At 42.4% G+C, this 56,439-nt stretch carries 48 protein-coding genes and 1 tRNA gene; 28 read left to right on the top strand and 21 right to left on the bottom strand.

Translation table 11 applies throughout. The features are described from left to right. Positions 1–493: 493 nt before the first annotated feature. From QL886_RS04450 to QL886_RS04430, 5 genes are all read left to right on the top strand, one after another. Positions 494–2,152 (top strand): TolC family protein, encoded by a 1,659-nt coding sequence (locus QL886_RS04450; protein WP_290177763.1) that lies wholly within the window; start codon positions 494–496, stop codon positions 2,150–2,152. A gap of 102 nt (positions 2,153–2,254) precedes the next feature. After that, on the top strand, positions 2,255–3,121 hold the full coding sequence (locus QL886_RS04445; protein WP_290177762.1) for a YihY/virulence factor BrkB family protein: 867 nt from the start codon (positions 2,255–2,257) through the stop codon (positions 3,119–3,121). A 48-nt stretch (positions 3,122–3,169) separates the two neighbouring features. After that, positions 3,170–4,369: an efflux RND transporter periplasmic adaptor subunit gene (locus QL886_RS04440; RefSeq protein WP_290177761.1), complete on the top strand. Its 1,200-nt coding sequence runs from the start codon at positions 3,170–3,172 to the stop codon at positions 4,367–4,369. A 3-nt stretch (positions 4,370–4,372) separates the two neighbouring features. Further along, on the top strand, positions 4,373–5,683 hold the full coding sequence (locus QL886_RS04435; protein WP_290177760.1) for an ABC transporter permease: 1,311 nt from the start codon (positions 4,373–4,375) through the stop codon (positions 5,681–5,683). Continuing rightward, positions 5,683–6,873 (top strand): ABC transporter permease, encoded by a 1,191-nt coding sequence (locus QL886_RS04430; protein WP_290177759.1) that lies wholly within the window; start codon positions 5,683–5,685, stop codon positions 6,871–6,873. Before QL886_RS04435 ends, QL886_RS04430 begins: the two co-directional genes overlap by 1 nt. A 101-nt stretch (positions 6,874–6,974) precedes the next feature. Here the strand turns inward: QL886_RS04430 and sthA are convergent, their stop codons facing one another. The 3 genes from sthA to QL886_RS04415 all read right to left on the bottom strand — a co-directional run bounded on the left by sthA (position 6,975) and on the right by QL886_RS04415 (position 10,089). Continuing rightward, entirely contained in the window at positions 6,975–8,624 is a 1,650-nt protein-coding gene (gene sthA, locus QL886_RS04425) for a Si-specific NAD(P)(+) transhydrogenase (protein WP_057759390.1), read from the bottom strand. Between the two features lie 100 nt (positions 8,625–8,724). Beyond that, positions 8,725–9,126: a DUF4377 domain-containing protein gene (locus tag QL886_RS04420; RefSeq protein ID WP_101205439.1), complete on the bottom strand. Its 402-nt coding sequence runs from the start codon at positions 9,124–9,126 to the stop codon at positions 8,725–8,727. 129 nt (positions 9,127–9,255) lie between these two features. Next, positions 9,256–10,089 carry a pyruvate, water dikinase regulatory protein gene (locus QL886_RS04415; RefSeq protein ID WP_180952637.1) on the bottom strand — a complete coding sequence of 278 codons (834 nt, stop codon included), beginning with the start codon at positions 10,087–10,089 and terminating at the stop codon, positions 9,256–9,258. Between the two features lie 740 nt (positions 10,090–10,829). Between QL886_RS04415 and ppsA the strand changes: the two genes are divergently transcribed. The 8 genes from ppsA to QL886_RS04375 all read left to right on the top strand — a co-directional run bounded on the left by ppsA (position 10,830) and on the right by QL886_RS04375 (position 19,432). Then, on the top strand, positions 10,830–13,214 hold the full coding sequence (gene ppsA, locus QL886_RS04410) for a phosphoenolpyruvate synthase (protein ID WP_290177758.1): 2,385 nt from the start codon (positions 10,830–10,832) through the stop codon (positions 13,212–13,214). Between the two features lie 114 nt (positions 13,215–13,328). After that, positions 13,329–14,294, top strand: coding sequence for an RDD family protein (locus QL886_RS04405; RefSeq protein ID WP_290177757.1), 966 nt, complete (start codon positions 13,329–13,331; stop codon positions 14,292–14,294). A 291-nt stretch (positions 14,295–14,585) separates the two neighbouring features. Further along, positions 14,586–14,990, top strand: coding sequence for a 30S ribosomal protein S6 (rpsF, locus tag QL886_RS04400; protein WP_101205443.1), 405 nt, complete (start codon positions 14,586–14,588; stop codon positions 14,988–14,990). Between the two features lie 16 nt (positions 14,991–15,006). Beyond that, on the top strand, positions 15,007–15,237 hold the full coding sequence (rpsR, locus tag QL886_RS04395) for a 30S ribosomal protein S18 (RefSeq protein ID WP_010198808.1): 231 nt from the start codon (positions 15,007–15,009) through the stop codon (positions 15,235–15,237). Between the two features lie 20 nt (positions 15,238–15,257). Continuing rightward, entirely contained in the window at positions 15,258–15,764 is a 507-nt protein-coding gene (rplI, locus tag QL886_RS04390; RefSeq protein WP_102094899.1) for a 50S ribosomal protein L9, read from the top strand. Between the two features lie 354 nt (positions 15,765–16,118). Further along, the gene (locus tag QL886_RS04385) at positions 16,119–16,358 is read left to right on the top strand and encodes a hypothetical protein (RefSeq protein ID WP_101205444.1); all 240 of its coding nucleotides are present in this window, start codon (positions 16,119–16,121) and stop codon (positions 16,356–16,358) included. Positions 16,359–16,827: 469 nt separating this feature from the next. Further along, complete coding sequence (locus QL886_RS04380; protein WP_290177756.1) at positions 16,828–18,183, top strand: GntP family permease; 1,356 nt, start codon at positions 16,828–16,830, stop codon at positions 18,181–18,183. 112 nt (positions 18,184–18,295) lie between these two features. After that, positions 18,296–19,432: a glycerate kinase gene (locus tag QL886_RS04375; protein WP_290177755.1), complete on the top strand. Its 1,137-nt coding sequence runs from the start codon at positions 18,296–18,298 to the stop codon at positions 19,430–19,432. A gap of 110 nt (positions 19,433–19,542) precedes the next feature. Here QL886_RS04375 and QL886_RS04370 read toward each other — a convergent pair whose 3' ends face one another. After that, entirely contained in the window at positions 19,543–20,412 is an 870-nt protein-coding gene (locus QL886_RS04370; RefSeq protein WP_290177754.1) for a LysR family transcriptional regulator, read from the bottom strand. 107 nt (positions 20,413–20,519) lie between these two features. Here QL886_RS04370 and QL886_RS04365 point away from each other — a divergent pair, with 107 nt between their 5' ends. Together QL886_RS04365 and QL886_RS04360 are read left to right on the top strand one after the other, a co-directional pair. Continuing rightward, the gene (locus QL886_RS04365; RefSeq protein WP_290177753.1) at positions 20,520–21,020 is read left to right on the top strand and encodes a lactoylglutathione lyase family protein; all 501 of its coding nucleotides are present in this window, start codon (positions 20,520–20,522) and stop codon (positions 21,018–21,020) included. Positions 21,021–21,233: 213 nt separating this feature from the next. Continuing rightward, positions 21,234–22,046, top strand: coding sequence for an enoyl-CoA hydratase (locus QL886_RS04360; protein ID WP_290177752.1), 813 nt, complete (start codon positions 21,234–21,236; stop codon positions 22,044–22,046). 189 nt (positions 22,047–22,235) lie between these two features. Here the strand turns inward: QL886_RS04360 and QL886_RS04355 are convergent, their stop codons facing one another. The 3 genes from QL886_RS04355 to QL886_RS04345 form a co-directional block, all read right to left on the bottom strand. Then, entirely contained in the window at positions 22,236–22,574 is a 339-nt protein-coding gene (locus QL886_RS04355; protein WP_055124581.1) for a RidA family protein, read from the bottom strand. A 163-nt stretch (positions 22,575–22,737) separates the two neighbouring features. Further along, the gene (locus tag QL886_RS04350; RefSeq protein ID WP_290177751.1) at positions 22,738–23,985 is read right to left on the bottom strand and encodes an FAD-dependent oxidoreductase; all 1,248 of its coding nucleotides are present in this window, start codon (positions 23,983–23,985) and stop codon (positions 22,738–22,740) included. Between the two features lie 343 nt (positions 23,986–24,328). Continuing rightward, the gene (locus QL886_RS04345; protein WP_290177750.1) at positions 24,329–26,533 is read right to left on the bottom strand and encodes an ATP-dependent helicase; all 2,205 of its coding nucleotides are present in this window, start codon (positions 26,531–26,533) and stop codon (positions 24,329–24,331) included. Positions 26,534–26,942: 409 nt separating this feature from the next. On the opposite strand from QL886_RS04345, the gene ychF reads away from it, so the two are divergent. From ychF to QL886_RS04325, 4 genes are all read left to right on the top strand, one after another. Then, a complete protein-coding gene (gene ychF / locus QL886_RS04340) occupies positions 26,943–28,034 on the top strand; it encodes a redox-regulated ATPase YchF (protein ID WP_201547425.1) in 1,092 nt (363 codons plus the stop codon). Positions 28,035–28,161: 127 nt separating this feature from the next. Further along, a complete protein-coding gene (locus tag QL886_RS04335) occupies positions 28,162–28,776 on the top strand; it encodes a hypothetical protein (protein WP_290177749.1) in 615 nt (204 codons plus the stop codon). A 272-nt stretch (positions 28,777–29,048) separates the two neighbouring features. Beyond that, on the top strand, positions 29,049–30,464 hold the full coding sequence (locus tag QL886_RS04330) for a deoxyguanosinetriphosphate triphosphohydrolase (RefSeq protein WP_290177748.1): 1,416 nt from the start codon (positions 29,049–29,051) through the stop codon (positions 30,462–30,464). Positions 30,465–30,568: 104 nt separating this feature from the next. Further along, positions 30,569–31,249: a TetR family transcriptional regulator gene (locus tag QL886_RS04325; protein WP_057759356.1), complete on the top strand. Its 681-nt coding sequence runs from the start codon at positions 30,569–30,571 to the stop codon at positions 31,247–31,249. A 21-nt stretch (positions 31,250–31,270) separates the two neighbouring features. Here QL886_RS04325 and gspK read toward each other — a convergent pair whose 3' ends face one another. The 8 genes from gspK to tsaA form a co-directional block, all read right to left on the bottom strand. Continuing rightward, entirely contained in the window at positions 31,271–32,338 is a 1,068-nt protein-coding gene (gene gspK / locus QL886_RS04320) for a type II secretion system minor pseudopilin GspK (protein WP_290177747.1), read from the bottom strand. 48 nt (positions 32,339–32,386) lie between these two features. Beyond that, the gene (locus QL886_RS04315; RefSeq protein WP_290177746.1) at positions 32,387–33,247 is read right to left on the bottom strand and encodes a type II secretion system protein GspJ; all 861 of its coding nucleotides are present in this window, start codon (positions 33,245–33,247) and stop codon (positions 32,387–32,389) included. Beyond that, a complete protein-coding gene (gene gspI, locus QL886_RS04310) occupies positions 33,244–33,714 on the bottom strand; it encodes a type II secretion system minor pseudopilin GspI (protein WP_290177745.1) in 471 nt (156 codons plus the stop codon). The genes QL886_RS04315 and gspI overlap by 4 nt, the downstream gene beginning before the upstream one ends. A 38-nt stretch (positions 33,715–33,752) precedes the next feature. Beyond that, positions 33,753–34,412 (bottom strand): prepilin-type N-terminal cleavage/methylation domain-containing protein, encoded by a 660-nt coding sequence (locus tag QL886_RS04305; protein WP_290177765.1) that lies wholly within the window; start codon positions 34,410–34,412, stop codon positions 33,753–33,755. Positions 34,413–34,774: 362 nt separating this feature from the next. Further along, positions 34,775–35,458, bottom strand: coding sequence for a TetR/AcrR family transcriptional regulator (locus tag QL886_RS04300; RefSeq protein WP_057759351.1), 684 nt, complete (start codon positions 35,456–35,458; stop codon positions 34,775–34,777). Between the two features lie 233 nt (positions 35,459–35,691). Further along, positions 35,692–36,480, bottom strand: a complete 789-nt coding sequence (locus tag QL886_RS04295; RefSeq protein ID WP_290177744.1) for a TatD family hydrolase — start codon at positions 36,478–36,480, stop codon at positions 35,692–35,694. 158 nt (positions 36,481–36,638) lie between these two features. Then, positions 36,639–38,426 carry a GspE/PulE family protein gene (locus QL886_RS04290; protein ID WP_290177743.1) on the bottom strand — a complete coding sequence of 596 codons (1,788 nt, stop codon included), beginning with the start codon at positions 38,424–38,426 and terminating at the stop codon, positions 36,639–36,641. Positions 38,427–38,485: 59 nt separating this feature from the next. Beyond that, entirely contained in the window at positions 38,486–39,343 is an 858-nt protein-coding gene (gene tsaA / locus QL886_RS04285; RefSeq protein WP_290177742.1) for a tRNA (N6-threonylcarbamoyladenosine(37)-N6)-methyltransferase TrmO, read from the bottom strand. Between the two features lie 426 nt (positions 39,344–39,769). Between tsaA and QL886_RS04280 the strand changes: the two genes are divergently transcribed. Both QL886_RS04280 and QL886_RS04275 read left to right on the top strand, forming a co-directional pair. Beyond that, entirely contained in the window at positions 39,770–40,543 is a 774-nt protein-coding gene (locus QL886_RS04280) for a ferredoxin--NADP reductase (protein ID WP_101205461.1), read from the top strand. Between the two features lie 152 nt (positions 40,544–40,695). Then, positions 40,696–40,782, top strand: a tRNA-Leu gene (locus QL886_RS04275). Between the two features lie 79 nt (positions 40,783–40,861). On the opposite strand, the gene QL886_RS04270 is transcribed toward QL886_RS04275, so the two are convergent. Beyond that, on the bottom strand, positions 40,862–41,107 hold the full coding sequence (locus QL886_RS04270; RefSeq protein WP_057759343.1) for a hypothetical protein: 246 nt from the start codon (positions 41,105–41,107) through the stop codon (positions 40,862–40,864). 506 nt (positions 41,108–41,613) lie between these two features. On the opposite strand from QL886_RS04270, the gene dinB reads away from it, so the two are divergent. The 7 genes from dinB to infA all read left to right on the top strand — a co-directional run bounded on the left by dinB (position 41,614) and on the right by infA (position 50,143). Then, positions 41,614–42,699 (top strand): DNA polymerase IV, encoded by a 1,086-nt coding sequence (gene dinB / locus QL886_RS04265; RefSeq protein WP_290177741.1) that lies wholly within the window; start codon positions 41,614–41,616, stop codon positions 42,697–42,699. 171 nt (positions 42,700–42,870) lie between these two features. After that, positions 42,871–44,073 (top strand): tRNA preQ1(34) S-adenosylmethionine ribosyltransferase-isomerase QueA, encoded by a 1,203-nt coding sequence (gene queA, locus QL886_RS04260; protein WP_290177740.1) that lies wholly within the window; start codon positions 42,871–42,873, stop codon positions 44,071–44,073. Between the two features lie 110 nt (positions 44,074–44,183). Beyond that, the gene (locus tag QL886_RS04255; protein ID WP_290177739.1) at positions 44,184–45,935 is read left to right on the top strand and encodes a peptigoglycan-binding protein LysM; all 1,752 of its coding nucleotides are present in this window, start codon (positions 44,184–44,186) and stop codon (positions 45,933–45,935) included. Positions 45,936–45,986: 51 nt separating this feature from the next. Beyond that, complete coding sequence (locus QL886_RS04250) at positions 45,987–47,660, top strand: FimV/HubP family polar landmark protein (RefSeq protein ID WP_290177738.1); 1,674 nt, start codon at positions 45,987–45,989, stop codon at positions 47,658–47,660. A gap of 163 nt (positions 47,661–47,823) precedes the next feature. Further along, a complete protein-coding gene (locus QL886_RS04245) occupies positions 47,824–48,924 on the top strand; it encodes an asparaginase (protein WP_290177737.1) in 1,101 nt (366 codons plus the stop codon). Between the two features lie 43 nt (positions 48,925–48,967). Beyond that, positions 48,968–49,801 (top strand): tRNA pseudouridine(38-40) synthase TruA, encoded by an 834-nt coding sequence (gene truA / locus QL886_RS04240; protein ID WP_290177736.1) that lies wholly within the window; start codon positions 48,968–48,970, stop codon positions 49,799–49,801. A 120-nt stretch (positions 49,802–49,921) separates the two neighbouring features. Next, positions 49,922–50,143, top strand: a complete 222-nt coding sequence (infA, locus tag QL886_RS04235) for a translation initiation factor IF-1 (protein ID WP_021814850.1) — start codon at positions 49,922–49,924, stop codon at positions 50,141–50,143. 260 nt (positions 50,144–50,403) lie between these two features. Here infA and QL886_RS04230 read toward each other — a convergent pair whose 3' ends face one another. The 5 genes from QL886_RS04230 to leuC form a co-directional block, all read right to left on the bottom strand. Beyond that, positions 50,404–51,525, bottom strand: a complete 1,122-nt coding sequence (locus tag QL886_RS04230; RefSeq protein ID WP_290177735.1) for a L,D-transpeptidase family protein — start codon at positions 51,523–51,525, stop codon at positions 50,404–50,406. 350 nt (positions 51,526–51,875) lie between these two features. Then, complete coding sequence (gene leuB, locus QL886_RS04225) at positions 51,876–52,979, bottom strand: 3-isopropylmalate dehydrogenase (protein ID WP_290177734.1); 1,104 nt, start codon at positions 52,977–52,979, stop codon at positions 51,876–51,878. Between the two features lie 39 nt (positions 52,980–53,018). Beyond that, positions 53,019–53,738: a hypothetical protein gene (locus QL886_RS04220; RefSeq protein WP_290177733.1), complete on the bottom strand. Its 720-nt coding sequence runs from the start codon at positions 53,736–53,738 to the stop codon at positions 53,019–53,021. 139 nt (positions 53,739–53,877) lie between these two features. Next, positions 53,878–54,528, bottom strand: a complete 651-nt coding sequence (gene leuD / locus QL886_RS04215; protein WP_290177732.1) for a 3-isopropylmalate dehydratase small subunit — start codon at positions 54,526–54,528, stop codon at positions 53,878–53,880. Between the two features lie 141 nt (positions 54,529–54,669). Beyond that, the gene (leuC, locus tag QL886_RS04210; RefSeq protein WP_186474764.1) at positions 54,670–56,088 is read right to left on the bottom strand and encodes a 3-isopropylmalate dehydratase large subunit; all 1,419 of its coding nucleotides are present in this window, start codon (positions 56,086–56,088) and stop codon (positions 54,670–54,672) included. Positions 56,089–56,439: the final 351 nt, after the last annotated feature.

Genomic DNA, 56,439 nt, shown 5'->3' with positions numbered 1-56,439 from the left:
TGATTGACTGATTGACTGATTGACTGATTGACTGATTGACTGATTGACTGATTGAGCATTTTCTATTTGTTAATTACTGCCTAAATTTTTCATAATGAGATTAAAAACAAAATCTAACTAAAAATAAATTGCTTGAATTGAAAACGTCTTGTTGGCTATGTTGTTACTTATAAACAGATATTTAAAAATTAAATCAATCCTCTATCATACCGCTACTGGTCGCACAATAGGAAACAGCAAAATACTGAGCATTGACCCGTCACCATTGTGGCTCTACAGTGTACCTCTTATGACGAATGACCGCTTTTTAGCGCTTTCAATATAGACGTATTTTCATATTAGAATATGAATGATTTATTTAAGCATCATTCTTTCGCTAGCTAGCAAATAGTCTATAATAGTTCAGCAACTTTATATCCTGAGCAATGAGATCTATCGGTGCTGTTCCTTATTTTATAATACCTTACATTCTAATTAATGGCTTATGTGACTTATGAAATTCATTTTATCAGCGCTACCGACTGCTATGATGACAGTTGCAGTCATGAGTGTGCCTGTCATGACTTACGCGAGCACTGACGCTGACAGTATAGAAGCGTCAGATGATGTTACACCAGTGGCTGTGACACAAATCATAGATACTGATAGTCCGACTGATAATGATAAACCAGCTGTAGCGCCTTTTCATACAGTACCAAACCCTCAAAACGCTGAGTCGCAAGCACTGTCTACGCTTGTTGACCCTATCACACATAAAACAGTCGATAACAGCTACGCATTAGACGTTTCAAGCTTTTTGAGTTTAGAGCAAGCGCAGAAGCTTCTGGTACAAGTATCACCTAAAATCGCTGCCAATCAAGCAGCGATTGCTGCCAGCGAATACCAAACTGACGCGCTCAGAACTATCGACAATCCGCTCGTATTTGCTCGAGTATCTGCCAGTGCCTATCATTTAGATGAGGATATAGATTTATCTTCTCTCAGAAGCGGTATCGTCAACGAAGTAAACAATGGCGTAGATAACATAGTCCCTCCTACGGCAGACCTACCAGACTTTGGTGAGCTGGTCGGTGAGCGTATTCCCGACTCTTATAACCTCAAGCGCTCAGGCTCTACGTCGGGTGCAGGTCTTGGAGTCGTTTGGCCTATTTATACTGCTGGACGTACAGACGCATTGACTGGTGCCTCGGATGCACGTACGCAAGAAGCGATGGCTGATAGTGTACTGGATAAAAATGAGCTTTATAATACGTTAATTGAGCGTTATTTTAAGGCACAGTTAGCGATTATCGCTGCTTACTTACGAGAAGATGCTTACGATACATTGCAACAGACCGACCATATGGCCGAGCGTCTGTTTGAAGAAGGTTTTATCTCACGTGTCGATAGACTAGAAGCACAGTCTGCGCTTGCGGATGCCAAGAGTGAATCCGTCAATGCCAATAATGACGCGCGCCTAGCTATGATTGCGCTACAGCGTCTACTACGTACCGACTACCGTATTAAACCAACCACGCCATTGTTTGTCTCTAGTCGCCCCCTACCAGATGTGAGCTACTTTCAGGACTTGGCACTAAATAACCATCCCGGACTACAAAAAGTTGCCGCCAAGCGAGCACAGGCTCAGCAGTTACATGCGCTATCAGATACAGGCTACAAGCCTACGGTATTGCTATACGGTTATGGTCAGGTAGAGAAAGATCCAAGCTGGGTCGCTGGTATATCTGCCAGTTGGAAGCTATGGGGCGGACTCGATAAAACCGCATCATTAGCATCCAGTAATGCGAAAATTCGTCAGGCCGATCTCTCTGAGATTGAAGTCAGTGACAATTTATTGCTACTGGTAGAAAAAAACTGGCACGATGTCAATAATGCTCAATCACGCTATCAAGCATTACAAAGTAATGTTGATTTGGCAGCAGAAGTATTACGACTACGTCGCTTAGGATTACAAGAAGGTGTAAATACCACCGTTGATGTAGTGCAAGCACAAACGCAATCACTTAAGGCACGTACCGAGCAAGCACAGGCTGCTAATGACTATGTACAGTCACTGGCTGCCCTTATGCAAAGCTGTGGTACGCCACTTGCTTTTAATGCTTATCTCAATGCCGCTGACATTCAATTGCCTACTTTATATACTGAGCAATGATATAACGTGAGAAACCATAGATCGTGCTGATAAACGCTTTGTATTACCATAAAGCCGTCATCGAAAATACTATTACCAACCCTATTACGAACAGCTGCTTTTATGAAAGAATTGACCTCTAAATCGATAAAAAACTGGCTACAGACGTTACTAGAAACGTGGCGTATTGCCAATAACTCTAATGTTTGGGCGCATTGCGCAAGCGTAGGTTTCTTTGGATTCTTATCAATTTTTCCAGTGATGGCTGTGTTTGTCTTGCTTTACGGTCTTGCGTTTTCTCCTGCCGAGATGCAAGAGCAAATCTCGCTTCTGAGTCAATTTATACCTGATACAGTATATGAAGTGCTCAACTCCCGTCTGAGCGAATTGGTTTCTACGACTACGTCTGCCCTGACTTTCAGCTTGCTTATATCGTCTTTGCTCGCACTTTATGCGGGCTCTAAAGGTATTAAGTCTTTAATTATTCTTATTAACCTTGCGTTCCATATTACTCAAGAGCGTAGTTTTGTACAAAGCACGATCCGCGCAGTTGGTTTGACCTTTGCAGCAGTAGTCGTATTGATTATCGCAGTCTCTTCTATCGCGGTTATTCCCTTGGGAGCAGCCTACTTCCCTTTCCCTCAGATAGCAAAGACGATTGCGCTTTGGAGCAGGTGGCCCATATTGACAGGTATCATATTCTTAAGCTTTTTAGGCCTTTATCGCCTAGCCCCAAATCGTGATGCTGTTGCCCTCAAAAAATTAATACCAGGCACTGCGCTGGCAACGGTTTTATGGATTATATTGTCCATCTTATTTTCAATTTATGTGCAAAATTTTAATAACTATAGTGCTGAGTTTGGCGCGCTTTCAGCTGCTGTGGTCATTATGCTATGGCTCTACTATTCAGCATTTATCGTCGCTCTTGGTGCTATTTCTAATTCTGAAACCATAGACAACGCCAAGCCTTATGCGTTTCGAGTGTACTAGTAATAAACCCTTTATTCTCAACTTTGTTGCTTTAGGAATCTCATTGTCATGACAGAATTACCACGCGAATCAGACGACTCAAATAAATCAGCTGATACAACCGAGTCATTGACCTCTCAAGATACACAAAATTCAGTCGATCCTGTAGAAGACGTGTCTGATATTGAACCAGAGCAACCGACACCTACTTATAATCGTGACGCCTCTAAAACTGACAAATCTGCACGTATGAAAAAAGCACTACTTGCCCTATTCATACTGATTGTCCTTGGTACGATTGCGTACGGCTTATACAAAAGTAATGCGCATAGCGAGCCAGAAGTTATTACGCTACAAGGGCAAATGCAGATGCAGCAAACGTCTATCGCTGCAAAAGTACCAGGGCGCATTGCTCAAATTATGGTAACAGAGGGTGATACGGTAACAGCAGGTCAGCAACTGGTGGAGATGGATTCACCTGAGATTAATGCCAAGATTAATCAAGCACGTGCTGGTAAGCAAATCGCGCAAAGCCAATTAGACAAAGCAGAAAATGGTGCGCGCCCGCAAGAAATCGCCCAAGCAAAAGCCGCTTGGCAAGCCAATAAAGCCGCGTCTGACTTGGCAGAAAATACCTATCAGCGTGTCAATCGCCTTTACGAAGAAGGGTTGATGGCGCGACAAAAGCGCGATGAGGCGTATGCGCAATATCTCGCTACTCAAGACCAAACCGAAGCAGCCCGCTTGCAGTATGATCTGGCGCTAGAAGGCGCACGTACTGAAGATAAGTCAGCGGCCACTGCACAAGTCGCACAGGTCGATGCAAAACTCGATGAAGCGCTAGTAGCAAAAGAGGAAGCGAACCTAAGAAGTCCTATCGCTGGTATCGTCGATAATGTCATCGTGAGTGCTGGAGAAGTCATCGGTCAAGGGGTTCCGCTTTTGACGTTGGTGGATACCAACGACCAATGGGTGGTACTTAACGTCACTGAGTCTTATTTAAATCAATTTGCTATTGGTCAGACATTTACCGGTACTATCCCAGCGCTGTCATCAGCGGATAAGCCTTATACAAAACAGTTTACCGTCTATGCGACATCGACCTTATCAGACTTTGCCACTTGGCGTCCGACCAATAACGATGATGGTTTTGATGTGCGTACTTTTGAGGTGAAAGCACGACCATCTAAGCCCGATGCCCGTATCCGCTCAGGTATGAGTGTGGTCGTACGTATCAATCCTACTCCTGTCAATCAGAACCAAGAGTAAGCCATGCACTTGACTAAGTTAAGTGAGGCTTTTTTACGCAGTGCAGCCTACGAGCGCCGTTTTTTGGCAAAAAATCATTGGGACTTTAGCATGGTGGTATGGATACCACTGGCAACGGTGCTGCTAATATGGTGGATATTTTCACAGACTCAAATTACCGATTTGCCTATCGGAGTCATCGATCAAGACAACAGCGCTGTTGCCAATACTGCCGTTCGTTACTTAGAGGCCAGTCCTACTTTGACGGTCAGACAGCTTTATTACTCCCAAGCGGATGCTGAAGCTGCGATTTTACAGCGCGATATTTACGCTGTCGTCATTATTCCAGAGGACTTTTCTCGTAATATATTATCGATCCAGCCTGCTCCGTTGACTCTACAAGTCAATGCACAGTACGGTACGCACTCTGGTATTATTCAGGCAGGTGTCCAAGCGGTCGCTAGTACATTATCCGCAGGTGTAGAGATTAAGCGATTGGTCAAACAAGGCGTAGCACCATCACAAGCAATGACAGCTTACGCGCCTATCAGTGTGCAGCGTATTAGCTTATTCAATGCTGCGACCAATTATCAGCAGTTTTTGGCATCGACCGTCATACCTGCCTTATTACATATATTGGCAATGGTCATTGGCGCAACCACGATAGGCCGCGAGTTACGTGATAAGAATATCGGTCGCTGGTACCGTTTTATTGATACAGGCAAGCCTAATCTAACCTTATCTACACCTTCAAAAACGACATCTTCGCTATCAACCAAACAAGATAGCAGCAATAACAAAGCATCATCGTCAAGCGCAAAAGTGCCCAATTCGGTCAGCCTATCAGTTTTAGTATTTGGTCTATTGGGTAAATATTTTTGGCCAATACTAGCTTATAGCTTGTGGTCAGCGTTGATATTATGGCTAGCAACGTCCAATCAGAATATCAACATCATGTCTCTTCTGGCAGTCTACGCTGGGTTTTTGTGCCTAATGGTATTGTCGTTTTGGCTGGGTGCTATATTTACTTTAAATTCTTTTTCATTACGTATGGGTCTATCGACTACTGGATTTATTTCAGCGCCTTCTTATGCCTTTGCTGGTGTTACTTTTCCTTATATTGCGATTAGTGATAGCGCGCAATATTGGTCAAATGCCCTGCCGCTAACGCATTATCTCAAACTCCATATTGCACAGTTACAAATGCAAGCACCGATCGCTATATCGCTACCTATCGTCTATGGCCTCATACTTGCGGTCATAATAGCGCTGCTACTTGCAGCACTATTAACCAAACGCGCATTGGCGCATCCTGAACGTTGGGGAGCACGCTAATGTCTGCACAATCAAATAATACACACTCAAAAGCTACATCAACGATCACGCCGGCATCACAAAGTTTTTGGACTAGCTTTATTCAAACTTTCAAAGACGTCTTTGGCGACAAAGGCGTACTTTTGATGTTAATTATTGCCCCTATTATCTATGGGTTTTTCTATCCTTGGCCTTACTCATCTGAAGTAGTCAATCATGTGCCAGTAGGTATCATTGATCATGACAACAGCAACTTATCGCGTACTCTCGTTCGCTATGCGAGTGCTAGCCCATACCTAGATACTGAACGATTTATCAATGAGCAGGCTGCCAAAGAAGCCATATGGTCAGATCAAATTGCAGGCTATATGGTGATTCCAACTGGTCTTGAAGAACAAGTTAAGTCCGGAGAGCAAGCACACGTCAGTGTACTGGGTAATGGCGGTTATTTTATTTTAAATAAGAACGTCCAATTGGGATTCTCTCAAGCAGTAGGTACGGTATCGGCAGGCATTAAGGTAAAGAAAAGCATTGCGAAAGGCGCTTATGCATCTACCGCAGCGCAGAACACGCAAGCTGTACCGCTACGGATTATGCCACTATATAACCAAACCGAGGGCTATGGTGCTTATGTCGTACCTGCTGTCTCTGTTATTATTTTACAGCAGACACTTTTAATGGCGACTGCGATGCTGATTGGCACATGGTATGAGCAGCGCCGTCACAGTACCAGTATACGTGGCTGGCTAGGACGTATTGGGGCTTTGAGCTCACTTAGTTTTATCGTTGGCTGCTTTTATTATGGGTGGGCGTTTGAGCTACATCATTATCCACGTGGACAAAACATGCTTGGTACGCTGCTGTTTTTGGCACTATTTTGTCCGACAGTCGCAACGCTCGGCTGCGTGTTCGGATTATGGTTCCGGCAGCGTGAGCGCAGTATGCAGATCTTAATTTTTATCTCCTTACCGATATTTTTCTTAAGCGGCTACCCTTGGCCAGCTGACCAATTGCCTCAAGTATTACAAGCAATACGTTGGCTGGTACCGACCACGCCTGCAATCAATACCTCTGTACAGCTTAATCAAATGGGTGCCAGTGTCTCTCAAGTCTCTATAGGATTTTATGCGTTGGCTGGCTTGTGGTTGCTCTATTTTGTTTTATTGCTATTCTTACGCAAGCGTATTCCGCAAAGAAAAGCCTATTTATAAATCCTCAAATTAATGAAATCTATGAGCATAAAAAAGCGCCTGCACTATTAATAATATAGTAGCAGGCGCTTTTTTATTTATACGATATTAATAGCGGTGGTTTAAAACACTCGGTTCAAGCCATTCAATGCCGCCACGCGATAGGCTTCTGCCATCGTTGGATAGTTGAAAGTCGTATTTACAAAGTATTCAAGCGTGTTGTTGCTCTTACACTTCATCACTGCTTGACCGATGTGAATAATCTCTGAAGCGTGGTTACCGTAGCAATGGATACCTAGAATTTCTAACGTATCACGATGGAACAATATTTTTAATACGCCCGAACGTTCACCGATAATTTGGGCACGTGCCAGATGTTTAAAGAACGCCTGACCCACTTCATATGGAACTTTTTCATCCGTGAGCTCTTGCTCTGTCTTACCGATACAAGAGATTTCAGGAATTGTATAGATACCAGTCGGTACACTAGATACTGGCTCGGCATCACTATCACCAACCATAAAGGCAGCGGCACAGCGACCTTGGTCATAGGCAGCAGAAGCTAGTGATGGCCAACCAATTACGTCACCAGCAGCATAGATATTGTCGACGTCCGTACAGTAAGTGTCATCTACTTTTAGCTGACCACGGCCATTTGCTTTTAGCCCAATGGCTTCTAAGTTCAAGCCTTCAGTATTACCTGAGCGACCATTTGACCAAAGAATGGCATCAGATTTGATGCGCTTGCCGCTCTTTAGGTGCAAGACCACATAATCATCATGAGTCTCAAGATGATCAATCTCTTCATTACTACGGATAAGCACACCGAACTGTCTAAAGTCATGCGCGATGGCATCACTGATTTCGCTGTCTAAGTAATTAAGCAATTGATCTTGGTTATTGATTAGATCAACTTTGTAGCCAAGACCAGTAAAGATAGACGCATACTCACAGCCAATAACTCCTGCACCATAAATGATGATTTTTTTGACCACATAATCCATTTGCAAGATTTTGTCAGAGTCAAAAACGCGTGGATGGTTAAAGTCTAAAATCTCAGGACGGTAAGGACGACTACCGACAGTAATGATGGCTTTATTGAAAGTGATGGTTTCATAAACATTTTCATCGACTTCAATACGTAGCGTATGTGCGTCAATAAAACTTGCCCAGCCTTGGATGACTTCGATACGGTTGCGCTCATAAAAACGTGTATGGGTACTGACTTGACGACGAATAACTTGACGCGCTTTGGCGAGTACTTCATTTAGCGGTACTTGCTTATATTCCATCGCCTTGGTAAACATTGGATCACGGCGGAAATTAATCAAGTTAAATACAGATTGGCGCAGTGCTTTACTTGGAATCGTACCAACGTGAGTAGAGTTACCCCCTACTTGATCACGCGGATCAACGACAACAACTCTTTTACCAGATTTAGTCAGCTTCATGGCCGCGGCTTCACCAGCAGGGCCTGCCCCTAAAACAACGGCATCATACTCATACTCATGATCGTCGCTTTTTAGACGACGAGAGTCTTTGGTAAAGCCAGATTTAATATCGATTCGTGTGTCATCGAGCGGATTCACTAGGTCTGGATGATGCATGACATCATCGGTCACTTGCTCGTGGGTCTGCTCTATTTTTTCTTTTTTGTTCTTACCTTCGGTATGTTCAGGGCTTGGCACGTGTCCGCTAGATTTATTTGATACTTCGGTATGAATATCTTTACCAGTATCGTTGGTCTCGTCGCTTGCACTTTTACTTACCATGATGTCCTCTTTATATTTATTTATCGAGTAAATGTTTGAGATATAAATGAATCAATATGTAGCTGAGTTAGTATCATGTAGATAAATGAATACCGCCCTACTAAGGCATGCCCACCATACGTTGTGACAATATGTTTTGCAATGTCCAATGACCAGTGGCGCTCTGTTGCCCTTCATCAATCTGCGGGCGGGCGCTAATAATGTACTCTGTACCAAGGGTTGGTTTGAAGTCATCGATCCAGTCGTAAGGAATCTGAAACACGCTACCGTCTTTAGATTTAGCAAGCAGGCACTGCATTGGCAATTCTGAAGCACAAGCTACACGGTTTGGCATGACGGTCAGTGTTTGCGCCTCTCCCAATACAATACTTGGAATATAGCGCGGCTCAGGTACTGGATCCTTTGCAAATGGTGATGTTTGACAAGCACTCAATAAAGTCGCTGCACTGATTAAACCTGCCAGCAACAACGATGGCTTTATAGATTGATAGGCTGAAATCATAGTATTCTCTATATGATAATTATCTAGGATGAAATGATGTATGTTTATTAGTGTTTTTTGCGCTTTTATTAAAGCTGCCTGAGCACTTATTAATACCGATTGAACAGATACTGTTTAAGCTGATATTCATTATCCAATACGGCGTTTGAGACCTGTCATCTGCAAAATACGCGTGGCAATCTCTTCAACAGACATCTCTGATACATCTAAGCTTGGGATACCGTGCGTGATATAAATACCCTGAATCGCGCGCTGCTCTTGCTGGCATTGCTGATAGCTAGAATAACGACTGCCTGCACGGCGCTCTTGACGGATTTTTACTAAGCGATCAGTATCGATGAGCAAACCAAACAGCTTGTCTTTGTGCTCACGTAATGCTTTTGGCAACTGATTGTCGTACAAGTCATCTTCAGTCAAAGGATAGTTAGCCGCTCGAATACCGAATTGTAATGCTAAGTATAAAGAAGTCGGCGTCTTACCAGAGCGCGACACACCCACCAGAATAATATCGGCTGCATTGTAGTGACGAGTACGCGCGCCATCGTCATTGTCTAAAGCAAAATGCACTGCATCGATACGCTCTTTATAGGTCTCAGAGTCGACATCATCATGCGCATGCCCTGAATGACCATCTGGCTCTACACCAGTCTCTTCTGCAACACGGCCAATCAGACCTTCATACATATCTAAATTACAACTATGCGCTGAGTTAATCTTTTCGCGAATCTCAGGATTGACGATCGTATCGAAAACCAATGGCAACGAACCATCGCGCTGATACGCCATATTGATTTGTTCAACCGCATCTTCCGCACGCTCTAAGCTATCGACGTATGGCAATACTCTTGTTTCAAAGGGAACTGAGGCAAATTGACTCAAAATAGCACGTCCAAGTGTCTCAGCTGTAATCGCTGTGCCATCTGAGATAAAAAACGCCGTTCTAATGGCTTGTGAGCTGTCCAAGTTTAGCGCATGGCGATTTTGGATAGTGGACTTAACTTGTTCAGATGGATTGCTTGAGTACATATCGTTGACACCTCGGTTGAAAACTCAATAGTGACCTTCATTTAGTTTTTGGTATAGATCTGAGTAATAATTCAGACTTGGTAAACGTTTAGCAGTTATTGACTATTAATAGCGTGAATTTTACTTGGCTTCTTATAGTCGTCTTTATAACTCGTATAACTAGGCTTTATAACCGCCTTCTTAAAACGAGCCTTTTCGGTACCTATACCGCACATTTAACATGCAATGTGCATCAACTATCTATGCGCTACATTATACGCATATTAGCCTATTAATAGAAATCAATGTTACAGGCGTACACTTAGCACCAACATTGTTTTTCATCTTGTCGTAATAGTTAATTCACCTCTCATTAAGGCATTTTTCTATGCTTCTTTTATATAGACACATAAGATTGAAACATAAATTATGGAAATACTCTAAATGTGGCTTATTGGAATACATCTATTTTATGCAGTAATTGGCTTTTATAAGCGCATAATATCGTCACTAACGATGATGTTTTCCATCTGAGTAAATACGAAACCTGATGGGACTGGCCCTAATTTATGTAGCAAACCCCACAATTTGTATATTTTTAACAAGTTTTTTGGTGAAAACCCTCGAAATTGTCCTAATATGGCGGTATAATTCACCGTTATAATCTTTACTAAATAACCTTATTTTCTGGAGTTATCATGGCAGCGCAATCTACAGCACTTGTAATCAATCTTGATCAGCTAGGAAAAGACGACATCGAAATGGTTGGTGGTAAGAACGCTTCGCTTGGCGAAATGATCAGCCATCTTTCTGATTTAGGCGTTAGTGTTCCAGGCGGCTTTGCCACCACTTCAAATGCATTCAACCGCTTTTTGACTGAGACCGGCTTGCTTGACAAAATTAACAGCGAGCTAAAAACACTAGACGTAAATGATGTTAATAAGCTTGCGGCGACTGGTAAAAAGATTCGTACTTGGATTATTGAACAAGAACTGCCAAAAGATCTTGAGCAAGAAGTACGTCAATCATTTGAGACCATGAGTGGCGGCGAAGACATCGCTGTTGCTGTCCGTTCTTCTGCTACTGCTGAAGATTTGCCAGATGCGTCATTCGCCGGTCAACAAGAAACCTTCTTGAACATTCGCGGTATTGATAACGTCCTAATTGCTATTAAAGAAGTATTTGCCTCGCTATATAACGACCGTGCAATCTCTTACCGTGTACACAAAGGTTTTGAGCACGAAGGTGTTGCACTATCTGCTGCCGTACAGCGTATGGTACGTTCAGAGACTGGTGCTGCTGGTGTTATGTTCACGCTAGATACCGAAAGTGGCTTTGATCAAGTGGTATTCATCACCTCAAGCTATGGCCTAGGTGAAATGGTTGTACAGGGTGCGGTTAACCCAGATGAGTTCTATATTTCTAAGAAATTGCTAGCCAACGGTAAGCCATCAGTTATCCGCCGTAACCTAGGTAGCAAGCATAAGAAAATGGTTTATGGTGATGAAGGCAGCACGGCTAAATCAGTTAAAACCGTTGATGTTGAAAAACAAGATCGCATGCAGTTCTCGTTATCTACTGAAGAGCTAACCTCACTTGCCAAGCAAGCGGTAACGATTGAACAGCATTATGGCCAAGCGATGGATATCGAGTGGGCAAAAGATGGCGATACTAACGAAATCTTTATCGTTCAAGCACGTCCTGAGACTGTTAAGAGCCGTCAAGACAGCAACGTAATGGAGCGTTATGTCATCGACACGACTGGCGCAAAAGTATTGTGTGAAGGTCGTTCAATCGGTCAACGTATCGGTTCAGGTAAAGTGCGTATCGTTAGCAACCTAAACGAGATGGACAAAGTAGAAGAAGGCGACGTACTCGTATCAGACATGACTGATCCGGATTGGGAGCCAGTTATGAAGCGAGCTTCTGCTATCATCACCAACCGTGGTGGTCGTACCTGTCACGCTGCGATTATCGCGCGTGAGCTAGGTGTGCCAGCTATCGTTGGTTGTGGTAACGCAACTGAGCTATTGGTTGATGGTCAAGACGTAACTGCTTCTTGTGCTGAAGGTGACACTGGTTTCATTTATGAAAGCCAGATTGATTTTGAAGTACAGACTAACTCTGTTGAATCTATGCCAGAGCTAGCATTCAAAGTGATGATGAACGTTGGTAACCCAGATCGCGCATTCTCATTTACCCAAATGCCAAACGAAGGTATTGGTCTTGCACGTCTAGAGTTCATCATCAACCGTATGATTGGTGTGCATCCAAAAGCCTTGCTAAACATGAACAGCTTGCCACGTGAAATTTCACAAGCAATCCAAGAGCGTATCGCAGGCTATGCGTCACCTGTTGACTTCTATGTTGATAAATTGGTTGAAGGTATCTCAACCCTAGCTGTTGCCTTTATGGATCAGCCAGTGATCGTTCGTATGTCAGATTTCAAATCAAACGAATACGCTAACCTGCTTGGTGGTAAGTTATACGAGCCATCAGAAGAAAACCCAATGCTTGGTTTCCGCGGTGCTAGCCGTTATGTGTCTGATAACTTCCGTGACTGTTTTGAGCTTGAGTGTAAAGCACTGAAACGTGTACGTGATGACATGGGCTTGACCAACGTTGAGATCATGATTCCATTCGTACGTACTGTTGGCGAAGCCAAAGAAGTCATCGAGTTACTTGAGAAAAATGGTCTAAAACGTGGCGAAAACGGTTTGCGCGTCATCATGATGTGTGAGCTACCGACCAACGCGCTATTGGCAGAAGAGTTCTTAGAATACTTCGATGGTTTCTCAATCGGTTCTAACGATTTGACTCAGTTAACGCTTGGTCTTGACCGTGACTCAGGTATCGTCTCACATCTATTTGATGAGCGTGATCCTGCTGTTAAGAAACTATTGTCTATGGCTATCGAAGCTTGCCGTAAGCAAAACAAATACGTCGGCATCTGTGGTCAAGGTCCATCAGACCATCCAGATCTAGCGTTTTGGTTAATGGAGCAAGGTATCAGCTCAGTGTCATTGAACCCTGACTCAGTACTAGATACTTGGTTCTTCTTAGCTGGTGAAGAAGCGAAGTAAACCGCTACGTTTAGTCACAGCGGTCATTCACACAGTCATTAAAGATACCACTATTAGGGTCTATTTGATTTTTTCAAATAGACCCTAATATAATGTCCTAAGACATGACTAACTATGCAGGCAATTATGCAGATTTTCCTTGCTCGAAATAACGTACAAGCTGGCCCATATCAGTTGGAGCAGCTGAATATCATGCTGGCATCTGGTGAAGTATTGCTTGATGATCTGATGTGGCATGAAGGCTTAGCTCAGTGGCAGCGCGTAGGTGATCTTACCAATAACCAAACGGTTTATCGCCCGACCAGTGCTAACACGCCTGAAGTAAATGACTCTATCATCAATAACGTGACCGTCTTCCCTGAAGATACTAATAAATCGAAAGATGATAAGTCAGTATCGTTAGACAGACTATATGGCAAGCCTGAACGTCCTAAAAACGTGAAAGCCGACATGACGACCAATCGTCATCAAACGCCGCACAACAATGTCTCACTGAATAAGTCTACTCTCAAAAAAGCTGTTGCAGACAATGATAAAGTCGTCGGCAACGTGGTACTTGCGCCAATCATGTCACGCGTATTGGCAACCGCGCTTGATTGGCTGCTACTAATAATGGCGTTTCTTCCATTAATGCTAGCTATGAGAAAGTTGGGAGACATGCCCACAGACTTACAGAATATGGAAGCAGTAATTAAATATTCTTTTAGTCTTTCTGAAAGTATTCCGCAAGCGACACAATTAATATCCAATGCGATGGTTTTCGGCCTTATCGCTTTGCAATTACTTTTTATTATCTTGCGGGGCCAGTCGTTAGGTAAATTGATTACGGGAATTCGTGTTGTAGATCAAACCACCCATCATTTACCTTCTTTTCTTAGATTGGTTGTGATACGTACTCTTTTTCTAGCACTACTTTATATCCCCCTTTCTACTTCATTTATAGTACTGATACCTTTAGCCATTCATTACTATATGGCATCTAAAAGCCCTGAAAATATTGGTTGGCATGACAAACTTGCCAAAACCTTAGTGGTCAAAGCAGACAGTAGCCAACTGGTAAAGAAGTCAAAATCTGAATAACAGTATTTTGGTTTGGTTATTGGTTTTATAGCTCGTTATAATTAAAAAAGCTGCGTACTATCGCGGCTTTTTTATTTAGCAAAGCTTATTTAGCCTCTTTTTATATTTTATTGGCAGTAGCTTGGTGATTAACCTTTGTGTTAGTTGCCGAGTACTGTTATAATACGGCGCTTTATAAACTAAGCTTATTCTTGATTGTTTTTTATAAAATATGACTAGAATTGGGCTTACCTTATAAATCTCCTTGCTATTAACATAGGGTTAATAGCTACTAATCCGTAAGGAGTCATAATGCGACATTACGAACTGGTGTTACTTGTACACCCAGACCAAAGCGACCAAGTGGTCGGCATGGTTGAGCGCTATATCAAGTTAGTTCAAGACAACAACGGTGTTATCCATCGTCTAGAGGATTGGGGCCGTCGTCAACTGGCTTATCCAATCAACAAGATTCACAAAGCTCATTACGTTCTTTTCAACATTGAAACTGACGGTGAAACTTTAGCTGAACTTGAAGAATTATTCCGTTATAACGACGCGATCATTCGTAGTCTAGTTATGCGCCGTGACGAAGCTGTCACTGAAGAGTCGCAGTTAGCCAAGAATGCCGATGAAAAACGCGCACGCAAAGCAACTACTCGTCGTCCAGACAATCGTGAAAACGATAATGACGACAACGACAACAGTGAAGACTAATTAAAGGAGAATACTCATGGCACGTTTCTATCGCCGTCGCAAATTCTGCCGTTTCACTGCTGAAGGCATCACTCACATCGACTATAAAGATGTTGAATTGCTAAAACAGTACATTAGTGATAATGGTAAAATCGTACCAAGCCGTATTACTGGTACATCTACTAAATATCAGCGTCAATTAGCGACTGCTATCAAGCAAGCTCGTTACTTATCGCTACTTCCATACACTGATAACCATCAAGGTTAACCGCTAACTAGGAATGACTCATGCAAATTATTTTGTTACAGCGTATCGTCAACCTTGGTAAACTCGGTGAAACTGTCGATGTAAAACCAGGTTACGGACGTAACTTTCTTATCCCTCAGGGCAAAGCGTTACCTGCTACTAAAGCTAACATTGAAAAGTTCGAAGCACGTCGTGCTGAACTTGAAGCTGAAGAAGCAAAAGAGATCGCCGTTGCTCAAGAGCGTGCTGATGCACTAACTGACGTTAATGTTATCATGCGTGCTAAATCAGGTGACGAAGGCAAGCTATTCGGCTCTATCGGTACTCGCGATATTGCTGAAGCATTGACTAACTCAGGTCTAGAAGTAGACCGTGCTGAAATCAAGCTACCTGAAGGCACTCTACGTCAAGTTGGCGAATACAATGTTGATATTCAGCTACACCATGACGTTACTGCTAGCATCTTAGTTACTATTCTTTCTGAAGATGGTAACAACGAAGATTCAGCTGAAGAAGAAGCTGCTGAAGAAGACTATTCTGAAGAGTAATCTTCTATATAGTTAGACTCAGTCTGCAAAAAGCCAGCAACTTAGGTTGCTGGCTTTTTTACGTGCGTCCTTTTTGACATTAGAGTTTATATATTTAGACAATTTATAACGCTAACTTGCACTCCTTTATCTCGACAAATTAGGATTTTATATATTCCTAAACAGCTTAGGATTCTCAAAAAATCTATTGCTATGATAGCGGTGTTATCTATGCAATATTGTAGTAACTAAATGCAACAATTGCCTTAAAAACGCTATACCAAACAACAAGATACTGCCTATATAATCATCTTTATTACTATTAGCAGAATTGATAATCTACTGCTATCTAATGTACTAATAGGGCGCAAGAACATGAAAGAAAATCATAACATTCATACCAATGACAAGCTTATCTGTACTCAAGGTAATGCATACTACTCCGAAGGTGAGGTGTATACAGTTGGCAGAATAGTCAATGACAAATACTTTCAGCTGCTGACCAGTGGCAATGATGATCATTGGTATGCCACGTTGGATGATCAAGGCATTTACGTCAGCTTTGATACTGCAACTGCTACCAATAACAAAGCTTTTTTTGATAAGATTGCCTAACTGTCAATCAGGGCACTCCTTAGAATACCTATTCTAAAAATAATCATTACTCAGGTAGGTAAATATTGTTTAGACAAAAACTGGTCATTATAGATGGCCAGTTTTTTTTGGTTTGAAGTATTAGCAATTGCTAGTTATACAAGTATTTCCACACACGTCTTCGACGTTTTCTTACTGATTTCCGTCATTTTAAAATTAATTATCTCTCAATTTTTTGTCAACAGCGCCAACTATTTAACGAATCTATTTCCTAGCGGCGTCTATTTGCTATAAAATATGCCCCTTTAAAATTTCGTATCGTTAGTGATGCAGATAGTTGGTCCAATATCGTTTAAATGTAAACATGGTAAAGGCACTTGCAAGCACTACGCAAAGTAGAATTAGCAAGCTATATACCGTATTTAATCTCGATATAATTGGCTGTATTGCATTGGTAATCAATTAAGATATAAACCATATTGAGACAGTGATGATTGTATTTTGGCTTGTACTGACCATTCTTTTTATTATTTTCGCTACCGCAAAACTAAAGTGGCATCCCTTTTTAGTATTGATTCTCTCTGCTTTTTTGGTCGCGCTATTTTATCAAGTACCGCTTAATACTGTCGCAAAAACGATCTCTGATGGTTTCGGTGGTATCTTAGGCTATATCGGCCTAGTGATTGTATTTGGTACGATTATTGGCTTAATCCTTGAAAAAACGGGTGCTGCTATCGTAATGGCAGAGTCAGTCATCAAAGTATTGGGACCACGCTTCCCTACTTTGACCATGTCTATCGTCGGTGCGGTCGTTTCGATCCCTGTATTTTGTGACTCTGGCTATATTATCTTAAACTCTCTAAAAGAGTCTTTAGCTGAGCGCTTACATGTATCAAGTGTCGCGATGAGCATTGCCTTGGCAACTGGTCTATATGCCACCCATACCTTTGTCCCACCTACGCCAGGCCCAATCGCAGCGGCAGGTAACTTAGGTCTAGAGTCAAATTTGGGTTTAGTCATCATGGTCGGTGTGGTCGTGACAGCAGTTGCAGTACTGGCTGGCTGGTGGTGGTCTAATCGCTTCCTTAACGCTACTCCTGACAATATCAATGCGGCAGATGCTCCAGCAGCAATGCCTAAAGGAATGAAAACTCGTGACGATTACAGCCATTTGCCTTCAGCGACAATGGCTTTCTTGCCGATTATCGTTCCTATCATATTAATCTGCCTGTCTTCGGTTACTAATTTCCCAAGCGCACCGTTTGGTAGTAGCATGGTAGCGGAGATTTTGATATTCATTGGTAATCCGCTTACTGCACTACTTATCGGTTTGTTCTTATCCTTTTTCTTGATTAAATCAAGCCAAAAAACGCAAGAAATCAGCGATAGTATCTCGCAAGGTTTGGTAGTAGCAGCCCCTATCCTATTGATCACTGGTGCTGGTGGCGCATTTGGTGCCATGCTAAAAGTGACGCCGATTGGCGATTATCTAGGTTCGACGCTATCTGCCTTAGGATTGGGTATTTTTATGCCATTTATCGTCTCTGCTGCGCTAAAAACAGCACAAGGCTCAACCACGGTCGCATTGGTCACAACCTCTGCAATGGTTGCCCCACTATTGAGTCAGATTGGCCTAGACAGCGAACTTGGACGTGTGTTCTGCGTGATGGCAATTGGTGCCGGTGCCATGACCATCTCACATGCCAATGACAGCTTCTTTTGGATTGTTAGCCAGTTTAGTCGCATGAGCGTCGCACAAGCGTACAAAGCTCATTCAATGGCCACTGGTATCCAAGGTGTGACTAGCATCGTATTTATCTGGTTGTTGACTCTAGTGTTTATCTAGTTCATGAAATTGGGTATTTCTATATACGTTTATTTGATGATCGTTAAATAAACGTTTTAAAACATGACACTATCGCAATGATCGTGTCATTAAGATATTCAAAGAGAGCCATATGAAAATTTTGATCGCCCCTGACTCGTTTAAAGAAAGTTTAGAAGCACTGGACGTGTGCCACGCCATTCAATCTGGCTTTATTCAAGTGTTTCCAGATGCTGACTACAAGCTACTGCCAATGGCCGATGGCGGTGAAGGTACCTCAGCGGTATTGTCTTATGTATTGGGCGGGCGCTGGAAAGAAGTCAGAGTACATGACCCATTAATGAGACCGATTACGGCAAAGTATCTGTTATTGCCTGACGCGACTGCTGTTATCGAAGTGGCTCAAGCCTGCGGATTGCACCTACTGACAGCTGATGAGCGTAATCCCGTTATTGCGAGTAGTTATGGTGTTGGGGAGCTGATCGAAGATGCGTTAGAAGAAGGTGCTAAGCGTATCGTCATTGGTCTGGGTGGTAGCGCAACCAATGATGCAGGACTTGGTATGCTAATGGCGTTAGGCATAACATTTCATGACATCAATGATAGCCTACTCACTCATGGTGGTGGCGCACTTGCCAGCCTACATAAGCTCGATAATACTAGCCTGCATGCAAGGATATCAGACACAGTATTTGAAGTTGCTTGTGATGTGACCAATCCATTATGCGGTCTGCTGGGTGCAAGCGCAGTGTTTGGGCCACAAAAAGGCGCTTGCCCAGAGCAGGTTAATACTTTGGACAAGGCACTCAGTCACTTTGCGACCATATGTGGACAGCATGGCTATGAAGACTGTCAATACGTTGAAGGCGCTGGCGCTGCTGGCGGTCTTGGCTATGCGATGATGACTTTCTTTCAAGCTCAGCTAAAGTCAGGCTTTGATACGGTTGCCGAAGTGGCTCACCTGTCACAGCATATCGCAGAGGCAGATCTCGTCATCACTGGCGAAGGCAAGCTTGATGCGCAAACCGCCATGGGTAAAGTGGCAGGCGGTATCAGCCAAATCGCTAAGGCTAGCCGTACACCTGTCATCGCTATCTGCGGCAGCGTCGATGGACTAAAACCTGCTCAGACCAGTCAGTTCGATGTGGTCATGCCGAGTATCCAAAAAGTAGACACGATTGATAACGTGTTAGGCTCTGCTTATAACAATATTGAAACTACTGCTGCTAATATTGCTGCAAGTATCAAACTTGGGCAGACTTTAAAATAGCCGCAATCTTTCATAGTCGCAATTTATCAATAGCATCCTCCACTAAGTGCACAGCTATCGAGCGTTTTATTAGCCCTTTGTCAGCTGTGCATGTATCATTCTCAACATGTCTATAGCCATTTTTTTACTTCATCAATGACCGTATGCACTCTATTAGAAAGTGCCTGCTGTCGTCTGACAGCAAGATATAGCGTTTCGCTAACGGCAACTGGTAAATGATGACTGCTAATCAGCTCAGGCTTCGGATAGGCAGCCACTGCATGTGCTGGCAAAACAGTAAAGCCGATTCCTCTGCTGACGGGTTCTAGTATCAGGCCAATCTGATTCGAAAATCCTTTTTTCTCAAAGTCATTGATATGCTGAAATTGCTCATAATTGGCAGTTAGTAGCATGCCTGCATGATGGGCGCCATCCGGATGATCGATAAATCCAAGATCGATAAGCTGCTCCCAGCTAGGCGCTACTGTAGCCGCAGGGGTTACGAGTATCAATGCTTCTTGTGCCATAGGTTTGCAACTAACCGTTTCATCATCTGAGATATCCGTCATAAAGCCAATATCAATCTCGTGATTTGCAAGCGCCCGCTCAATATCAGAATTTGGAGCAAAACGGTAATCAATCACTAGTTTTGGATGCTGCTGCTGTAGTGTCAAAAGCTGCGGATACAGCTTCAGTCCCACACTACCCGGTGACATCAACCGCACCAATCCTTCATAAGGTGGATCTTCACCGATGCGCTGTTCTAAATTTGATAATCGCTGCAATATCTCGCCTGCTTCTTTATAAAGCTGCTCACCTGCATTGGTTAATGAGAACTGCTTTCCTTGTCGAATTAACAAATCTGTGTCCAGCTGCTCTTCTAGCTTACGTATGTGTTGGCTCACACCAGACTGCGTCATATATAGACGTTCAGCGGTACGAGTAAAGTGCCCAACTTCAGCAAGCGTACAGAAAGTTCGTAACAATGTGACATTTATCATTACATTTTATACTTATTTATATAATATTTGATAATTTTACATAATAACGGTGCGTTTGTATACTGGCCTCACGTTAAACAAGAGTACAGCAAACAGGAGAACAAACTATGAACAACGTTTATCCAAGAAGCTTTTCGCACATTGGTCTGTCAGTCCCTGACTTAGATGCCGCCGTAAAATTTTATACTGAAGTGATGGGTTGGTACACCATCATGGAACCAACTGAGATTGTCGAAGATGACAGCCCGATTGGTGAGATGTGTACTGAAGTATTCGGTGCTGGTTGGGGCCGCTTTCGGATCGCTCACCTATCTACTGGTGACCGTATCGGTGTTGAGATTTTTGAATTTAAAAATCAGGAAAACCCTGAAAATAACTTTGAATACTGGAAAACAGGTATTTTTCACTTCTGCGTCCAAGACCCAAACGTTGAAGCGCTGGCTGAGCGTATGGTTGCCGCAGGCGGTAAAAAGCGTATGGAAAAACCACGCTACTACTACCCTGGCGAAAAACCTTACCGCATGATTTATATGGAAGACCCGTTCGGTAACATCGTTGAGATATATAGCCACAGTTATGAGCTTATTTATAGCGAAGGCGCATACTAAATTCAGTATAGCTTAAGCTTAGTATAGATTTAGGCGATATCTGACTGACAAACCAATAGCGTACTCATCATCTGAGTGCGCTATTTTTTTGAGCGCTCTATATTAATAAACTATTGTATAGAATATAAGCCATGCTACTATTTAAGTCGCTTTATATAGCTTTATAAATAATAATATTTTCCAAACCAAACAACCCATTATCAAGGATGATAAATGACACAGTCTGATATTACTCTAGACCTAGATGACCTGTTGGTTATTAGAGAAGACAATAAAGAAAATGGCGTTGTCACGCTCACCTTAAACCAACCCAAACAATTCAATGCGTTGTCCGTTGAAGTATTGTCTGCTATGCAAACAGAGCTAGACAGTATCGCTCAAGACGATACGATCAGAGTCGTGGTTATTCAAGCGACAGGCAAGGCATTCTGTGCTGGTCATAATCTAAAACAAATGCGCACGCATACAGATGCAGCATTTCACCGTGCCCTATTCCAGCAATGTAGCAAAATGATGCTTACCATCAACCGTATGCCGCAAGTCGTTATCGCAAAAGTACAAGGCATTGCTACCGCTGCAGGATGTCAACTGGTCGCCGCTTGTGACTTAGCCGTTGCCGCTGATAATGCAAAATTTGCTACTTCTGGGATAAACGTTGGACTGTTCTGCTCCACACCTGCTGTAGCCGTCAGCCGTAATCTACCTCGTAAGCAAGCGTTTGAAATGCTAATCACAGGTGAATTTATCGATGCGCATACTGCCTTGCAATATGGCTTGATCAATCGAGTTGCGCCAGCAGAGCAACTTGATCAAACATTACAGTCATTGATAACGGCGATTACTGCCAAGTCTCCAGTAGCAGTAAGAACTGGCAAAGATATGTTTTATAAACAACTGGATATGAACATCGAAGACGCGTATGACTATGCCAGTGAAGTAATGACGGGCAATATGATGGCAGACGATGTGGGCGAAGGGATTGATGCATTTATTGAGAAGCGCCGAGCGGTATGGAAAGGGTGCTAACTCCTATAATAATAATCATTATATTGCTTAGCTGATATCATACAGAATATGCTTAGTTCAGAAAACTAGCATACCGATTTGCATTAATTAAATTTGCTTATTGCCAAGCATAAAAAAGGCCACGATATCATTATCATGGCCTTTTTCATTTCTATTTAATACAGGTGCTATAGGTACTATGAGCAGTCTTTACTCAGCAGCGATAGCGATCATTTCAACCAATAGCTCAGGACGTGCTAAAGCTGACTCACCACAAGCGCGAGCCGGTGGCTGAATACCTTCAAACCACTGGTCATAAACTTCATTCATAGCAGCAAAGTCAGCCATGTCTTTGATCCAAACCGTGACTGATAGTAGCTTTGATTTATCACTACCTACCTCTTCTAGCAACGTTTGAATTTTTTCTAGACAAGTCAATGTTTGCGCTTTGATATCGTCTTCTGCATTACCTACCTGACCACACAAATAGATCGTCTGGTTATGGATTACGGTTTTGCTCATACGTTGATTGCTGTGTAGCTTCTTAATCATGTCTATACCTTTTATTTATTAATTTAATTCTGTGCTAACTATAGTCAATCCACTATAAAAGCGTTACAGCGTTAACCTCGCTTGAAGTATGACATATACATCTGCACTCGGTTGCCTTGTACCGCTCTTAAATTGGATCAACTATATATCAGATACGCGCTTAGTTAGAAAAACGCTGGGCACTAAATGGTGCAAGATTGACCAATGTCGGCTTGTCGTGAATCATCTCTTCGACCAGACGCCCTGTCATTGGTCCTAAGGTAAAGCCTTGATGACTATGACCAAATGCAAACCATAGTTTGTCATGCTTGTCAGCAGGACCGATTACTGGCTTCATATCAGGCATACAAGGACGAGAGCCCGCCCATGCTTCACTCTCAACCGCATCTTCTAATGGCAAGATTTTTTTAGCAAGCTTCAATACGGTTTTTAACTGACCAAAGTTCTTTGGCGCATTCATCGTGGTCATCTCAGCACCAGTGGTGATACGGATACCCTGCTGCATCGGCCCCATCACAAAACCTTTGTCCATATCAAACATACTGTGATTGATGGTGTTCTTTTCTGTCACTTTGAAATGCTGATGATAGCCGCGCATTGGGAACAATGGCAAGTTATAGCCAAGTGGTCTGATCAAATCATTAGACCATGGGCCTGCTGCGATAACCAATTTATCACTATAGTAGGTATCGTTATCAGTGATAATTTTCCAACCTTCGCCGTCTTTTATGATTTCTTTCACATCGCTTTCTTTGATCGTACCCTGCATATCTTGGAAGTTTTTTGCATAAGCTTTCACGAGTGAGCTTGGGTTCGATACTTGCCAAGAATTTTTCCAATGAATCGCGCCAACGAAACCTTCAAAATTGGCGCTAGGCTCCATTGCTTTGAGCGCTTCAAGGTTTAGTACGTTATGCTCAACACCTTGGTTACGTGCGTCGATAGCTGATACTTGCGCTTCTTTGAACGTCTCTTCTGAGCGATGCAATTGCAACCAACCATCACGAGTAATGAGCTCGTCAGCACCAGAAGCGCTAATCATGGTTTGGTGCTCACTAGTACAATGCTCAATCAGCGTCTGCCACTCTGATTCAATTTTTTTGACGGATGCTGGCGTAGAGTATTTCCAGTACTGAAGCAGTGCTTGGTGATAACGCAAAATGGCCGGGATACGATAGCGAATATCGGTCCCTTGGTTTGGCAATACTCTGATCATTTCTGTCAGCTGACGAGGAAAAGGATGTGTATGAATGGCTTCGCGCTGAATCAATCCTGCATTGCCATATGAGGTCTCTGACCCTGGCAATTTTTTGTCTAACAATAATACATTTGAGTTATTTTTTTGTAGATGCCACGCGATTGACGTGCCAACCATACCTGCACCGATAACGATAACTTCGTAGCGCATAACCTATCCTTTTCTTAGGGTGTTAATACAGAGTATCAAATATAAGGGTCTAACAGAATTAGGTGGTAATAGTAACGCATTAGGATAAATTTGAAACCCTTATCTGAGAAATATTTTCGCGTCATATACTTTTGGTTATGGGGTTTTTGAGAAGGTATTTTTGATAGGAATAATATTGGCTTCGAGCAATAATCTAGCAACAAATTTGATGAAAATAGCGTCAAGTTATCCAATGTTTTTAGTTATAAAACGTTCAAGTATTCGAAAGCTCACTTATCTATATTACTGAACGGTTTTATTAGCTTATGTTTAATTGATTGGATAATCAACTAAACATAGCGTATTACCACCAAATGGGATCATCGTCTTCTATCATGGTTCTCCTTGTCGTCTCAACCGTTACCTCGTCCGCAGATAGCTCAGCGATAAAACGTGACGGCTTGTCAAAATATCCAGAATAACTAGAAAAGTAGTTCGGTGCTGTCAGATACAACTGTGTCTTTGCACGACTACAGGCAACATAAAACAGCTTACGCTCTTCTTCTAATGCTTCAAAGTCATCTAAAGAACGATGATGCGGCGTGATGCCATCTACTAAAGAATTCACAAATACTACTGGCCATTCAAGCCCTTTAGCACTATGAATGGTCGAGATAGTGACTTTGTCATTGCTACTGTCTTGCCCGTTATCCGAATTGCCCATGACAGCCACCGAGTCATTGGGTGGGTCTAAAGCGAGATTTTCTAAAAAACTATCAAGGCTTGTGTGCTCTGTCGCTAAGTTCTTCAATACCCGAAAATCTTCGGTACGCTCACGCCAATTTTCTTCAATCAGCTTTAATACTGGAATATAAAACTCAAGAATATGTTCAATAGCTGTATCAACCGATTCAGCTTGCTGTGCCTTGGTAAGCGCATGATATAGAGGTTCTAGCTGATCACTTTTTTTCGAAAATGGCGCTGCCAGTAAAGATTCAAACGCATTATTGTCAGCAGTAATGGCTTGGGTTAAGCGCGTCGCCGTCACTGCACCCACCCCTTTAAACAAGGTTAAAATACGATGCCAAGCAATCGTGTCATTTGGGTTATAGAGTATTTTGACAAAGGCCAATACATCTTTGATATGACGTCTTTCAATGAACTTGATACCGCCCACCACGATAAAGGGAATATTGCGCGCCATAAACTCTAGCTGTACGTAATTGGACTGAAAAGACGTACGGCATAATACCGCAAAGTCGTTGTAGTCATACTCTGGCTTAAGCGCGACAATCTTATCAGTGATATAGCCCGCTTCTTTTGGCTCATCACTGAGTCGTCGAAATACTGGCTTGTGTCCTTCTATTGGCGCATCAGAATACAGCTGCTTTTGATAGCCTAGCGTGATTTGCGCGGACAACGCATTGATATAGTTTAAAACGGATGGCGAGCTGCGATAATTTTGCTCAAGCTTAATAAGTTTGGCATGAGGATAAGTCTCGCCGAATAGAAGAATGTTTTCATAATTGGCACCGCGAAATGCGTAAATACTTTGATTGTCGTCACCAACTACCATCAGCGATACCGACTCAGACTCACATATTAAGTCGATTAGCTGCTTTTGCGGGATATTGGTGTCTTGGTATTCATCAACCATAATGTAACGATATTGGCTTTGCAGCAGCTGTCGAAAGGTGTCATTGGTTTTTAAATGATGCACTACTTGGCTAATTATGTCATCAAAATCATATAAGTGATTGGTGCGCTTATACTCATGAAAGTCAACTGCCAGCTGCTCGATGATAGGAATATGCACGGCAATATCTGGGTAGTTACTTTCGATTAAGTCACGAATTTGTATACGTCTATTTCTAGACGTCGAGATGATATTTTGCAGCGTTTTTTTACGCGGAAAGGCTTGTGCCTTGGTTTGAGCAGGATACTTTTTTTCTTTATGCACCAAGTCGATAGCGTCCTCACTATCGCCAGTATCCAAAATGGTAAACCTTGGATTGATACCGAGTAGCCCTGAATATTGACGTAGTAACATATTACAAAACGAGTGAAAAGTACCACTAGTGATGCTATTTAATGCTTTATCAGTTGGCAGCTTATCCTCAGCCAACTCTTCATCTGATAGTTCTTGATTTGAAAGACTGCTAGCTAGCAAGGATTTAGCTCGATCTTTTATTTCATTTGCCGCTTTACGCGTAAAGGTCAGTAGCAAAATCTCTTTAGGCGACACTCCGTTTTCTAATAGATAACTGGTGCGATAGGTCAAAGTTTTGGTCTTGCCCGAACCTGCACCAGCAATGACCAATACTTTGCCATCGATCGTAGTCGCTGCCATTAGCTGATCGGGATTTAGCTCACTGGCATAATCGACCTTTAACCCCAACCCGCTATCTAGTCTCTGCTTTAATAACTTAAGGTTTGTCGGCTCAGCCGTATCAATTAAATTTGCCTCTAGTTTTTTAATAGCCTGCTCAAGTCGAGACAGTTTAGGCTTCATCTCAAGGAAGTTTTGCGGGTATTTATAGTGGCGTGTGTCAAAAATCGAGGTTGTCATTGTCTAAAATTGCCTTACATTTTATTTTGGCGATATTATCAGCGTATGTCTGATTGTTTATAGCTTTAGAATAAGTATTATTTGCTAAACCTAGCAGAATATATGTGCTGAATTTACGTGAACTTTAAGCCCTTATTCATACGTGACAGTTTACCATATTAAAGAATAGTGATTACCAACCCACATAAGCTATGCGTCACTCCTATTGGTTAGCCTTGTTCATTTTTAAGCCTCTAATATGACCTGCTTTTATCGTAAAGATGCATATTGTCATCGGGTAAAAACCTGAGCATATACCGTAACAACCTCACCCCTATTCAGGTAAATTTGCTACAATGTGCCCAATTTTGATTTATCATTTAACCAAACTTTATACCAACTGATTTTATTAATACATTGAGAGAATGTTATGGGTTTTAATTGCGGCATCGTCGGCCTACCAAACGTGGGTAAATCCACCTTGTTTAATGCGTTGACCAAAGCGGGTATCGCCGCTGAAAACTTTCCATTTTGTACCAAAGATCCCAACACGGGTATCGTACCAGTACCAGACCCACGCCTAAAACAACTGGCTGATATCGTCAATCCTGAGCGCGTATTACCAACGACCATGGAGTTTGTTGATATCGCAGGTTTGGTCGCAGGCGCGTCGAAAGGCGAAGGCATGGGTAACCAGTTCCTAGCCAACATCCGTGAGACCGATGCAATTGCTCACGTTGTACGCTGTTTTGATGATGACAATGTGGTACACGTTGATGGCCGCGTTAGCCCGATTGATGATATCGAAACCATCAACACTGAACTGGCACTTGCAGATTTAGAAGCTGTTGAGCGCGCAATTCACAACCAAACCAAAAAGGCTAAAGGTGGTGATAAGGACGCGCAAGCATTGCTTGATGTATTCAAAAAAGTTGAACCATTATTAGCAGAAGGTAAAGCGGCTCGTGCTGCTAACCTAGACGCTGATGAGAAAAAACTGATCAGAAGCTATGGTTTAATTACGCTAAAGCCGACCATGTATATCGCTAACGTCTCTGAAGATGGTTTTGAAAACAACCCATATCTTGACGCTGTTCGTGACTATGCCACTGGTGAAGATTCTATCGTCATCGCGCTATGCAATCAGATCGAATCTGAAATTGCACAGCTCGATGAAGATGATAAAAAAGACTTCCTAGCTGAAATGGACATGGAAGAAGCCGGTCTTGACCAAGTAATCCGTGGTGGCTATGACTTACTTGATATGCAGACTTACTTTACCGCTGGCGTAAAAGAAGTACGTGCTTGGACTGTCGCTATTGGTGCGACAGCGCCGCAAGCAGCTGGCGTGATTCATACTGATTTTGAGCGTGGTTTTATTCGTGCTGAAGTCATTGCGTATGATGACTTTATCGAATACAACGGTGAAAAAGGCGCTGCTGCTGCTGGTAAATCGCGTTTAGAAGGTAAAACTTACATCGTACAAGATGGCGATGTTATGCACTTTAGATTTAACGTGTAACTTTAAATAGTACAGCTTATTTAAAGTTAATTAGCCGATGTTGGATATTCTCCATCATCGGCTTTATTTTTTCAGTATATTGTTATATTATAACATATCTTTTTTTGCTTATTTGAGGGTTCATACTGTGACTAATTATTTTTCTTTTCCTTTTTCTAGACTTGCAGGTATTACGATACTAGGTAGTGTGATGGCAGGCTCTTTACTGGGTTGTCAGCCAAACAGCGATACCGATGCAGCGGTATCTGAAAAAGCAACAGTAGATAATCATGCCGAACATGAACAAGGTCATGAAATGCATGATGATAAAGAGCATGAAGATCACGGCCACGAAGAGCATAGTGATATGGAACACGGTCATGAAGGGCCTAATCATGAAGGACATGATCATAAAAGCCATAGCCACGAAGAACATGCGCACGCAGGACACGATCATGCAGCTCATGCCAACAACAGCACTCCTTTCTCTTGTGAGCCTACTGCTACTATCGGCGTTTCTTATCATAGCGACAGTACACCGCAGACAGCGCATTTGCTCATCGATGGTATCGAATACGATTTAACAGCTACTGCTAATAGTGAAACTGATAAGGGCATCTATACCAGTGATATTGGATTAGACGATACCCACGGCATCATATGGCAAGTAAATGGAGACAAAGCGACATTGCTTAATAAAACACTGGACAGCGATGTAGCTATCGACAAGGAAGACGTAATTTTTAACTGTCAGACATCTTAATATAGTCGATTCAATATAATTTGAATACAAGCAAGGCGAGTCAAAGCACTACCAATAGTATGCTAAGCAAAACTGGCACCGTATCCAATTTATAGGGCATTAACTCTAGTCAAAGAAGTCAAACGGGTACAAGGCCGCCGACTGCAGATTGTACAAATAGTAGCTCTAAGGAAGGTAACGCCGTAGCCGTTTAGTAGTTCCCTGACTATATAGCTGTACCAAGGGCGCTATTTTGCTATGCTAGAGGCTCCCTTGGTTCCGGATGTTTCAATATGCTAAATAAACCAACTTCCTTATCGTCCCCTACCACACAATGGTCACATCTTCTCAACTCACAACGTCTTGGTGCTTCCAAAAAATTTAACGCCAATACCAGTACTCGCTCTCAGTTTCACAAAGACTATGACAGACTGGTATTTTCTCACTCTTTTCGCCAGTTAAATCAGAAAACCCAAGTCCATCCATTGACCAATCAGCTCGGTATTCATACGCGCCTGACTCACTCGCTAGAAGTGTCTTCTATTGGTCGCTCTTTGGGAATGATGGCTGCCGAAAAAATCCATGACGCATTAGGTAGCGGCCTACCAGCAGGAGTTTTACCTGCAGACGTCGGTGTGATCGTACAAGCAGCTTGTCTTGCTCACGATATTGGCAATCCGCCTTTTGGTCACGCTGGAGAGTATGCGATTCGTGATTGGTTTAGGCAGCCTGAGCCGCAAGCGATTTTGCAAAATTTAAGCAGCAACGAGCGATTAGACTTACTGGCATACGAGGGTAATGCTCAAGGATTTCGCCTATTGGCACGTAATGAACATCACCCTGATAAGGGCGGTATGCGGCTCACCTGTGCCACGCTAGGCGCCTTTATGAAGTATCCGTGGTTGGCGACTCACAGCAATGATGTCAATGACAACCATTATACCGTGCAGAAATTTGGCTGCTTTTATAGTGAGGCGTCTCAATTGGAGGAATTAGCTGCGTGTTTGCATTTGCCACGCTCAGAGCAACACGATGGCTTTGCGCGCCATCCATTGGCTTACCTGCTAGAAGCAGCAGATGACATCTGTTATGCGCTAATCGATTTAGAAGATGGCATCCATCTGAATATGCTAACCTATAGCGAAGTCGCCACGATATTTTATGAGCTGATTGGTGAACGTCCAAGTAGCGTAAACTTGCCAGCGCATATGTCTGTCAGACAAAGTCTTGCCTCCCTGCGGGCACGAGCCATGATGCGTTTGGTCAATACCGTCACCGATGTTTTTGTAGCCAACAGTGATGCATTGCTAGCTGGCACATTACAAGGCAGCCTATTTGCCCATTGCGATACCAGCGTACAGAATGGTATCAATCAAGCTAAGCAGCTGGCACGCGAAAAAATATTTAACCATCCGAGCAAAGTAAGAATGGAGCTGATGGCCAATCAATGCTTGCATAGCCTATTGAATGCCTTTATGCCGCTCGCTTGGACTGGCTCTGAATCTGCTACTATGCAGCCGCCGATGTCTTTTGAGCAGCAACGTCTGTTAAGATTGTTACAGCCTCATCTTGACGAACATCGCCGCATCTTGTCTGACGATATCTATCATAATGTCTTAAATATTTTGGATTTTATTACAGGTATGAATGACCATGAAGCTTATCGACTGGCGCAAGAATTGCAAGGCCATTGGGGCACAGTGGTTTAAAAGACCAGTGCAGGTTTAGTAAATTAACACGAATGGCGTATTTCAGTCGTATTTATGCGTTGAAATGAGTATGATAAACACCTACCGGACAATTTTGAAATATTATGAGCAGTCGCGAACAAAAAAAACTTCAAACTCGGCACGCCTTTTTTAATGCTGTGCTCGATCTATGTATGACAGGGCAATCTTTTAGCTCTATCAGTCTCAGACAAGTAACACGCGAGGTTGGCGTTGTGCCGACTGCGTTTTATCGCCATTTTGATGATATGGAGTCACTCGGGCGCGCTTTGGTCATTGAGGAATTAGGCGGTACGTTAGCCACGTTAAGTGATAGCCTGCAGATTGGACGTAAACGTAGTTTCGATCGTCAAATCGCAAAAAGCATTCAGCTATTCTTGTACATGGTCAGCGATCAGCCTTATTACTGGCAGTTCTTGGTCAGTGAGCGTTATGGTGGGTCAGAAGCAGTACGCAAAGCCATCAATGAGTTGATTAAGATACATGCTCAAGGGTTGGCCGACGACTTAGCGTTGCAGCCAGCGTTTACCCATATCAACGCTTATGACCGTCGTCTATTGGCTGAGGCTGGTGTGAATATGTTCTTCTCTTGGATTATTGATTGGCTAGAGCTGACCTACACGGAAGATCATGATGATGAGATTGATCTAAACGAAATCGAAGAAAACAAACAGCTGATGCTGCATAACTGTACTCGTCAAGCACAGATGCTTTTTTACGGGGCTTATAATTGGAAGTCTAGCGAAGAAACACGCCTAAAAGACTAAATAAGATCTCAACACCATTTGCTAAAAGCTCGGACGAAATGCCCATAGTCTCTGTGTCACTACTTTGACTTCCTTGGGCATTTTACCGTCTACCTCACTACTGTTAGCGGCCTGATTATCATTAGCTGTCTGACTATTATTAACTGCTTGATTATTATCAACGACAGTTTTACTAATCAAGACTGTGGCAAAACGCTCTCTAGCTTGACCGACAGTTGCATTATCAGTCGCTGTGATAAGCGCCATAAATGCTTTGCTATCAACGGCAAGCATGGGTGTTAAGGCTTTTCGTTGCTCATCATTTAGACTGCCGAATATCGGTAATTGCCATACTGCATCAATAGACGTCAGGGCCTGCTGTGCGCGCATATCTACCAGTGCTTGCATCTGTTGGCTGTTAGCACCATCAATTAGTGCTGCTAACAATGCAGGACTGGCAGTATTGATATTAATAAGCACATAATAAGGCACTGCGGTAAGATAAGGCCGTAATACTGCTAATGTCTCAGCGCTTACCCCTTTCACTTCTAGTAGCTGATCGATACTGACAAAAGGCTGATTTGGCAAAGCATCTGTTGCTACAGCATTTGACTGCTGCGCATATACCGTACTTTCATCACCGCCATCTTGATATACCTCGCCGTCTGCATCTTGCCAATCCAGTATAGCAATAGCAATATCAGGCTCTAGATTTAGTTGCGTGAGTAGTCGTTGGAGTACTGCTAAAGCAGTGGTATTGGCTGACCCATCTTGATACAAGTTATTAATGTTAAAACGACCAGACTCATCGCGTAGCTCAATGCTGACACTGTGACTAGCCAATGTATAAGGTGGTATGGGCTGCGCCCAGATATCTTGCGCACTATCCGTATCATTGAGGTTGCTATCAGCGCGAATCATCGTCACTGCCAACTGTTGACCTGCATCGATATCTTGCAGCAACTGATTTTGATCGAACAACAGACCACTACGCCTAATTGCAATTTTTTGGCTAGCAAGCATCGACCCTGCAACCACAGTAATACTTACTACCAATAATAAGATAGTCAGCAGTGCAACACCGCGTTGAGAGTTCGCAGTCATCGACATACATAGCCTTTGTTGTTGAGCAATTGATGCATTTTAACCACTACCTTCTCAATTATTCGTTCCCGCACTGCTATTATTGTCACTACCATCACTACCGCTGTTGTCATTATTAGCATTATCATTGTTACTACCATCTGTATTATTGACTGTGCTTTGACTATTGCTATGCGATATCGGTTGCGGGGCGAGTGCCCATTGCCAAGTGATTGGCATATCTTGGTATGTAAAGCTAACCGCGACTCCTTTCGGCAATAGAACAGCTGTGGGCTTGGAATTCGCTGTATTCGCTGATTGTACTACTGCTACGCTTGCACTACTGCCACTGTTAATGTCATCGCTCGGAAATCTGGTACTTAGCTCTGGTAGATAGGCTTGCCAGCGTCCTGCTGTGACACCTTCGAGCAATACGCTGTCTAAGCTGACGCTGTCACGCCCGCCTTCCATACTGGTATACTGGCGACGTATCAAACGCTCATCTGCAAAAATATATTCGATACGTTGGAGGCTATTGCTATTCTGATATCGTGGATCAGGATCGGCAAAGCGTACAAAGCTGACATGCTCGCCATCTAAGCTCATAAAGGGCTCAGGCGCTATTTTATTTATTTGTCCGTTTATTTGCTCGCTTGATTGAGGTTTGTTGTTCGTATTACTACTATCGCTTGGACTGTTATTCGCCGCACTGACACTTTGAGTAGTCGACGCTTGATAAGGGATAATTTGACCCATGTCTTGCTGTAACTGTAAATAAGCGTACTGCAAGACAGCCAGATTGTCAGCATGGAATTGTGCGCGCTCACGAGCACGGTTGACCCCATCAAATACCTGCCAGCCTGCAACGGCTAGCATCGCAAATATTGCCATGGCAACCATTAGCTCAAGTAATGTGAAACCACGCTGATGTCTCACAGACCGCCCCCTGCCTGCTCGCTATTACCTGTTGTGCTTAGACCACTTAAATCCAGACTGCCCGTATCTTGCTCAGCATTACTTAGCATCACAGTGATATCAGTGATCGATGTGCGTGTCTGCCCATCCATAATAGGCGCAACTGCGATATTTACTTCTTTTAGGGCAGGTGTGATGGCGTCGCCGACTGTCATTGCTATTTGCCAATCACGCCCTTGAGCATTCACGGTTTGGGTGCGGTTGGCTGTCAGCCACGTCTCTTGAATACGCAAATCAGCGGCGGCATTTTGGGCAACAAAGTGAGCAAGCGTACGAGTACGCAATATATCAACTGAGCTCAGATATGCACTACTGGCACGGCTCGCCGCGACTGCTACCACTGCTAAAATAGCCAGAGCAACCATCACTTCGATAAGGGTAAAGCCGCTCTCGCGCCCAGACTTGAGTGATATAGATTTTGGTGACATAGGCTGGCTTGTCATAGGAGGTTTATATAATTTAGTCACTATAACCCCTGTCCGATTCGCATGCTGCCATCTGGCATTATGGTAATCACCTCGCCTACTAAACGCGAATCGTGAAGTACTTCAATGGTGACGGGCGTTGCTTGTCCCGTACCAAACCACAATACCTGCGGTACGTTTTGATCGCTAAACCAAGGCTGTAACGTTTGGGTTCGTCCCGTATTCTGTAAACCGCTAGAATCCAAACTTTGAACTCTAATACTTACGCCAGTAGGCAGTTCAGGCAAATTGATGCCCGACTCAACCTCCCAACTTGGCGTTGGTTTTTTCTCATTAGTAGAGCCTGATAGACCAGCCACCTCTGCCGACAGCTCCATAGCATTCTTAGGCTGACTGTCGGTGCTATCTGACGTCATCTCTGTTGTCTGGTACGCGACATATGGATTTGTTAAGGTAACGATGACTGGCTCTACTTGACCTTGCTTATCTGCCTGCATACGCAAACCCATCGGCTGCATACGTTCAGCCGATAATAGGCGAACGTAGCTTAACGAATCGGTCAGATGCTCATAAAAAGCGCGGTTTTTTCGGGATTCACTGCTACCGACAGACAAACTCATTAGGCCAGCAAATATAGATAAGATAACCACTACCACCACGATTTCTACCAATGTAAAACCAGTCTGTGTCCGACTGTTTATTGATGAGACTGATGATAAGTGATAAGCATCACTTGATATGGAGACGCAGCTGCGACAATGGTCTATAGGTCTTGTATCTAAGCAGCTTGATTGAGACGTTTGACTAATTAGAGTAAAAGAGCAAATAGCCGCTGAACTGGACTGAGTCTTGACAGTGACCGGCATATTGCACCTATAAGCCCAATTTTTATTGTCGCAGAATGAGAAAGAGTTTTAAAGAATGTAGAAGATATATGAATTCGTGCTGCAATAGTAAACATTGCAACACGATTTATTAAAGCCGAAAAAGGTTCACAACCCAAAAATTACTTGCTACTTTATTAATAGTTACTTTACTAAGAGCTACTTTACCGATAACTAATTTAATAGTTGGTATTACGGTGCTCTTCTGATTCAGTATCGATTTGCTCTACCAGCTCTTGCATATCCTCATCCATGACCTCTTCATCGTCAGCAGGATAATGACTTGGCAATTCTAGCACTTGCTGAACAAAGGCATAACGCAGCGTATCACGACGACCTAAATAGCGTTGGTAAAAGCTTGAGTTTAAGAGCCCTGCACCGCCCTGACCAATTGCCCAAATAGACGATAGATAATCACGAGTACTCAAGTTACTGTGCTCATCTTTTAGGTATGCGCTGATGATATCAATCAAACGCTTCATGCGCTGGCGACGGATATCATATAACTCACCAAACAAACGATTGAGACCAGTCACTGATGCTGCCAGACGCTCTTCAATTTGATTCAATAGCATGGCTTTTTGCGGGTTGAATAACTGCTGAAAAATCATACGGGCAACGCCTGCCGACGGGCAGTCATCAATGCGGTTAATCTCAAACAATTGCTCTTCGTAACGAATAATAATACGCAGATAAAGCTCATCTTTACTGGAGAAATGCTTGTACAGGGTGCCTTTAGCCAAATCGAGCTGATCTGCCAAACTGTCTAAAGTGATATCACCATCGCCTGACTCAAGTAGCAATTGTTCTGCCATCGCTAAGATGTTCTCTTCTCGTGCCTTGAACTGGTGCTGACGACTCATAATCTCTCCTAAAACATGACAAGATTAAGCATATGACCATCAATTATGTGCGTACATTTGGCAATGAGCGTATAAAACTATACAAGAACTGCTGAAATACCATAAAAGGGATATGCTTATATTTACAAATAGTCATTGATAATCATATATTTACATTTAGTAAATCGAATACTAAGGGGGATTAAACTATACGATCATCACATAAATGACTGACTGGTCATAGCATAACCATTTTAGCGATACTGTGCCAGTAAATTTTCAAAGTTTTTTGCGGTTAATGCTCCAACCTCGTTACTATCACAACCGTACATATCTGCGATAAAGCTGGCGACATAAGGTACGTAGGCAGGCTCATTGGGACGACCACGCTTAGGTACAGGCGCCAAATATGGACTGTCTGTCTCAATCAAAATTCTGTCTCTAGGCATGTGCCTTGCAGCATCTTGGATATTTTGGGCACTTTTAAAGCTAACAATACCTGAGAAGGAGATATAAAATCCTAAATCTAAAGCACGTTTCGCAGTCTCCCAGTCTTCAGTGAAGCAATGAATAATACCATGCTCAGCGCCTTCACTTTTTAAGATATCGATCGTATCTTCTTTTGCGTCACGCATGTGTATGACAAGCGGTTTTTTTAGTTGCTGACTGGCATGGATATGGCGTGCAAGACTGGCTTGCTGCTCTTTTTTATTTTCTGTAGACCAGTAGTAATCTAGCCCTGTCTCGCCTATTGCCCATACATGGTCTTTATCAGCAGTCTCTATTAGACGCTCAACCGTCGCTGATTTCAGTACATCGATATCTTCGCAAGGATGGATTCCTACACTCATCCCTAGATTTAGCGTCTCGTCACCATAGGTGCTCACAATATTGGCAATCTCGTCGTATTCTGCAAAATCACACATAATCGCCATCGCACGGGTAACATTAGCAGTTTTCATGGCGTCAATCGCGCCAGATAATTTACCATCGTATTTCGTCAAATCTAAACGGTTGAGGTGGCAATGAGTATCTGTAAACATAAATAATCTCGTTGTTAAAAACTTATCCATTAAAAGTCTGGGAATTAAAAATTGAAATTTTCATTATATTGATTGCTGTGAGGTGCGCTGTTTTCAAGTGGCATCGTATTTCCTATTTTTAAAATAATATCCACTAATGCACGTCCTAATACATAAGACTAATTAAGAGGCACGACTCGCATCACCTCTTCTATGGTTGTCACGCCTTCACTAATACGTTTTGCGCCTGATAAACGTAATGGCTGTAGTCCTTCGCGATAGGCTTGTTGTTTGAGTACATCTAAGTTTGTATCGGCTGCGACCAGTTTTTTTAACTCGTTAGACAATGGCATAATCTCGTATAGGCCGACTCGTCCCTGATAACCAGTGTGTCGACAATGCTCGCAGCCTTGAGCCATATAAACTTGTGCTGGGGCAGGCGCACGCCAAGGTTGTACCAACTCCTGCCATTGAATGGCAACCTCGCTGTCTGGCACAACGTCTACCGCTTTTTTGCAATGCGGGCATAGTGTACGTAATAAACGCTGTGCCATCACACCTAAGATAGTCGCTGATGTCAAAAACGGTTGAATACCCAAATCATGCAAACGAGTGATTGAACTTGGCGCATCGTTAGTATGTAGTGTCGAGAGCACCAAATGCCCTGTCAATGAAGCTTGTACTGCCATATTGGCTGTTTCGGCATCACGAATCTCCCCTACCATAATGATGTCAGGATCTTGACGCATCAAGGAGCGAATGCCGTCAGCAAAGTATAAATCAACGCCTGGATTTACTTGCATTTGGTTAAATGCAGGTTCAATCATTTCAATAGGATCTTCAATGGTACAGACATTGACTTGTTCAGTCGCTAGCTGCTTGAGAGTACTATACAAGGTCGTGGTCTTACCCGAACCTGTAGGCCCAGTGACCAAAATAATCCCGTTTGAATGAGCAGTCAATTCATGCCACGTTTCAAGCTGCTTACCCGATAGACCAAGCTGAGCAAAGGAGCGCACCAGTACTTCAGGATCAAATACCCGCATGACCAACTTTTCACCAAACGCGGTTGGCATAGTCGACAAACGAAGCTCTGTCTCTAGTCCCTTCGGCGTTCGCGTCTTTAAACGGCCATCCTGCGGCTTACGCTTTTCTGCGACATTTAGTCGCCCTAAAATTTTGATACGTGCGGTCACCGCGACGATGATTGCCAATGGCATCTCATACACCGTATGTAGCACACCATCAATACGGAAGCGTACCTTACCTGTCTCACGACGTGGCTCTAAATGGATATCACTAGCTCGTTGCTCAAAGGCATATTGCAACAGCCAGTCAACAACTCTGACAATATGCTGGTCATTGGCATCAGGGTTGGTATTGTCACCCAATTGCAATAATGCTTCGACATTGGTCACATCGGCAGCTGCACGCTTATGGACACTATTTGCGCCTGCAATCGCTTGGGTGACTTGATAGAACTCTTGCCGATAGCGTTTAATCTGCTCAGGATTGATATAGACCGTACGATAGCTTTTTGACTTGATCAGTTTTTCAATACTTGAGTGCCAGTCAGTATAAAAAGGCTGATCCGTTCCAATAATCACTTCGTCTACAGCGACCTCAATCGGTAAAATATGCTGTGAACGTGCATATTCAAATGACATCAATTGTGTGACCGCAGGGACATCAACTTTTAGAGGGTCAATACGAACGAGAGACATGTCTGCTTTAGCCGCCAACCATTGGTTGAGCCAAGCCAAAGTTAATTTATTTTCAGTGCTATTGTCCGTCGCATGGCCATTAGGCAAGCCAAATTCACTAATCGTTAGTAGAGGGTGCTGCGCTTTGTCGCGACGGCTAGTAATGACTAGGTTATAGCCGCGTTGGTCAATCACTTTATCTGCCAATAGCTCATCTAGACACCAACGCAAATCAATCACTATCGAGTACTGTTGAGCAGACATATCTCTCTTCTTCTATTGTTTTAAAATGTGTTGTCAAAAATGATATCAATGCAAGCCCGTTAGATTGCAACTACGGCAGTTATCTGTAGCTGCCCTGACTCTATCAACTGAAAACTCACATCAACGGATTTATAACGCATAACAAATGGCGTGGCTATCTCTGTCCGACGATAAGCTGGACGCGGGTCTTGGGCAATTAATTCTTTGATAATGCTCATATCTGAGGCTACTAATTGATTTTGTATACGATGAATCGTAGACGCAACTGTCGCACTATTCGATCCAGTGTTTGCGTCTTTAATACTTGTATCATCATTATTAGCATTACTAGGCTCGCCTGCGCTTACTAGCATCATAAACTGTTCGTTAGCAGCATCGGTCACGGTTACGTTTAATAATTCTGGAGCGGTTGGTGCGAATCCACTCTCTGCCTGAATCAGCGCATCACTATAGGCCACATATGGCTTTATATCGATGATTGGCGTGCTATCTATCATATCAGCACCTTTGATAATCAATAATACACGGCCTTGTATTATTTTGACTTGTTCGAGCTTGACGACAGACAAACCTAGCCCTGAAGGCCGATACATACTGCGACTGGCAAACACCCCTATTTTTTGATTACCGCCCAATCTTGGTGGGCGTACTTGAGCGCGAAAACTAGTACTGGTTTCATTGTTATTTTTATATCGATAATTATGATGAAACTGCCAACTCACCCATATATGGCTAAACTTATCCAAACCATCAAATGCAGCTGGCATATCATATGGTGCTAACATCTCAATGACACTAGTCAGAGCGACCAGGTTTGGCTGGCGCGGCGCACCAAATTTTTGTGAAAGCGGCGCACGATGATAGCCAATAACAGGAGCTTGATGGTAGTTATCTAATAGGGAATTCTCATCAAGCATAGACCAACTCCAGTAATACAAAACTGCCCTGATAAAGCAGTTTTGCCAAATGATACAAAATTACTCACTAACGATATTCCATTTTATCATGCTAGACAAACACTGCTAGACGGATTTTTATTTTAAAGTTTGGTATTATGAGCAAGAAATTTGATGAGAGTCATTTACATTTGGGCGATATGACCGATAATGCTGTCATCGTTGACGCAAATTTACTATGTCTAATGACGTAATAGCTGGCTGTATATAAGCTGATAGACTGGCTCTATTGCGCTTACTCATCATTTACTCGTTCATAAAAATAGCAGTGTCGACAACGATTAAAAGACTGATACGTTTTTATAATGTTCAATCTAACATTGAACATTCTGATTTAATACTTATTCAAACTTAACACACAAATAACAACTTATTAACGAGGACTTTATGTCAAAACTTCGCACCGAAACGGTCACAGAGGTTCATCACTGGAATGATTCTCTATTTAGTATCAAAACCACTCGTGACGATGGCTTGCGCTTTCGTAATGGCGAATTTGCGATGATTGGACTTGTTGTTGATGGCAAGCCACTACTACGCGCTTATTCAATTGCCAGCCCTAACTATGAAGATCATTTAGAATTCTTCTCTATTAAAGTTCAAGATGGTCCGTTAACTTCACGCTTACAGCATATCAAAGTAGGTGACGAGCTGTTAGTCAGTAAAAAACCAACGGGCACACTAGTATTGGACGATCTGCTACCAGGTAAGAACCTGTACATGCTCTCTACTGGTACTGGCCTTGCTCCCTTCTTGTCACTAGCACGTGACCCTGAAGTGTATGAGCGTTTTGACAAAATCATCTTAGTACATGGCGTACGTCACGTTCATGATTTGGCTTATCGTGAAATGTTTGAAAATGAGCTGCCTAATGACGAAATCTTTGGTGAATGGTATCGCGAAAAATTCATCTATTATCCAACCGTTACACGTGAAGAGTTTAGAAACCAAGGACGTGTCACTGATTTGATGAAATCAGGCAAATTGTTCGAAGATATTGGTTTACCGCCAATGAATAAAGATGACGACCGCGTCATGCTTTGTGGCAGCATGCCATTTAATGCTGAGGTTTCTGCTATTTTAGATGATTTTGGCTTGACTGTTTCACCACGTATGGGTGTGCAGGCAGATTACGCAGTTGAGCGTGCCTTTGTCGGCTAGAGTGATGCTATTTAGTATCATTAGAACAAATGAAAAATTGTATAAAATAATGCTTGACGCAAGTAAATAGGCTGCTATAATACGCAGCCTATACAGTCAACACTGTAGCCCAATTAGATAATATTTAGTCAATAACTATTATCACCTAACATGCCAGTGTGATGGAATTGGTAGACATGACGGATTCAAAATCCGTTGCCTTTAAAAGCGTGTCGGTTCGAGTCCGACCACTGGTACCAATATTTAGTACAAACTAGCCTCCTTTATCGGAGGTTTTTTTGTGCTTATTATATTTGTTTTAACAAATTCCTAGCTTGTTTATATCGATACTTCAAATGGCATGACAGCGCTTATCTTAATCGGTACCGCATAACTCCATGGCATGCCAGCACTACAATAAAAATACCCATCATTAAATGACACAATATAAGCGGTAAAATCATTACCACACTGATCCATCATCGCTTGTTCATCGCTTTCATCACAAACCGCGCACCATATATTTTCATCACCGCGCGCTAACATTGCTCTTGTCAAATCGCTCCCTTTTAATTCATGACTCATTATCAGCTCCTTAATTATCTTGAACTTTCTCATTACTATTTTTTTAGAAAGTTAATTTACCAGTATTCAATTCATAAGTTTGGTATGAGCTATAAACAATGTCTTATCAGGTAAATACAATTCCTATAAAAGACCATTTATTACTTTCATAACTATTGATTATCGTGGTTAATATATTGTAAAACGATAGCATTAGAACTGTAACATACAACTATAATATTCATGATGGAAGGCGATAATATTCAGACAGGCGGTATGGAAAATCTGAAAAACTTGAGGTATGCGCCATACAGAATATATATTAGTGAACATATGTTAACCATATTTAATCTATTAGTATTTTAACGCCATATATCTCTGACTATTAACCTTACACTATATTTAATTATTGATATATAAATTATTCGCATATTGCCATATTTTTATGGTTCTATATTCGAAAAATCTCTTTATAGTTTAATAATCGATACTGAAACAGAAGTATTGAGTGATGTAAAATATCAACCATGAAAACTCCTACAGCATCCAGTCCACGTAAAATCATTCATATAGATATGGATGCGTTTTATGCCAGTGTAGAACAACGTGACTTCCCAGAATTACGGGGCAAACCACTAGTGGTTGGTGGAGACCCAAATGGTCGCGGTGTTGTAGCAGCGGCTAGCTATGAGGTTCGTCAGTTTGGAGTGCGCTCAGCTATGTCTTGTTATGAGGCTCGCAAACGTTGTCCAGAAGTCATATTTGTCAGACCACGTTTTGAAGTATATCGAGCTGTTAGCAGCGATATTCGCAATATTATGTACAGCTTAACGCCTCATGTTGAGCCGTTATCGCTAGATGAGGCTTATCTCGATGTCACTGGTCTTACTGTACATAAAGGCTCAGCGACATTAATGGCAAATTGGTTAAGAGCACAAATATTGCAACATACAGGATTGACTGCTTCTGCTGGCGTGTCCTTCAACAAGATGTTGGCCAAGATTGCCTCTGATATCAATAAGCCTAACGGCACCGCTATTATCACACCAGAAGACGCTGATGCTTTTATTAGTACACTGCCTATTGAACGATTTCATGGGGTAGGTAAAGCAACGGCAAGACGATTACATGCGATGGGCGTGACTAATGGTGCTGATCTACGCCGTATTTCAGCCGAAGTATTGATTAATGAGTTTGGTAAGCGAGGACAGTTTTATCATGACATCGCTCATGGTCGGGATGAACGCGCTGTCAAACCTGAGCGCCTGCATAAGTCTGTTGGTTCGGAGACTACTTTTAGAGAAAACCTAAACGATGACACGGCGTTACGTGTACAAATCTATGAACAAAATGCGGATGCCTTCGCGCAACTGCACAAAAAAAATCTCATCGCTCATACTATAACGCTCAAGGTTAAGTATGCCGATTTTACTCAGATTACTCGTACGCACACGCTGACCACCGCTTTTAGTAGCGCTGAATCTGCACATTACTGGTTAGACAAGTTATTCTTAGATATTCCGCGCCAGCTCCCTATCCGATTAGTCGGGGTCACTTTTTCGTCATTGGCACCTGCAGCCCAACTATTGCTTCAATTAAATTTATTTGAGTAAAATAAGCAAAGACTAACATAATAAACATTAGGACAGTTAAAAGCTTATCGCTTAGGCTATTTAAGTGATTCAAATATGTTTTGTGCACGGTGACTACTTAGTAAAGCAACCTTTTATAGCAGTATTTCTGCTACAATTATGCCAAAATTTCTATCCATTTAAAGACTGATTATGACCAATGCTCACACTGCATTTTCCGATTCTAATGCCCTGCTTGATACCAATCACAACAGTGACGTCTTAGATTATTTAAGCGTGGAAGATTACGACTATGACCTGCCAGATCGTTTGATTGCGCGATATCCATTAGCGCAGCGTTCTGCTGCAAAACTTTTGTACTTGCCTGCTCACACTGAAACGAATGCTACGCCTGTAAAGGACTGTTTGTTTTCTGAGTTGCCTGAATTATTAGACGCTGGAGACCTGATTGTATTTAATGATACAAAGGTGATGAAGGCACGCCTATTTGGTCAAAAAGACACTGGTGGTAAACTTGAGGTTTTGATTGAGCGATTGGTTAATATCTCAGACTTAGATATAGCAACACTGCATTTAAAAGATTCAGATAATAAGTTAGTCAACCAAGAACATATTGCCCTTTGCCATGTAAAAGCCAGCAAAGCATTGAAACTTGGACAACGTTTTCAACTGGCCGATAATCATATGAGTGGCGCGATGATTGGTCGTCAGGACAACTTGTTTATTTTAGCCTTTGATGCGCCAATTTTGCCTGATTTAGAACTTTATGGTGAGCTACCTATCCCGCCTTACTTTGAACGTCATGCCGATGACACTGATAATACTCGTTATCAAACGGTATTTCATGATCCCACTAAGCTTGCAAGTGTCGCTGCACCGACAGCAAGTTTGCATTTCGATGATTTGGTGCTTAATAAACTTTCAGAAAAAGGCATCAATACTGCTTTTGTGACATTGCATGTTGGCGCTGGTACCTTTGCGCCAGTTAAAACAGACAATCTACTCAATCATACTATGCACAGTGAGTATGCACATCTGCCACAAGCAACTGCTGAGCTAATTAATCAAACGCATGCAAATGGTAATAAGGTCATCGCGATTGGTACTACGGTAACTCGCGTCCTTGAAACGGCGTATCAAAAAACAGCTATTAATGGACAAGCACTCTCTAGTTGGTCAGGGGACACGGACATCTTTATTTATCCAGGGTTTAAATTCGGTGTCATTGATCGACTGTTAACAAACTTTCATTTACCCAAATCGACGTTGCTAATGTTGGTATCAGCTTTTTCTGGAAAAGCAGCGATTGAACATGCCTATCAACATGCTATCGAAAAAGAATATCGATTCTTCAGCTATGGCGATGCGATGTTACTTGATAAGAAAATAAGCTAAACATTAAATAAACATTTATGTATTGGATGCAACAGTTGTGAAATAAACTGGTAAACTAAACCGTATTTTGTTATAACAGCAAAGATAACTTATCTTGTAAAGGACTGCTCATGTCTTGTCATTTATCTCGTCGCTTGACTCCTGTACATCGCGCGGTATCGATGGCATTACTTTATTCTGTAGGTTTGGCCGCTATTATTCCAAGCGCGCAAGCGGCAACTATCGGTAAGACAGTGGTTAGCTCAGCCCAGCATGAACCCTTGAGCGCAAGTATCGTGGTTACTGACATACGAGCAGCTGACTTTTCAGCGAGCTTGGCCAATCCAGTTATCTATCAACAGATGGGCTTGACGCCGACTGACTCAATGCAGGTGCGCTTTCAAGCAACTTCAGCGACCAGTGGTCAGGTATTAATCAGCACATCACAGCCTGTGTCCAAGCCTTTCGCTGATTTGGTCTTATCGATCAATGATAATGGGCAGCAAAATGTCGTACCAAAAACATTATTAATGCCGTTAAACGATAGTCTACCGATTAATAATGCTTCCAAGAATAGTGTCAAAGGCACTCAGAAACTCAATTTACCAAGTGTTTCTGCAAGCACTGCAAAACCGTTAACCGTAAGAAAAGGTGCGCCGCCGCCACTAATATCAGTATCTAACGCTGCTACAAATAAACCAGATCTAGCAAACATAGCAGCAGTTGATTCTTCCATTTCTAGATCAGTGTCTAGCATACAGACAGTGACAGCTATTTCGCGGACTAGCAACCTTACTTACGCGCCTAGTCGTCTTGATAATGGGCGCTTAAATAGCGACTCTGATATAAAAAACACTAGCAGTAATGCAAATAAGACTGATAATAGCCTTAATTCAGCGAACCGTTTAGATAGCAGTTTCTTAAATGCAAATAACAACACTGAAACTACGAAAGCTGTTGCCAATGATAGCAATAAGGCAAGTGTTAAAAATACTCCAATCTTAGATAAAGTATTAATTGATAAACCACTCGACACTCTAAATATTCAAGTCACACGGCAGATACAGCCGAGTCGTAAAAAAACAGATACTGACACATCACCCGTATCTACTCCGACTACTAGCATCATAGCAAGCAATACTGAGAAAAATGCTACTAGCGTTTTGGCAGCTTCTATTGGCAATGCAACTTCGAAAACCCCTAAGAGCGCTATTAGTAATGTGCCTTCAGATGATAGAGCAACAGATAGCTCGACAGTTAATCAATACCAAGTACAACGTAACGATAGCCTATGGATTATTGCTCAGCAGATCGCGCAAGAAAACAATCTAGATACTTCCATCGTGATGAAGCAAATTCAATCACAAAACCCTGATGCTTTTATCAATAAAGACGCGGATCAATTAAAAGCAGATGCTAAGCTTATTTTACCTAGTTATGATGTCATACCATCACAGAAAAATTTAGAAGCGGCTATCGATGCACAAAGACAATATATTCGCAGAGCAAATACAGCGGCGATGCAAAAAACAGCTCAGAGATCTTTTAAAAAACCTTCTATAAATACGCAAGCGGCCAAACGCCCTGAAAAAGCCACTACGACTAAAACACAGACTTTATCAAAAGCACAATTTTCTGTGCTTGCCTCTGGGCGAGATGGCAATGCAGATGGCACTCAAGCGAAAGCGGCATCAAACACAGGGAATGGTTTGAGTACAGATATATTAGAGACACTTAAGGCATCGCGGCAGCAGGCAGCATCACAGGCTCAACGATTATCAAGTACCAGTAGCACTCTTAGTAGCTATACTAAAAAAATTCAATTACAAAACCAAAAATTGGCTGAGCTGCAGGCTCGTCTCGAAAAATTACGCAATCAATAATTGCCTAACTGACTCATACATTAGATTGTGATCACAGGCGTAGGAATAACTATGGACAATATGCTATATATCATCGCCGGATTGGCGCTTATCTTGTTAGTGGCTGCTTTATTCTTGCGCAAAAACAAGGCGCAGAAATCGTCATCATCGCCTATTAATGCAAGAAAAAATACGTCTACTCCATCACAAAAAGTAGATTATGGTACTCCTACCCACACTAATGTCAGCAACAGCCATAAATTTGACCATATCACTATTGCACAGCGTTTTATGGATCAGCAGCGCTATGACAAGGCGATCGAAACTATTAAACGTGGTTTAAGTGAAAAACCTCATAACAGTGCATTGTCTCTTAAACTACTCAGCATATACGCGACGATAAACCAGCCAGAAGATTTCAACCATATTTATGAGTCTATAAGAGCTCATAACGATAGTCAGACTATCGCTCAAGCAGACGAAATAAGAAATCTATCTTTTGAGGAATTAGAACCTGCCGCTGTGCAAACGCTAGCCACAGACAATACCAAAGACGATTTTGGCGCTATCGACTTCGATTTACCTATTAGTCAGAATGATAGTACTAATGCAGTAGCTCATCAGCCAATTGAAGAAAGTAATAACGATACTGCACTAAATGAGACTGCAATAAATGATCCTATCGACAGCTTAGAGTTATCAGATAAAGTCGACAATGTTAGTTCTATTACCGAAAATCCGAATGATAGCTTTGATCTGACTCTCAGCGATCTAGAGAATGATTTCGATGCGCCTAATACGACAAGTGAAACGCCTGTCACACTATTGGACAATGTAAATAACGACGTTTTAGAGAGCTCCGCTAACGATAATATTAGTAATAACGAAGATAACGATCTCAGTGACTTTGAGTTTGACTTTAATTCATTTAATGATACTTCGAATGAATCATCTATAGACACTAACCTCTCATATGATGATAATGAGAAAGCCGCACTAGAAGAAGATTTTATCTTAGATTTCGATGATTTAGCAGCCGATACAGACAAAGACAACGTCGTCACTAATGACATATCTACGAATTCAGAACAACACTCTTTTGATACTATTCAAAACAGTGAAGATGACTTTTCTTTATCTTTGGGCAGTCTAGATACATTAGATGACATCGATACTGTCTCCAATGACGACCTATCTACGACTGAAAACAACAGTGATTTCGATAATTTCATTCTGGAAAATACTGATTTTGGAAATAATGCTTCTGAGAGTACGACCCTTGAAGAAGACAACTTTGCAGATACTAATCTTGAGGAATCATTACTCAATGATGATATCGAGGTTAATGATGTTAGCGTTGTTGAAGAATCGAATATCGCACCTGCTGCACCATTGAGATTTGATGACAATACACTGATAGACGATGATTTTAATATTGACGATGCTGATTCTCTATTTGACGCTCCATCGGCCACTACCCCAGTCTCTACAGCTGCGCCAGTTGAGAGTGACACTTCTATCACGCCTCAAGAGGCTGAATCAGCAGAAGATTTTTCATCACGTTTCGCAGCAGACTTTGATTTCGTAAAGTCATTAGACAGTAATCAAGTGACGTTAGACTTGGCAGATCAATATCTGCAACTGGGTGAATATGACAGTGCAAAGCGTCTACTCAATGAGGTGATAGCTCAAGGTAATAGTGAACAGAAACAGCAAGCACAGCTATTACTCGAACGTACTGCGTAGTTAATAGTCTAGTCTCTTATCAGCAAGTACTTTCGAATCACGGGATGCTTGCTGATTTTTTTTGCATTTAACTCTAATACTATCTATTATTGAACCCTTTAGCCATCGTTGCTCAATTCTCCAGCACCTCTTTTCTTCCATACTTGTTTACTGTGTTGATACTATGCCATCTTCTGTTATGCTCAAAAATCTATCCGATCCTATTCAACTGATTTATGCTGGTGGTACCTTTGGTAGCTATGGCAGACCTTTAGCGCCATTATCAGCAGAAGTGTTTTTGCCTACTCTACAGAATCTTTTGTCTGCACAAGACAGTACAAACAATTTACCAACAGTCTCATGGTTAGAAAACACCCTGATCAAAGACAGCAGCCAGCTTACTCCTAGCGATTTTACGCATTTCTATCAACTACTACTGAATGCTTATGCCAAAGGTGATAGACGGTTTGTACTCATCACTGGCACGGATACGTTGAGTTACTTAGGCGCATTTTTAGCAGAAGCGTTTGCAGGTAGTGATATCTGTATTATTTTGACCGCAAGTATGCGTCCATTATTAGACAGTGAGATATTGCATTCCTATAACATCGATGAACATAGCGATGCTTGGGGCAATCTCAACGACTCATTAAAACTAGCAGCTGCTGGTGAATCAGGCGTGAAGGTCAGTTTTGGCGGGGAAGCATGGCCTGCTCAAACGGTACAAAAAATTCACAGTCATGATCTGATGGCATTCACTGGTCATTCTCGCGCCGCTTACCCAGCCAATAGTTATATAAAAAATCTACCTGACACGCGTAGGCAACATTGGCTCGATGACCAACAAGACTTACTATCTAGTATTAAAACACGCGCTGAAAACGCGAGTGTTCATGCGCTATATTGCCTACCTAACGACGCCTCAATGATAAACAACCAGCTACAAGCTTTATTGTCGCAGCCACCATGTGGCATTATTCTATTGGGATTTGGCGCCGGTAACATCCCTTATTCAGCTGCACTAGCAGAGACACTGACCCTTGCTTATGAGCGTGGACATATGGTGATATCAGCCAGCCAATGTCCATTTGGTGGCGTCAGCGATAGCTATGCGGCAGGCAGTTGGCAGTACGAGCATCATGTCATTGCTGGTGGACGTTTGACCATACCTGCTATTTATGCCCGGTTACTATGGTTGTTAATTCGCTATGATAGTCCTGCAAGACGCAGACAGCGTTGGTTGAATAATGTCAATCAAACTGGCACTAGCATCAAAAAGCGATAAGCGACTTTTAATTAATTCCCATTTTATAAGTTTAGAAACCCTAATGTCTGAGACTGAAATTATTGAAACTGAACCAACCTATACTTTAGCGATTGCTATTGAGTTCTTAGGAACTCATTATCATGGCTGGCAACGGCAACGAGAGGTTTTAGGTGTACAAGAAGCCTTAGAGACAGCTATCGGCAAAGTGGCTAACGAGCCTGTAGAAGTCATCGCAGCTGGGCGTACTGATGCCAGCGTCCATGCGAGTAATATGATTGCCCATTTTACAACTCATGCGTATCGCCCTACTCATAACTGGTTATGCGGTGTGAACAGCCTACTCCCTGATGATATTGCTTTACGCTGGATACAACCCATGCCAGTTGACTTTCATGCGCGTTTTGGTGCTATTGCTCGTCGCTATCGTTATATTACGCTCAACCAAGCACAGCGCCCTGCGATACTAAATCACCAAGTAACTCATATCTACGAACCGCTTGATTTGGGAGCCATGCAGCAAGCAGCAGCTGATATCGTCGGTACACATGATTTTAGCAGTTACCGTGCTGCGGCCTGTCAGTCCAATCAGCCAGTGCGCACGGTTAGCCATGCAAACCTTTTTGCTCATGGCCAATTTATCGTTTTTGATATACAAGCAGATGGGTTTTTACATCACATGGTTCGCAATTTGATGGGTACATTGTATGCCATTGGTAGACATGAGCTAGAGCCAGCAGATTTTTTGAATATTTTGCAGAAAAAAGATCGAACGATTGCACCACCTACGGCTTCAGGTGATGGATTGTATTTTATCAATGCCTATTATCCTGAACGTTTTCAGAGCTTATTGCCAAATGCACCGTTAACGCCTGTCTGGTTAAATTTGCCTGATTAAGCGTTATAGTTTGGCATACATATCACTTACATGCTGTCAAGTCAAAAGCAGGTTCGTATTGCTTTAATCCACTAACTTACGTATAATATGGGCTTATTTTTTAATTGATTGATACAAATTATGGCAAAAGACGATATTATTGAATTTGAAGGCGAAGTCATTGATACCCTTCCTAATACTTTGTTCAAAGTTCGTTTAGAAAACGGGCACGAAATCATCGCGCATATCTCTGGTAAGATGCGTAAGCATTATATTCGTATCTTGACAGGTGATAAGGTTAAAGTTGAAATGACACCTTATGACCTATCTAAAGGCCGTATCACCTACCGTGGTAAAAACTAAATACTGACTGACCAATATGGTTATGGAAGTATTAGCATTGGTAAAATACAGTCAATAACTGAATAGCTACGTTATCGCTGATAGCTGATATGACGCTTGGGTAGTGAAACTGATAATAATAATGAAAATGCTAATCTGCTCATTATTGCCTATCAATATTTTAGTTATTTAGTATTGACTGTTTCTGCTTACCACAAAAAATACCGCTAGATTTTAGCGGTATTTTTTTGTCCGTTTTTTATGACTTAGTACTATCGCATTTAACTAAATTCAACAGTTGCTCCGTTTTTAATGACTCCTAGCAAACTAAGCGCGTCCCAATTGGTCAAACGCACACAGCCTGCTGATGCCTGACGACTGATACGAGCAGGATCTGGCGATCCGTGAATGCCATAAGTTGGTTTACTAAGTCCAATCCATACTGAACCAACTGGATTGTTAGGACCTGGTGGAATGATAGACTTGCTACCATCATTGGCCGTATAAGTGTAGTTGGGCTCGTGCACCTTTACTTTGACAGTGTGAGTACCTGTTGGTGATGGTGTCGCTGTACTGCCCACTGTCGTCGGATAGCTAGCGATCAAATTGTTGTTCTCATCATATGCGTAGAGTGTTTCAGTGGCCTTATCAGCGACAACGCGGTGCACTGGCTTAGTATTAGGATTACCAGGGTTATATACCGTGATAATTTCACCAGCAGTAAAACTGGCATCGGGATTAAGCGATTTTAAATATTTTTCACTAATATGAAACTTCTCTGCCAACGCCTCAGTAAGACTTTCGTAGTACATTCCCTCAAGCTTGGATTTGGCAACAGAATCAGCAGGTATGGTTGTGGTTTTTACATTCACGTCTGCTTCCGTAAGCTGATAACTGACTAGCACTGGTTGAGTTGTGAGTTTCTCATTCTTGGTTAGCGCTTGCCACGTCTCATTGTTCAACGTATCGGTTACGTCTAAACCATTCGCTTTTTGGAACGCCTGCATGGCTTTGCGAGTATTTTTGCCCCAGTAGCCATCGACAGGCCCTACTCCGTTATGATGCCAGTTCAATAGAGCCTGCAGCTTGGTTCCTATATTACGATCGATCTCTGCATCTGCCGTCCAAGTGACATTGTTTACTTTTTTTGAATTGTCAGATAGGTTCTCGGTTGTGTATTTAATAGTAGGCAGTAGCTTATTCAATGAAGTCGCAGCTTTACTATCTCCTGTTAATTTTTGACTTACGCCATTAGTCACTGGACTGACTTCTGCCGGAGCCTTGACGCTATTATTTGCGTTCACACTATCCGTTGTCTCTGCTGCAATGCTTTGTCCCATCAGTAGCAAGCTAGAGAGACTAACCACTGTTAATGCTTTACTGATTCTTGTTAATTGATACATGTAACACTCCTCATTTAAAAAATTCTATTTTTTATTTTCAGTTTTTAAATTCTATATAATCTGCTTTTGTTAATCTTGCGCTTACTCTTATATTTCTGCTAAAAGCAAAATATTTTAGCTCCTTTATAAGCTATTAATATTGTCATATTACCTTGTGAGCATATAACAGCTTTGTGTTAAAAGGAGCTTTGTTGTACAGCGTCTCTGTTAATACAATGCTTGTAGATAAGCTTTGCTAACAGATAAACGATAAAAAACCCATAAGCCACTTAGTAGCTTATGGGTATATAACACGTAAACTGAGACTGTGGAAAATGCTATATAGGAATAGCCTTTAAACGCAAGTTAACTTATATCAGTTTAGCCAAGACCGCTTGACCCATTTCCTTACAACCTACTTGCTTAAGTCCAGCTTCGCTGCTATCTAAAATATCTAACGTACGTAGACCATCATCAAGCACATCACTAACTGCCTGCTCAATTGCTTGTGCCGCATCTTCTTGCTTAAAGGTATAACGCAGCATCATAGCAACAGATAAGATAGTCGCTAATGGATTGGCTTTATCTTGTCCTGCGATGTCAGGCGCTGAACCATGACACGGCTCGTACATACCCTTACCTGACTCATCTAAGCTCGCTGATGGCAACATACCAATAGAACCAGTCAACATTGCCGCTTCATCAGATAAGATATCACCAAACATATTGCCCGTTACCATGACATCAAACTGCTTAGGATCTTTAATCAACTGCATACAAGCATTGTCAGCATACATGTGCGATAACGCCACATCGCTATACTCTGCTTGCTGCATCTGAATCATTGTTTGCTTCCAAAGCTCAGTCACTTCTAAAACGTTGGCTTTGTCTACTGAACATACTTTGGCCGCTGTACCTGCGGCTTGGGCGCGGGTTTTTGCTAACTCAAAAGCAACTTTACCGATACGCTGAATCTCACTGGTACTATACACCATCGTGTTATAGCCTTGCTGCTCACCATTTTCTAGTGTGCGAATACCACGTGGCTCACCAAAATAAATACCACCCGTCAGTTCGCGAACAATCAGCAAATCTAAACCAGATATAATTTCAGGCTTGATACTTGACGCATTGGCTAGCTGCGGATAAAGCTTTGCCACACGTAAATTGGCAAACAAACCCAGCTCACCACGGATTTTAAGCAGACCGCGCTCAGGGCGCTTACTACGCTCAATCGCATCCCATTTAGGGCCGCCGACAGCGCCTAATAATACAGCATCTGCTGCACGTGCACGCGCTAACGTTTCATCAGGTAAAGGCTCACCTGTGGCATCAATAGCCACACCACCGATCAATCCAGACTCTAATGTCAAATCAAGTGAAAACTTCTCATTGACGGCCTTGAGCACGTCGATGGCTTGAGTCATGATTTCAGGGCCAATACCATCGCCCGCTAATGTTAAAATCGTTGCCATACTAATCCTTTTGGATATATTTTTATCAATTAATTTTTATTACGCTGTGGTTGTTTTAGGTTTAGATGCTGACGTCACTGCTTTGACCATGCCTGTCTCTACAAACTCACCTTGGTGCTCAGACCCTAATTGCTTACAGAATCGGCGCTGCACCTTATTACCTTGTAATAGATCAATACATAGAGGCTCAGGCGACGCTGTATCCAATAAACTGCCAGATTTTTCACTGCTTTTCTTTTGATAAGCGCGCAGCTGATAAGTACCTGCGTCCGCAAAATCATGAATCATCGCAAAACGCTCAACGTATCCCATGTTATTCTCTGGATAAAAATTGACATGGACTTCACGTTTTGCAGGCATCACCCGTGCATAATAGTTGGTCAACCCTGGCATACTAGATGCGGCTAATGGCACTATCTTTATAGAGTTTTTACTCATGAGCGGTGTCATCTCTATGCTCATTTGGGGCGTTGCAGCGCCTTTATAACTTGGTAAAGACGCTACAATCTGAGGATTAACTGGCTCATGATTGTCAGGAGACACAACCAGTGTCTTATCTATTTGCACGATTTCACAGTGATAAGTACCCACGCACGCGATGTTCACTTCGCCAGCAACGGGTTGAATCTTACCTACCCACGCTTTCGCACTTTCTGCCTCATCTATTTTTTGATAGCCCGTCAATAGCTGGCAGCCTGACAAAAATAAGCTTGCAGCAACAATCGTACTTGTCGATAGAGCATAACGTTTTTTATTCATAATGGCGGCTACTATTCATAAGAGAGATAATAAAGTATGGTAAAAACTACCCTTCATTTTAGCCAGTTCACCGCCATAACTCAACGCTGCGTTGCGACTGGCCAGCAGTTTTGTGAGCAGTGGATCATAAAGTCCTTACCTAAGCGCGTACGTCGTTAAAGATCCACGGCGTTTTTTGCATCATTTTATGCTCATAGTTTTTGATAGCATCGCTTTGCTGCAAGGTTAAACCAATATCATCTAATCCATTTAACAAGCAATGTTTGCGAAAAGCATCGACCTCAAAAGCATATTCTTCACCTGTTGGCGTGATGACTACCTGACGCTCAAGATCTGCCGTCAGCTCATAGCCTTCATTGGCAACAGTCGCCTTCATTAAGGTATCCACAATCGCTTCATCTAATACAATCGGTAACATGCCATTTTTAAAGCAGTTATTGTAAAAAATATCAGCAAAACTTGGTGCGATAACCGTACGAAATCCATACTCAGAAAGCGCCCAAGGTGCATGCTCACGACTAGAGCCGCAGCCAAAGTTTCTGCGTGCTAGCAATATAGTAGCGCCTTGATAGCGGGGTTTATTCAATACAAAGTCTGGATTGATAACGCGTGTGCTATTGTCTTGACCCGGATATCCTTCATCAAGATAGCGCCAATCATCAAATAAATTCACGCCAAAGCCTGTACGTTTAATAGACTTCAAAAACTGTTTTGCGATAATTTGATCGGTATCGACGTTTGCACGATCAAGTGGGCAAACGATACCAGTTTGGGAGTTATAAGCTTGCATAAAATTTCCTATCAATTATATTTTTGCTGGCTGATGATCTTGATAAGCGTATTAAACAGTAAATAAATTTTTACCGTTTTGACACCATGCTCATATATTTATCGTTGATATAAGCATGATGTCAGCTACTTATTATTAGTCTTAAAACGTACGAACGTCTACAAAATGACCTGCCAACGCTGCTGCAGCAGCCATCGCTGGACTGACCAGATGCGTACGACCACCATTGCCCTGACGACCTTCAAAGTTACGATTAGAGGTCGATGCACAATGCTCTTGCGGCTCAAGTTTGTCAGCATTCATGGCAAGACACATAGAACAACCCGGCTCGCGCCATTCAAAACCTGCTTCGGTAAACAAAGCATCTAAACCTTCAGCCTCTGCTTGTAGTTTTACTTGTCCAGAGCCTGCAACAACGATGGCTTCTTTGATATTATCAGCCACTTTGCGTCCTTTGATAACTGCCGCAGCGTCCCGCAAATCTTCGATACGCGAATTGGTACATGAGCCAATAAATATACGATCAAGCTGAATGTCCGTGATTTTCTGGCCAGCTTCTAAGCCCATATAGGTATAAGCGCGTAACCAACCCTCTTCTTGCGCTTCATCAATGGCTTGGTCAGGTGTTGGTACCGATTGGGTGATATCAACGACCATCTCAGGCGAAGTACCCCAAGATACTTGCGGTGCTATTTGGCTACCATCGATCTCAACCACTGTATCAAATACTGCGTCATCATCTGAATACAATGTACGCCAGTAGGCTTCAGCTTGTGGCCACTGTGACTCGTTTGGCGCGTACGGACGACCTTTGACATAATCTATCGTCGTATCATCAACAGCCACCATACCTACGCGAGCACCAGCCTCAATTGCCATGTTACAGACGGTCATACGACCTTCCATACTCATGTCTTCAAACACCTGACCTGCAAATTCAATCGCATGTCCTGTGCCACCTGCCGTGCCAATTTTTGCAATAATAGCCAGCACGACGTCTTTTGAGGTCACGCCCGCACCAAGTTGACCAGTGACGCGGATTTGCATGTTTTTTGATTTCTTTTGAATCAAGCACTGCGTTGCCAATACGTGCTCAACTTCAGAAGTGCCGATACCATGTGCCAAGCAACCAAGTGCACCATGTGTCGCTGTGTGCGAATCACCGCAAACAACGGTCATACCTGGCAATACAAGACCTTGCTCAGGACCAACGACATGCAAAATGCCTTGACGCGCATCGTTGATTGTAAATTCTGCGATATCAAATTTGGTGCAGTTCTCGTCCAATGTGACAACCTGCAGACGTGATACCTTGTCTTTAATACCAGGGACACCTGCTGAGCGCTCTTTGGTGACTGTTGGCACATTGTGGTCAGGACTGGCGATATTGGCAGACAGACGCCATGGTGCTCTATTGGCAAGCTCCAATCCTTCAAACGCTTGTGGACTCGTCACTTCATGCAACAGATGGCGATCGATATAAATTAAGCTCGAACCGTCGTCACGCTTGGTGACTTCGTGAGCATTCCAAAGTTTGTCATATAAAGTTTGACCGGCCATGATGCTATCCTTTATTAATTACTACTGACTTGATTTTCGCTTGCTCACCTATTGGTAAGCTAAGGTTCTGTTTGTTCAATTAACCATTAGATTTATCTATAATGTTATATTTAACCGCATGATAGCTCTTTATGATTTGTGTGAAAGCATCACTTTGCAATAATTTCTACTTAATCAATGATATTGAAATATATATTCTAGAATTGCTATATTTTGTGTAGTATAAATATTATTCATTAGTAATTTTAGACTTATGACTGTAATTAGTGCCTGAAAACACGCTTGAGACTGCAAATAATCAACTTAAAAGAATAAATATGTGACAATACGCCTTGATGTCTTGTGATTATA

Origin of the sequence: Psychrobacter sp. APC 3281 (genome assembly GCF_030407815.1) — a bacterium.
GTDB lineage: Bacteria > Pseudomonadota > Gammaproteobacteria > Pseudomonadales > Moraxellaceae > Psychrobacter.
Note: the sequence above shows the minus strand (reverse complement) of the source record. Positions and strands in the feature narration are given on the sequence as shown.

What these genes read in the sequence shown, in the direction of transcription:
- QL886_RS04245 (WP_290177737.1), top strand. Translation starts at nt 47,824, where the DNA reads ATGCCATCTTCTGTTATGCTCAAAAATCTATCCGATCCTATTCAACTG.
- leuD (WP_290177732.1), bottom strand. Translation starts at nt 54,528, where the DNA reads ATGCAAGCTTATAACTCCCAAACTGGTATCGTTTGCCCACTTGATCGT.
- QL886_RS04290 (WP_290177743.1), bottom strand. Translation starts at nt 38,426, where the DNA reads ATGTCTGCTCAACAGTACTCGATAGTGATTGATTTGCGTTGGTGTCTA.
- QL886_RS04370 (WP_290177754.1), bottom strand. Translation starts at nt 20,412, where the DNA reads ATGATAAATGTCACATTGTTACGAACTTTCTGTACGCTTGCTGAAGTT.
- QL886_RS04430 (WP_290177759.1), top strand. Translation starts at nt 5,683, where the DNA reads ATGTCTGCACAATCAAATAATACACACTCAAAAGCTACATCAACGATC.
- QL886_RS04380 (WP_290177756.1), top strand. Translation starts at nt 16,828, where the DNA reads ATGATTGTATTTTGGCTTGTACTGACCATTCTTTTTATTATTTTCGCT.
- rpsR (WP_010198808.1), top strand. Translation starts at nt 15,007, where the DNA reads ATGGCACGTTTCTATCGCCGTCGCAAATTCTGCCGTTTCACTGCTGAA.
- rpsF (WP_101205443.1), top strand. Translation starts at nt 14,586, where the DNA reads ATGCGACATTACGAACTGGTGTTACTTGTACACCCAGACCAAAGCGAC.
- QL886_RS04365 (WP_290177753.1), top strand. Translation starts at nt 20,520, where the DNA reads ATGAACAACGTTTATCCAAGAAGCTTTTCGCACATTGGTCTGTCAGTC.
- QL886_RS04445 (WP_290177762.1), top strand. Translation starts at nt 2,255, where the DNA reads ATGAAAGAATTGACCTCTAAATCGATAAAAAACTGGCTACAGACGTTA.
- QL886_RS04350 (WP_290177751.1), bottom strand. Translation starts at nt 23,985, where the DNA reads ATGCGCTACGAAGTTATCGTTATCGGTGCAGGTATGGTTGGCACGTCA.
- QL886_RS04420 (WP_101205439.1), bottom strand. Translation starts at nt 9,126, where the DNA reads ATGATTTCAGCCTATCAATCTATAAAGCCATCGTTGTTGCTGGCAGGT.
- QL886_RS04230 (WP_290177735.1), bottom strand. Translation starts at nt 51,525, where the DNA reads ATGTATCAATTAACAAGAATCAGTAAAGCATTAACAGTGGTTAGTCTC.
- QL886_RS04435 (WP_290177760.1), top strand. Translation starts at nt 4,373, where the DNA reads ATGCACTTGACTAAGTTAAGTGAGGCTTTTTTACGCAGTGCAGCCTAC.
- QL886_RS04450 (WP_290177763.1), top strand. Translation starts at nt 494, where the DNA reads ATGAAATTCATTTTATCAGCGCTACCGACTGCTATGATGACAGTTGCA.
- queA (WP_290177740.1), top strand. Translation starts at nt 42,871, where the DNA reads ATGACCAATGCTCACACTGCATTTTCCGATTCTAATGCCCTGCTTGAT.
- ppsA (WP_290177758.1), top strand. Translation starts at nt 10,830, where the DNA reads ATGGCAGCGCAATCTACAGCACTTGTAATCAATCTTGATCAGCTAGGA.
- leuC (WP_186474764.1), bottom strand. Translation starts at nt 56,088, where the DNA reads ATGGCCGGTCAAACTTTATATGACAAACTTTGGAATGCTCACGAAGTC.
- QL886_RS04375 (WP_290177755.1), top strand. Translation starts at nt 18,296, where the DNA reads ATGAAAATTTTGATCGCCCCTGACTCGTTTAAAGAAAGTTTAGAAGCA.
- QL886_RS04255 (WP_290177739.1), top strand. Translation starts at nt 44,184, where the DNA reads ATGTCTTGTCATTTATCTCGTCGCTTGACTCCTGTACATCGCGCGGTA.
- QL886_RS04270 (WP_057759343.1), bottom strand. Translation starts at nt 41,107, where the DNA reads ATGAGTCATGAATTAAAAGGGAGCGATTTGACAAGAGCAATGTTAGCG.
- QL886_RS04280 (WP_101205461.1), top strand. Translation starts at nt 39,770, where the DNA reads ATGTCAAAACTTCGCACCGAAACGGTCACAGAGGTTCATCACTGGAAT.
- rplI (WP_102094899.1), top strand. Translation starts at nt 15,258, where the DNA reads ATGCAAATTATTTTGTTACAGCGTATCGTCAACCTTGGTAAACTCGGT.
- truA (WP_290177736.1), top strand. Translation starts at nt 48,968, where the DNA reads ATGTCTGAGACTGAAATTATTGAAACTGAACCAACCTATACTTTAGCG.
- dinB (WP_290177741.1), top strand. Translation starts at nt 41,614, where the DNA reads ATGAAAACTCCTACAGCATCCAGTCCACGTAAAATCATTCATATAGAT.
- tsaA (WP_290177742.1), bottom strand. Translation starts at nt 39,343, where the DNA reads ATGCTTGATGAGAATTCCCTATTAGATAACTACCATCAAGCTCCTGTT.
- QL886_RS04360 (WP_290177752.1), top strand. Translation starts at nt 21,234, where the DNA reads ATGACACAGTCTGATATTACTCTAGACCTAGATGACCTGTTGGTTATT.
- QL886_RS04440 (WP_290177761.1), top strand. Translation starts at nt 3,170, where the DNA reads ATGACAGAATTACCACGCGAATCAGACGACTCAAATAAATCAGCTGAT.
- QL886_RS04295 (WP_290177744.1), bottom strand. Translation starts at nt 36,480, where the DNA reads ATGTTTACAGATACTCATTGCCACCTCAACCGTTTAGATTTGACGAAA.
- QL886_RS04405 (WP_290177757.1), top strand. Translation starts at nt 13,329, where the DNA reads ATGCAGGCAATTATGCAGATTTTCCTTGCTCGAAATAACGTACAAGCT.
- gspK (WP_290177747.1), bottom strand. Translation starts at nt 32,338, where the DNA reads ATGTCGATGACTGCGAACTCTCAACGCGGTGTTGCACTGCTGACTATC.
- QL886_RS04250 (WP_290177738.1), top strand. Translation starts at nt 45,987, where the DNA reads ATGGACAATATGCTATATATCATCGCCGGATTGGCGCTTATCTTGTTA.
- leuB (WP_290177734.1), bottom strand. Translation starts at nt 52,979, where the DNA reads ATGGCAACGATTTTAACATTAGCGGGCGATGGTATTGGCCCTGAAATC.
- QL886_RS04330 (WP_290177748.1), top strand. Translation starts at nt 29,049, where the DNA reads ATGCTAAATAAACCAACTTCCTTATCGTCCCCTACCACACAATGGTCA.
- QL886_RS04385 (WP_101205444.1), top strand. Translation starts at nt 16,119, where the DNA reads ATGAAAGAAAATCATAACATTCATACCAATGACAAGCTTATCTGTACT.
- QL886_RS04300 (WP_057759351.1), bottom strand. Translation starts at nt 35,458, where the DNA reads ATGAGTCGTCAGCACCAGTTCAAGGCACGAGAAGAGAACATCTTAGCG.
- ychF (WP_201547425.1), top strand. Translation starts at nt 26,943, where the DNA reads ATGGGTTTTAATTGCGGCATCGTCGGCCTACCAAACGTGGGTAAATCC.
- QL886_RS04325 (WP_057759356.1), top strand. Translation starts at nt 30,569, where the DNA reads ATGAGCAGTCGCGAACAAAAAAAACTTCAAACTCGGCACGCCTTTTTT.
- QL886_RS04345 (WP_290177750.1), bottom strand. Translation starts at nt 26,533, where the DNA reads ATGACAACCTCGATTTTTGACACACGCCACTATAAATACCCGCAAAAC.
- infA (WP_021814850.1), top strand. Translation starts at nt 49,922, where the DNA reads ATGGCAAAAGACGATATTATTGAATTTGAAGGCGAAGTCATTGATACC.
- sthA (WP_057759390.1), bottom strand. Translation starts at nt 8,624, where the DNA reads ATGGTAAGTAAAAGTGCAAGCGACGAGACCAACGATACTGGTAAAGAT.
- gspI (WP_290177745.1), bottom strand. Translation starts at nt 33,714, where the DNA reads ATGTCACCAAAATCTATATCACTCAAGTCTGGGCGCGAGAGCGGCTTT.
- QL886_RS04220 (WP_290177733.1), bottom strand. Translation starts at nt 53,738, where the DNA reads ATGAATAAAAAACGTTATGCTCTATCGACAAGTACGATTGTTGCTGCA.